At 62.9% G+C, this 57,671-nt stretch carries 52 protein-coding genes (2 of these 52 running past the window's edge); 26 read left to right on the forward strand and 26 right to left on the reverse strand.

Annotated elements, in window-relative coordinates:
* Positions 1–301 carry the 3' end of a sensor domain-containing protein gene (locus tag WJ542_RS06560; RefSeq protein ID WP_411188503.1) on the forward strand. 2,921 nt of this gene lie to the left of the window's left edge, so the window shows 301 of its 3,222 coding nt (coding positions 2,922–3,222); its start codon lies off the left edge, out of view; its stop codon occupies positions 299–301.
* Between the two features lie 39 nt (positions 302–340).
* On the opposite strand, the gene WJ542_RS06565 is transcribed toward WJ542_RS06560, so the two are convergent.
* Positions 341–739 (reverse strand): acyl-CoA thioesterase, encoded by a 399-nt coding sequence (locus tag WJ542_RS06565; protein ID WP_411188504.1) that lies wholly within the window; start codon positions 737–739, stop codon positions 341–343.
* 218 nt (positions 740–957) lie between these two features.
* On the opposite strand from WJ542_RS06565, the gene WJ542_RS06570 reads away from it, so the two are divergent.
* Positions 958–2,841 (forward strand): ABCB family ABC transporter ATP-binding protein/permease, encoded by a 1,884-nt coding sequence (locus tag WJ542_RS06570; RefSeq protein WP_411188505.1) that lies wholly within the window; start codon positions 958–960, stop codon positions 2,839–2,841.
* A 45-nt stretch (positions 2,842–2,886) separates the two neighbouring features.
* Here WJ542_RS06570 and murU read toward each other — a convergent pair whose 3' ends face one another.
* Both murU and WJ542_RS06580 read right to left on the reverse strand, forming a co-directional pair.
* On the reverse strand, positions 2,887–3,576 hold the full coding sequence (gene murU, locus WJ542_RS06575) for an N-acetylmuramate alpha-1-phosphate uridylyltransferase MurU (protein WP_411190494.1): 690 nt from the start codon (positions 3,574–3,576) through the stop codon (positions 2,887–2,889).
* A 64-nt stretch (positions 3,577–3,640) separates the two neighbouring features.
* Positions 3,641–4,690, reverse strand: a complete 1,050-nt coding sequence (locus tag WJ542_RS06580; RefSeq protein ID WP_411188506.1) for an aminoglycoside phosphotransferase family protein — start codon at positions 4,688–4,690, stop codon at positions 3,641–3,643.
* A 220-nt stretch (positions 4,691–4,910) separates the two neighbouring features.
* Between WJ542_RS06580 and WJ542_RS06585 the strand changes: the two genes are divergently transcribed.
* The 4 genes from WJ542_RS06585 (at position 4,911) to rsmA (ending at position 10,634) form a co-directional block, all read left to right on the forward strand.
* On the forward strand, positions 4,911–7,280 hold the full coding sequence (locus tag WJ542_RS06585) for an LPS-assembly protein LptD (protein ID WP_411188507.1): 2,370 nt from the start codon (positions 4,911–4,913) through the stop codon (positions 7,278–7,280).
* A 110-nt stretch (positions 7,281–7,390) separates the two neighbouring features.
* The gene (locus WJ542_RS06590; protein ID WP_487007202.1) at positions 7,391–8,749 is read left to right on the forward strand and encodes a peptidylprolyl isomerase; all 1,359 of its coding nucleotides are present in this window, start codon (positions 7,391–7,393) and stop codon (positions 8,747–8,749) included.
* Between the two features lie 13 nt (positions 8,750–8,762).
* Complete coding sequence (pdxA, locus tag WJ542_RS06595; protein ID WP_411188509.1) at positions 8,763–9,785, forward strand: 4-hydroxythreonine-4-phosphate dehydrogenase PdxA; 1,023 nt, start codon at positions 8,763–8,765, stop codon at positions 9,783–9,785.
* A 15-nt stretch (positions 9,786–9,800) separates the two neighbouring features.
* Entirely contained in the window at positions 9,801–10,634 is an 834-nt protein-coding gene (gene rsmA, locus WJ542_RS06600; RefSeq protein ID WP_411188510.1) for a 16S rRNA (adenine(1518)-N(6)/adenine(1519)-N(6))-dimethyltransferase RsmA, read from the forward strand.
* Between the two features lie 9 nt (positions 10,635–10,643).
* Here rsmA and WJ542_RS06605 read toward each other — a convergent pair whose 3' ends face one another.
* Together WJ542_RS06605 and panE are read right to left on the reverse strand one after the other, a co-directional pair.
* Positions 10,644–11,582 carry a DMT family transporter gene (locus WJ542_RS06605; protein WP_411188511.1) on the reverse strand — a complete coding sequence of 313 codons (939 nt, stop codon included), beginning with the start codon at positions 11,580–11,582 and terminating at the stop codon, positions 10,644–10,646.
* 107 nt (positions 11,583–11,689) lie between these two features.
* Positions 11,690–12,637: a 2-dehydropantoate 2-reductase gene (gene panE / locus WJ542_RS06610; RefSeq protein WP_411188512.1), complete on the reverse strand. Its 948-nt coding sequence runs from the start codon at positions 12,635–12,637 to the stop codon at positions 11,690–11,692.
* Positions 12,638–12,809: 172 nt separating this feature from the next.
* Here panE and gloA point away from each other — a divergent pair, with 172 nt between their 5' ends.
* The 14 genes from gloA to WJ542_RS06680 all read left to right on the forward strand — a co-directional run bounded on the left by gloA (position 12,810) and on the right by WJ542_RS06680 (position 28,969).
* On the forward strand, positions 12,810–13,193 hold the full coding sequence (gloA, locus tag WJ542_RS06615; RefSeq protein ID WP_411188513.1) for a lactoylglutathione lyase: 384 nt from the start codon (positions 12,810–12,812) through the stop codon (positions 13,191–13,193).
* Positions 13,194–13,947: 754 nt separating this feature from the next.
* Complete coding sequence (locus tag WJ542_RS06620; protein WP_411188514.1) at positions 13,948–15,357, forward strand: undecaprenyl-phosphate glucose phosphotransferase; 1,410 nt, start codon at positions 13,948–13,950, stop codon at positions 15,355–15,357.
* 80 nt (positions 15,358–15,437) lie between these two features.
* Complete coding sequence (locus WJ542_RS06625; protein ID WP_462849551.1) at positions 15,438–16,595, forward strand: polysaccharide biosynthesis/export family protein; 1,158 nt, start codon at positions 15,438–15,440, stop codon at positions 16,593–16,595.
* Positions 16,592–17,035, forward strand: a complete 444-nt coding sequence (locus tag WJ542_RS06630; RefSeq protein WP_411188515.1) for a low molecular weight protein-tyrosine-phosphatase — start codon at positions 16,592–16,594, stop codon at positions 17,033–17,035. Before WJ542_RS06625 ends, WJ542_RS06630 begins: the two co-directional genes overlap by 4 nt.
* 3 nt (positions 17,036–17,038) lie before the next feature.
* The gene (locus WJ542_RS06635) at positions 17,039–19,252 is read left to right on the forward strand and encodes a polysaccharide biosynthesis tyrosine autokinase (protein WP_411188516.1); all 2,214 of its coding nucleotides are present in this window, start codon (positions 17,039–17,041) and stop codon (positions 19,250–19,252) included.
* 36 nt (positions 19,253–19,288) lie between these two features.
* Entirely contained in the window at positions 19,289–20,410 is a 1,122-nt protein-coding gene (gene wecB / locus WJ542_RS06640) for a non-hydrolyzing UDP-N-acetylglucosamine 2-epimerase (protein WP_411188517.1), read from the forward strand.
* A gap of 26 nt (positions 20,411–20,436) precedes the next feature.
* Positions 20,437–21,717 (forward strand): IS256 family transposase, encoded by a 1,281-nt coding sequence (locus tag WJ542_RS06645; protein ID WP_411188333.1) that lies wholly within the window; start codon positions 20,437–20,439, stop codon positions 21,715–21,717.
* Between the two features lie 202 nt (positions 21,718–21,919).
* Positions 21,920–23,164, forward strand: a complete 1,245-nt coding sequence (wecC, locus tag WJ542_RS06650; RefSeq protein ID WP_411188518.1) for a UDP-N-acetyl-D-mannosamine dehydrogenase — start codon at positions 21,920–21,922, stop codon at positions 23,162–23,164.
* A gap of 127 nt (positions 23,165–23,291) precedes the next feature.
* Positions 23,292–24,530 (forward strand): oligosaccharide flippase family protein, encoded by a 1,239-nt coding sequence (locus WJ542_RS06655; protein WP_411188519.1) that lies wholly within the window; start codon positions 23,292–23,294, stop codon positions 24,528–24,530.
* Positions 24,531–24,676: 146 nt separating this feature from the next.
* The gene (locus tag WJ542_RS06660) at positions 24,677–25,708 is read left to right on the forward strand and encodes a glycosyltransferase family 4 protein (RefSeq protein WP_411188520.1); all 1,032 of its coding nucleotides are present in this window, start codon (positions 24,677–24,679) and stop codon (positions 25,706–25,708) included.
* Entirely contained in the window at positions 25,708–26,529 is an 822-nt protein-coding gene (locus tag WJ542_RS06665; protein WP_411190496.1) for a heparin lyase I family protein, read from the forward strand. The genes WJ542_RS06660 and WJ542_RS06665 overlap by 1 nt, the downstream gene beginning before the upstream one ends.
* A gap of 70 nt (positions 26,530–26,599) precedes the next feature.
* Positions 26,600–27,295 (forward strand): WecB/TagA/CpsF family glycosyltransferase, encoded by a 696-nt coding sequence (locus tag WJ542_RS06670; protein ID WP_411188521.1) that lies wholly within the window; start codon positions 26,600–26,602, stop codon positions 27,293–27,295.
* Between the two features lie 9 nt (positions 27,296–27,304).
* Positions 27,305–28,519 (forward strand): oligosaccharide repeat unit polymerase, encoded by a 1,215-nt coding sequence (locus tag WJ542_RS06675; protein ID WP_411188522.1) that lies wholly within the window; start codon positions 27,305–27,307, stop codon positions 28,517–28,519.
* A gap of 234 nt (positions 28,520–28,753) precedes the next feature.
* Positions 28,754–28,969, forward strand: coding sequence for a serine O-acetyltransferase (locus WJ542_RS06680; protein WP_411190497.1), 216 nt, complete (start codon positions 28,754–28,756; stop codon positions 28,967–28,969).
* Position 28,970: 1 nt separating this feature from the next.
* On the opposite strand, the gene WJ542_RS06685 is transcribed toward WJ542_RS06680, so the two are convergent.
* The 12 genes from WJ542_RS06685 to WJ542_RS06740 form a co-directional block, all read right to left on the reverse strand.
* Positions 28,971–29,849 carry a M48 family metallopeptidase gene (locus WJ542_RS06685; RefSeq protein WP_411188523.1) on the reverse strand — a complete coding sequence of 293 codons (879 nt, stop codon included), beginning with the start codon at positions 29,847–29,849 and terminating at the stop codon, positions 28,971–28,973.
* Positions 29,850–29,921: 72 nt separating this feature from the next.
* Positions 29,922–30,683, reverse strand: coding sequence for a lysophospholipid acyltransferase family protein (locus WJ542_RS06690; protein WP_411188524.1), 762 nt, complete (start codon positions 30,681–30,683; stop codon positions 29,922–29,924).
* Positions 30,684–30,757: 74 nt separating this feature from the next.
* Entirely contained in the window at positions 30,758–31,321 is a 564-nt protein-coding gene (gene gmhB / locus WJ542_RS06695; protein ID WP_411188525.1) for a D-glycero-beta-D-manno-heptose 1,7-bisphosphate 7-phosphatase, read from the reverse strand.
* A 30-nt stretch (positions 31,322–31,351) separates the two neighbouring features.
* Positions 31,352–33,451 carry a glycine--tRNA ligase subunit beta gene (gene glyS / locus WJ542_RS06700; protein WP_411188526.1) on the reverse strand — a complete coding sequence of 700 codons (2,100 nt, stop codon included), beginning with the start codon at positions 33,449–33,451 and terminating at the stop codon, positions 31,352–31,354.
* Positions 33,452–33,467: 16 nt separating this feature from the next.
* Entirely contained in the window at positions 33,468–34,475 is a 1,008-nt protein-coding gene (gene glyQ / locus WJ542_RS06705; RefSeq protein WP_411188527.1) for a glycine--tRNA ligase subunit alpha, read from the reverse strand.
* A gap of 159 nt (positions 34,476–34,634) precedes the next feature.
* A complete protein-coding gene (lnt, locus tag WJ542_RS06710; RefSeq protein WP_411188528.1) occupies positions 34,635–36,362 on the reverse strand; it encodes an apolipoprotein N-acyltransferase in 1,728 nt (575 codons plus the stop codon).
* A gap of 232 nt (positions 36,363–36,594) precedes the next feature.
* Positions 36,595–37,488 (reverse strand): CorC family transporter, encoded by an 894-nt coding sequence (locus WJ542_RS06715; RefSeq protein ID WP_411188529.1) that lies wholly within the window; start codon positions 37,486–37,488, stop codon positions 36,595–36,597.
* Positions 37,489–37,688: 200 nt separating this feature from the next.
* Complete coding sequence (locus tag WJ542_RS06720; protein WP_411188530.1) at positions 37,689–38,363, reverse strand: gamma-glutamylcyclotransferase; 675 nt, start codon at positions 38,361–38,363, stop codon at positions 37,689–37,691.
* 30 nt (positions 38,364–38,393) lie between these two features.
* On the reverse strand, positions 38,394–38,855 hold the full coding sequence (gene ybeY / locus WJ542_RS06725) for an rRNA maturation RNase YbeY (protein ID WP_411188531.1): 462 nt from the start codon (positions 38,853–38,855) through the stop codon (positions 38,394–38,396).
* 35 nt (positions 38,856–38,890) lie between these two features.
* Positions 38,891–39,988 (reverse strand): PhoH family protein, encoded by a 1,098-nt coding sequence (locus WJ542_RS06730; protein WP_411188532.1) that lies wholly within the window; start codon positions 39,986–39,988, stop codon positions 38,891–38,893.
* A gap of 35 nt (positions 39,989–40,023) precedes the next feature.
* Complete coding sequence (miaB, locus tag WJ542_RS06735; protein WP_411188533.1) at positions 40,024–41,397, reverse strand: tRNA (N6-isopentenyl adenosine(37)-C2)-methylthiotransferase MiaB; 1,374 nt, start codon at positions 41,395–41,397, stop codon at positions 40,024–40,026.
* A gap of 187 nt (positions 41,398–41,584) precedes the next feature.
* Complete coding sequence (locus tag WJ542_RS06740) at positions 41,585–42,553, reverse strand: LysR family transcriptional regulator (protein ID WP_411188534.1); 969 nt, start codon at positions 42,551–42,553, stop codon at positions 41,585–41,587.
* A gap of 102 nt (positions 42,554–42,655) precedes the next feature.
* Between WJ542_RS06740 and WJ542_RS06745 the strand changes: the two genes are divergently transcribed.
* On the forward strand, positions 42,656–43,846 hold the full coding sequence (locus tag WJ542_RS06745; protein WP_411188535.1) for an MFS transporter: 1,191 nt from the start codon (positions 42,656–42,658) through the stop codon (positions 43,844–43,846).
* Positions 43,847–43,897: 51 nt separating this feature from the next.
* On the opposite strand, the gene WJ542_RS06750 is transcribed toward WJ542_RS06745, so the two are convergent.
* Entirely contained in the window at positions 43,898–44,584 is a 687-nt protein-coding gene (locus tag WJ542_RS06750) for an HAD family hydrolase (protein WP_411188536.1), read from the reverse strand.
* Between the two features lie 193 nt (positions 44,585–44,777).
* Here WJ542_RS06750 and WJ542_RS06755 point away from each other — a divergent pair, with 193 nt between their 5' ends.
* Positions 44,778–45,155 carry a hypothetical protein gene (locus tag WJ542_RS06755; protein ID WP_411188537.1) on the forward strand — a complete coding sequence of 126 codons (378 nt, stop codon included), beginning with the start codon at positions 44,778–44,780 and terminating at the stop codon, positions 45,153–45,155.
* 262 nt (positions 45,156–45,417) lie between these two features.
* On the opposite strand, the gene WJ542_RS06760 is transcribed toward WJ542_RS06755, so the two are convergent.
* Complete coding sequence (locus WJ542_RS06760) at positions 45,418–45,615, reverse strand: hypothetical protein (protein WP_027794297.1); 198 nt, start codon at positions 45,613–45,615, stop codon at positions 45,418–45,420.
* 676 nt (positions 45,616–46,291) lie between these two features.
* Between WJ542_RS06760 and WJ542_RS06765 the strand changes: the two genes are divergently transcribed.
* A complete protein-coding gene (locus tag WJ542_RS06765; RefSeq protein WP_411188538.1) occupies positions 46,292–47,125 on the forward strand; it encodes a ferritin-like domain-containing protein in 834 nt (277 codons plus the stop codon).
* A gap of 147 nt (positions 47,126–47,272) precedes the next feature.
* Here the strand turns inward: WJ542_RS06765 and WJ542_RS06770 are convergent, their stop codons facing one another.
* The 4 genes from WJ542_RS06770 to WJ542_RS06785 form a co-directional block, all read right to left on the reverse strand.
* Positions 47,273–48,904, reverse strand: a complete 1,632-nt coding sequence (locus WJ542_RS06770; protein ID WP_411188539.1) for a DEAD/DEAH box helicase — start codon at positions 48,902–48,904, stop codon at positions 47,273–47,275.
* 223 nt (positions 48,905–49,127) lie between these two features.
* A complete protein-coding gene (gene trhA / locus WJ542_RS06775; RefSeq protein WP_411188540.1) occupies positions 49,128–49,748 on the reverse strand; it encodes a PAQR family membrane homeostasis protein TrhA in 621 nt (206 codons plus the stop codon).
* 187 nt (positions 49,749–49,935) lie between these two features.
* A complete protein-coding gene (locus WJ542_RS06780; protein ID WP_411188541.1) occupies positions 49,936–51,240 on the reverse strand; it encodes a c-type cytochrome in 1,305 nt (434 codons plus the stop codon).
* A gap of 21 nt (positions 51,241–51,261) precedes the next feature.
* Complete coding sequence (locus tag WJ542_RS06785) at positions 51,262–52,020, reverse strand: c-type cytochrome (protein WP_411188542.1); 759 nt, start codon at positions 52,018–52,020, stop codon at positions 51,262–51,264.
* 554 nt (positions 52,021–52,574) lie between these two features.
* Here WJ542_RS06785 and WJ542_RS06790 point away from each other — a divergent pair.
* Positions 52,575–53,501, forward strand: coding sequence for a CopD family protein (locus WJ542_RS06790; RefSeq protein ID WP_411188543.1), 927 nt, complete (start codon positions 52,575–52,577; stop codon positions 53,499–53,501).
* Positions 53,502–53,534: 33 nt separating this feature from the next.
* On the opposite strand, the gene WJ542_RS06795 is transcribed toward WJ542_RS06790, so the two are convergent.
* Both WJ542_RS06795 and dgoD read right to left on the reverse strand, forming a co-directional pair.
* A complete protein-coding gene (locus WJ542_RS06795) occupies positions 53,535–53,834 on the reverse strand; it encodes a hypothetical protein (RefSeq protein ID WP_411188544.1) in 300 nt (99 codons plus the stop codon).
* Between the two features lie 332 nt (positions 53,835–54,166).
* Positions 54,167–55,315: a galactonate dehydratase gene (dgoD, locus tag WJ542_RS06800; protein WP_411188545.1), complete on the reverse strand. Its 1,149-nt coding sequence runs from the start codon at positions 55,313–55,315 to the stop codon at positions 54,167–54,169.
* A gap of 118 nt (positions 55,316–55,433) precedes the next feature.
* On the opposite strand from dgoD, the gene WJ542_RS06805 reads away from it, so the two are divergent.
* The gene (locus WJ542_RS06805) at positions 55,434–56,126 is read left to right on the forward strand and encodes a FadR/GntR family transcriptional regulator (protein ID WP_411190498.1); all 693 of its coding nucleotides are present in this window, start codon (positions 55,434–55,436) and stop codon (positions 56,124–56,126) included.
* A gap of 563 nt (positions 56,127–56,689) precedes the next feature.
* Positions 56,690–57,295 (forward strand): hypothetical protein, encoded by a 606-nt coding sequence (locus tag WJ542_RS06810; protein ID WP_039571081.1) that lies wholly within the window; start codon positions 56,690–56,692, stop codon positions 57,293–57,295.
* Between the two features lie 4 nt (positions 57,296–57,299).
* On the opposite strand, the gene WJ542_RS06815 is transcribed toward WJ542_RS06810, so the two are convergent.
* Positions 57,300–57,671: the end of a DNA-methyltransferase gene (locus tag WJ542_RS06815; protein WP_175926769.1), read on the reverse strand. It continues 762 nt past the right edge of the window; only the last 372 of its 1,134 coding nucleotides appear in the window; the start codon falls outside the window, past its right edge; it ends in the stop codon at positions 57,300–57,302.

Here is a 57,671-nt window from a genome sequence, read left to right on the forward strand (position 1 = left end):
CCTGAAGCGGCTGCCGGTGGACCGGCTCAAGATCGACCGCTCGTTCGTGGCGGATATCGGCTCGGGCGGCGACGACGAAACCATCACGGCGGCGATCATCGCGCTCGCGCACGAATTGCAGTTGCTGGTGGTGGCGGAGGGCGTGGAGACGTCGTCGCAGTACGCATTCCTGCGCGAGCGCGCCTGCGATGAAATGCAGGGCTTCTTTTTCGCGCCGCCGCTGCCCGGCGAGGAGGTCGCGACGCTGCTTGGCGCGAGCATTGCGTACGAAGAAGGGGCCGGGACGGCCTGGATGGCCTGAACGGGCGGGGGACGTCCGCGCCCGGGGCCCGGGCCCGGATCAGGTGGCGATCGGCGGCAGCGGACGCGGCCGGCGGTCGTTGCCGGTGGCGACGTAGGTGAGGGTCGCTTCCGTCACCTTGACGACTTCGTCGGCGAGACGCATGCGCTGGGCGTACACCTCGACCTCGACGGTCACCGAGGTCGTCCCGGTCTTGACGATCTCGGCGTAGAAGCTCAGCAGATCGCCGACGAACACCGGCTGCTTGAACAGAAACGAGTTCACGGCGACGGTGGCGACGCGGCCGTTCGCGCGCCGGCTCGCCGGAATCGAGCCGGCAATGTCCACCTGCGACATGATCCAGCCGCCGAACACGTCGCCGTGGACGTTCGCGTCCGAGGGCTGCGGCACGACGCGCAGCGCGGGCGGTTTTTCTGGAAGCGGGAGGGCGTTGGTCATCGGTCGTCCACGAAGGTCCACGAAAGTTCACGAAAAGGAGGGGGAATGTCGCGGCCGGCGCGGCAAGGCGGCGATGAGCGGCGCCGGGCGCCTTCTGCGACAATACGGTAATCACGAATTGTACGGGAAAGCGAGGCCCAGGCCGGCCGTCGCGGGGCGTTCGCGCCGATCCCGTCGCCCAAAGTCCCGAATACACCACGCGGTTTCCCGCTGCCGCCATGCGCCGCTTTCCCGCCTCGAACGAACCGCCGCTGCCCGCCACCGGGCCGCGCAACGACTGGCAGACCATCGTCTCGCTGCTGCCCTATCTCACCGCCTACAAGTGGCGCGTGGGGTTCGCGCTCACCTGCCTGATCGGCGCGAAGGTCGCGAACCTCGGCGTGCCGATCGTGATGAAGCACATCGTCGACGGCCTCGCTTCCGTGCGCCACCTCGCGGCGCTAGGCCGCGCCGAGCACGCGCCCGGCATCGTGCTTGTGGGCGGCATCGGGCTGCTCGTGGTGGCGTACGCGGTCGTGCGGCTCTCGACCTCGCTCTTCACCGAGCTGCGCGAAATCCTCTTTTCGAAGGTGACCGAAAGCGCCGTGCGCCAGCTCGCGCTCAAGGTGTTCCGGCATCTGCACGAACTCTCGCTGCGCTTTCACCTGGACCGGCAGACGGGCGGCATGTCGCGCGACATCGAACGCGGGACGCGCGGCATCACGCAGCTCATCTCGTACTCGCTCTACAGCATCCTGCCGACGCTGGTGGAAGTCGGGCTCGTGCTCGGCTTTTTCGCCGTGAAATATGAGGCGTACTACGCGATCGTCACGCTCGTCGCGCTGGCGGCGTACATCGTGTTCACCGTGAAGGTGACCGAGTGGCGCACGCATTTCCGCCGCACGATGAACGAACTCGACTCGCGCGCCAACTCGCGGGCGATCGATTCGCTGATCAACTACGAGACCGTGAAGTACTTCGGCAACGAGGAATGGGAGACGAAGCGCTACGACGAGAACCTGCATCGCTACCGCGCCGCCGCGATCCAGTCCCAGCATTCGCTTTCCGCGCTGAATTTCGGGCAACAGGCCATCATCGGCACAGGGCTCGTGTTCATCCTCTGGCGCGCGACCCAGGGCGTGATGGCGGGGCGGCTTACGCTCGGCGACCTCGTGCTCATCAACACGTTCATGCTGCAGCTCTACATTCCGCTGAATTTCCTTGGCGTGGTGTATCGCGAACTCAAGCAGAGCCTCACCGACATGGACCGCATGTTCACGCTGCTCACGGTCTCGCGCGAGGTGGCCGACGAGCCGGGCGCGCCGGCGCTGGCGGTGCGCGGCGGCGAGGTGCGCTTTTCGCACGTGAACTTTGCGTACGAGCCGGCGCGGCAGATCCTGCACGACGTGAGCTTTACGATCGCGGCGGGCACGACCACGGCGGTGGTGGGGCACAGCGGCTCGGGCAAGTCGACGCTCTCGCGCCTCCTGTTCCGCTTCTACGACCTCGACCGCAAGACGGGCGGCGCGATCACGATCGACGGACAGGATATCCGCGACGTGACGCAGGACTCGCTGCGCGCCTCGATCGGCATCGTGCCGCAGGACACGGTGCTCTTCAACGACTCGATCTACTACAACATTGCTTACGGGCGGCCCACGGCGAGCCGCGACGAAGTGATCGCGGCGGCGCGCGCGGCGCATATTCACGCGTTTATCGAGAGCCTGCCGAAGGGGTACGACACGCCGGTGGGCGAGCGCGGGCTGAAGCTCTCGGGCGGCGAGAAGCAGCGCGTGGCGATCGCACGCACGTTGCTGAAGAACCCGCCGATCCTGTTGTTCGACGAGGCGACCTCGGCGCTCGACTCGCGTTCCGAACGCGCGATCCAGCAGGAGCTCGACCACATCGCACGCGATCGCACGACGCTCGTGATCGCGCATCGGCTTTCGACGGTGGTGCACGCCCAGCAGATCATCGTGATGGACCACGGGCGCATCGTCGAGCGCGGCACCCACGCAGCGCTGCTGGCCGCAGGTGGTCACTACGCACAGATGTGGGCGCTCCAGCAGCAGCGCGCGGCGCAGCCGGACGCGCAAATCGAGGAGGCGGCGGGCGGCAAGTGACGGGTGGAGGACGAATCTCGCCGCCTGGGGCCGGCACGCGGAGGCTCAGGCGCGCAGGGCTTCGTCGAGCGCCGCGAGCTGCTCCGGCGTCCCGACGTTTTCCCATCGACCCTCGTAGAGCTCGCCGGTGGCGCGGCCCTGTCCGATCGTTTCGCGATAGTACGGCGTGAGCGCGCGCTTCGTTCCGGGGGCGAGGTCGCGGAACATCCGCGTGTCGTAGAGCCCAATGCTGCCGAACGTGCGGCGGGGTGCGCCGTCGGGAGCGAGTACGCCGTCTTCGCCCAGCACGAAATCGCCGTTCGGGTGGAATGGCGGGTTCGGCACCATGACGAGATGCATGCCCGGCTCGGCTCTCGCGGCGAGTGCTTCGGCATGCGTATCGAGGCGCGCGAAATCGTAATCGCTGAAGATGTCGCCGGCTACGCCCACAAACACGGCCGGCTCGCCGTGCGTTTCCAGCAGCGGCAGCGCTTGCGCGATGCCGCCAGCGGTTTCCAGCGCCTGCGGCTCGGGCGAATAGCGCAGCGCGACCCCAAAGCGCGCACCGTCGCCGAGCGCCGCTTCGATGCGCTCGCCCAGCCAGGCATGATTGATCACGATATTCGTATAGCCCGCCGCGGCGAGCCGCTCGATCTGCCAGACGATCAGCGGCTTGCCGCCCGCGGGCAGGAGCGGTTTGGGACAGGCGTCGGTCAGCGGGCGCATGCGCTCGCCGCGCCCGGCGGCGAAGATCATCGCCGTGCGCTCGAAGCGGTCGCGGCTCATGGATTCGGCCTCGTCATGGGTCGGGATGGGGGGCTCAGAAGGTGTAGCCGGCTTCGGCGGCCGTGCCCCGCAGCTCGTCGATGAGCCGCGCGAACGGCGCGAGCGGCCGGTAGCGGTGTGCAACCTTGCTCGCGTAGCCGAGGAAACGCGGCAGGTCGCCCATGTAGTGCGGCTTGCCGTCGCGATAGTTGATCCGGCAAAAAAGGCCCAGCACCTTGATATGCCGCTGCAGGCCCGTCCATTCGAGCTGGCGGTAGAACTCGCCGAAGTCGGCGTTCACCGGCAGGCCAGCCTTTTTCGCGCATTCCCAGTAGTGCACAAAGCAGTCCAGTTCGAACTCTTCGTCCCAGCCGATGAACGCGTCGCGCAGCAGCGAAGCCACGTCGTAGGTGATCGGGCCGGACACGGCGTCCTGGAAGTCGAGCACGCCCGGGTTCGGGCTCGCGATCATCAGGTTGCGCGGCATGAAATCGCGCAGCATGAAGACCTGCGGCTGCTTGAGCGCGTTTTCGACGAGCAGCGCAAAGGTGCGGTCGAGCACGCCGCGCGTGGCCGCGTCCACCTCGCGCCCCAGGTGGCGCTGCAGGTACCACTCCGGCATCAGTTCCATCTCGCGGCGCAGGAAAGCTTCGTCGAACGGCGGCAGCACGCCTTCGCGCGAGGCGAGCTGCCAGCGCACGAGCGCGTCGAGCGCGTCGCGCATCAGCTCGCGGGAGCGCGGGCCGGGGCCGGCGTCCTGCAGCGCCTTCAGGTAGGGGGCGGTGCCGAGGTCGGTCACGAGCATGAAACCGGCGTCGAAATCGGCCTCCAGCACGCGCGGCACGTGCACGCCCGCGCTGGCGAGCAGTTCGTCGACCTGCACGAACTCCCGGCATTTCTCGGGCGGAGGCGCGTCCACGGCGATCAGCGTCGCCCCGTGCTCCCCGGCGCTGCCGATACGGAAGTAGCGCCGGAAGCTCGCGTCGGCGGAAGCCGGAGCGAGCGTGGCGAGATCGAGCGCGTAGCGTTGCGCATGGGAGGCGAGCCAACTGGCAAGGAGGTCGAGGCGCGTATCGGCCACGCGGGGCACGGCGGTTGGAGTCATGAAAACCGGGAGCAGAATCAGTGGATCAACGTCTTGCCATATAATACCCCACGACTTTTTTGACGCGACTCGCGCCAAAGCCCGCATGACGGTACGCTTGCCGCCTTCATCGTCCGATGAAAGGCTATCCGCTGTGCGCCCGGTCTGAGCCGGGGCCCGCGCGAGAAGCGGGTGTCCCTGACCGGGGGCTGATGGCCGGGCCGATTCGCCAAAACCATACATGCCGCCCAGAAAGCTTTTCCAGACGATCTCCAGAAGTGACGACGGCGTGCCGGGCAAGCGGCGGCTCATCGCGGCGCTCGTGGCCGTGCCGGGCTTGATGCCCGCGATTTCGCACGCCCAACTGTCGGGTGCGGCCGCCCAGCCCGAGCAGCTAGACGGTCCGTGGAGCCTGCGCCTTGCGCCGCAGCTCGAAGACCTTCCCCCTGTGCCGGGCCAGCATCCGGCCACGTTCGTGCTCGGCGACTCGACCACGGGCACCACGGACACCGACCTCGCGGCCAAGGGCGCGGCGGAGCTGCGCCAGGGCAGCAACTCGGTCAAGGGCGACGCGCTGCACTACGACGAAGACACCGATATCGCCGATGCGTACGGCCACGTCGTGGTGTCGCAGGACGGCACGACCTTTGCGGGACCCGAAGGGCACCTGAAGGTCGAAGCGAACGAAGGCTTCATGCCGGCGGCAAAGTATCACTTCACGCTGACAGGCGGCTCCGGCACCGCGGAGCGCGCGGACCTGCTCGACAACGAGCGTTCGGTGCTCACGAACGGCACCTATACGGCGTGCCAGTGCTCGACTAACCCTTCGTGGTACATCAAGGGCAGCGAGTTCGACTTCGACACCGGCGCCGACGAAGGCGTGGCGCACAACAGCGTCCTGTACTTTCAGAACATCCCGATTTTCGCGAGCCCGTGGCTCTCGTTCCCGCTCTCGGGCGACCGCCGCAGCGGCTTTTTGCCGCCGACGTTCTCGATCGACTCGACGAACGGCTATGACATCGCGGTCCCGTACTACTTCAACATCGCGCCGAACTACGACGCGACGGTCACGCCGGAGTTGATGTCCAAGCGCGGCCTGTTTACGACGGCGAATTTCCGGTATCTCACGCCGAACTATTCGGGGACCATGACCGGCACGTTCCTGCCGGACGATTCGCAGACGCACACGAACCGCTACGCGCTGTTCATCCAGCACAACCAGAACTTCGGCGACGGGTTCGGCGGATACATCTACTACAACAAGGTCTCGGACAGCCAGTATCCGGAAGACCTGGCGTCGCCGGCCAGCCAGTTCCTGAACGGCACGCAGTTGCTGTACCAGCAGGAAGCCGGCCTCACGTACAACAACGGGCCATGGTCGGTGCTCGCGCGTGTCCAGAACTGGCAGACGCTCGCGCCGTCCACGGCGCCGTACGGCCGCGAGCCCGAGCTGAACATCAAGTACAACAAGTACAACGTCGATGGCTTCGACTTTGGCGCGACCGCCGACTACTCGCGTTTCACCATCACGACCCCGGACTCGACCGAAGGCGATCGCATCACCTTCAGCCCGTACCTGTCGTACTCGGTGGTCGGGCCGGGCTACTTCGTCACGCCGAAGGTGCAGTGGCACTTCGCGTCGTACGACCTGAGCGAAATCGGCTCGGGCTCGCCCGTCGGGCAGCCGAAGGACTTCACCGAGCAGGTGCCCACCTTCAGCTTCGACTCGGGGCTCGTGTTCGAGCGCAATGTCCACCTGTTCGGCAGCGACTACATCCAGACGCTGGAGCCGCGCCTGTACTACGTGTACACGCCGTACCGGAACCAGGAGTTCGCGCCCCTTTTCGACACGGCCGAGTCCGACTTCGGGCTCGCGGAGATCTTCACGCCGAACACGTTCGTCGGCGACGACCGCATTGCCGACGCGAACCGTATTACCGCCGCGCTCACCACGCGTTTCATCGATCCGGCGACCGGCGACGAGCGCGCGCGCTTCGTGATTGCGCAGCAGTACTACTTCCAGGATCAGCGCGTGACGCTTCTGCCGGGCGAGACGTCGGCGGAAGCGACGCACTCCGATCTGATCGCCGGTGCGGCGCTGAAGATCGGGGGCGGTTTCGCTTCGGAAACGGCGTTCCAATATAATGCCGACAATAATCAGCTCACGAAGGCGAGCGTCGGTTTCGGATACAGCGCCGGCCCCGGCCGCGTGCTGAATATCGCGTACCGCTACACGCGCGCGAACACCACGCTCGACTACACGCCGATCAACCAGCTTCTGATTTCGGCGCAATGGCCGTTCTCGCACCGGGTGTACGCCGTGGGCCGCATCAACTACGATCTGGTTGGCCACGCCCTGGTCGACGGTCTCGTCGGTCTCCAGTACGACGCCGACTGCTGGACGCTCGGCGTCGGTTTGCAGCGTTATTCGGACGGGGTCAATTCAGCGGGCGCCCAGACTTCGGGGACGCGGTTCATGGCGCAGTTGACGCTGAAGGGACTGACGAAGGTCGACAACGGGCTGACAGCGGCGTTCCAGGCCGGCGTAGCGGGCTATACGCCGCTGCCCGCGATGCCGCCGCCGCAGTCGCGCTTCTCGGATTATCAATAACGCGTGATCCGTCGCGCTTTTCCGGAAACGGAAGGCGCGCGAGGCAGCGCGGGGTCGGTGCATAGAGACGGGCGAAGCTGCCCGCCAACATTGGAGTATCTGTGGGAATCATGAAAAAGCTTCGCCTGGCAGCGTTTGCTGCGAGTTTCCTCGCCATAGCGGGTCTCATGCCGGCCGCACCGGCGCAAGCGCAGGGTCTGCCCGCCAATCCCGGGCAAACCGTGGACACGATCGCCGCCGTCGTCAACGACGGCGTGATCACGCAGCGCGAACTCGATGATCGCGTGGGCCTCATCGTGCACCGCCTGCAGCAGCAGAACGCCCCGGTGCCGCCGATGGACCAGATGCGCGCCCAGGTGCTCAACCAGATGGTGCTCGAACGCATCCAGCTCCAGAAGGCGAAGGATGACGGCATCACCGTCGACGACGCGGCCGTGCAGCGCACGCTCGAGCGCCTCGCGCAGGCCAACGGCCTCGACCTCGCCACCTACCGCTCCCGCATCGAGGCGGCAGGCGTGCCCTGGACCACGTTCACGCGCGACGCGCGCACCGAACTCACGCTCTCGAAGCTGCGCGAGAAGGAAGTGGACAGCAAGATCTCGGTTACGGACGCGGAAGTCGCGAACTACATCGCGAGCCAGCGCGGGCCGAACGTGGGCCAGCAGAACGATCTGCACTTCGAGCACATCTTCATCAAGGCGCCGCTGAACGAGTCGCAGACCGACATCGATGCCGCGAAGGCAAAGGCCGACGCGCTGCTCAAGGAGGCGCAGTCGGGCGAGAAGTTCTCGAAGCTCGCCAAGTCGGACTCGCAGGCGCCTGACGCGAGCAAGGGCGGCGACATGGGCTTTCTGAACCCGTCGAAGCTGCCGCCGGAATTCGTGACCGCCGCCGCGACGCTGCGTCCGGGCGAAGTCAATCCGGATCTGATCCGCACCAACGACGGCTTCGAGATCGTCCGTCTCGTTGACCGCCGCACGAGCCAGGGCACCGCCGGCGCCGCGCCGACGCTCGTGCAGACCCATGTGCGCCACATCCTGCTGCGCGTTGGCGAGGGCATGTCGGAGCCGGAAGCGCGCCAGAAGCTGCTGGAGATCAAGCGCGAGGTGCTGGCGGGCGGCGACTTCGCCAAGTTCGCGCGCACCTACTCGCAGGACGGCTCGGCCTCGCAGGGCGGCGATCTCGGCTGGATCAGCCCGGGCGAGACGGTGCCTGAATTCGAGCGCGCCATGAACTCGCTGCAGGACGGCCAGATCAGCGATCCGGTGCGCACCGAGTACGGCTATCACCTGATCCAGGTGCTGGGCCGCCGCGACGCTGAAGGCTCGGTTGCGCAGCAGATGGATCTCGCGCGCCAGGCCATCGGCCAGCGCAAGGCGGAACAGGCCTATGCCGACTGGCTGCGCGAGCTGCGCGACGGCGCCTACGTCGACTACAAGATCCCCGGCATGACGCCGCCGCAGAACTAAAGGAAAACGCGCCGTGAACGCCCCTGCATCCTCGTTGCCGGCTCCGCGAGGGGTGGGGCCGCTGCGCATCGCGATCACCACCGGCGAACCCGCCGGCGTCGGCCCGGAGCTGACTGCGGCGGCGCTTGCCGGCGCGGCGGCCCACTGGCCCGATGCCGGGTTCGTCGTCCTCGGCGACACGGACCTGCTCGCCGCGCGCGCGGGTGCCGTGAACGTCGATTGGGCCGCGCTACACGCCGGCTCCCGCGTGCGTGTCGAACACGTACCGCTTGGCGTGCCTGCCCAGCCGGGCAAGCTCGATGCCGCGAACGGCCGTTATGTACTGCGTTTGCTAGACCGGGCGATTGACGGGGCGCTTGCGCACGAATTCGACGCCATCGTTACCGCACCGCTGCAGAAGAGCACCATCAACGATGCCGGCGTGCCGTTCACCGGCCATACCGAATACCTGGCCGAGCGCACCGCCACGCCGCGCGTGGTCATGATGCTGGCGGGAACCGGCGCGCGGCCGCTGCGCGTCGCGCTCGCCACGACCCATCTGCCGCTCAAGGACGTCTCCGCTGCCCTCACGATCGACGGGCTGGTCGAGACCGTGCGCATCATCGATCATGACCTGCGTTGCCATTTCGGCGTGTCGCAGCCGCGCATCCTCGTCACGGGGCTCAATCCGCACGCGGGCGAGAACGGCTACCTGGGGCGCGAGGAGATCGAAACGATTACGCCGGCGCTGAAGATTGCCGCGGACTCGGGCATCGACGTACGGGGCCCGTATCCGGCCGACACGCTGTTCCAGCCGCGTTACCTGAAAGACGCCGACTGCGTGCTGGCCATGTTCCATGACCAGGGCCTGCCGGTCCTGAAATACGCGACGTTCGGCGAGGGCATCAACGTGACGCTGGGCCTGCCGATCGTTCGTACCTCGGTCGATCATGGCACCGCGCTCGACCTCGCCGGCACGGGCCGTGCCGACGCGGGCAGCCTGATCGCCGCGATCGATACCGCTGTTTCGATGGCGCGGCACCGCCGCGCTCTCTGACCGATACTCAAGACGATGTCCAATAGCAGCAGACAATACCAGGGCCACTTTGCGCGCAAGCGCTTCGGTCAAAACTTCCTTGTCGATACCGGCGTGATCGACTCGATCGTCGACACGATCCGCCCGCAGCGAGGCGAGCGCATGGTCGAGATCGGGCCGGGCCTCGGCGCGCTCACCGAGCCGCTGATCGAACGTCTCGCGACCCCGGAGTCGCCGCTGCATGCCGTCGAACTCGACCGCGACCTGATCGCGCGCCTCACGAAGAAGTTCGGGGCGCTGCTCGAACTGCACGCGGGCGACGCGCTCGCCTTCGATTTCAGCTCGCTCGCCGCGCCTGGCGAGAAACCGTCGCTGCGCATCGTGGGCAACCTGCCGTACAACATTTCGAGCCCGCTGCTGTTTCACCTTGCGGCATTTGCCCCTTGCGTGATCGATCAGCACTTCATGCTGCAGAACGAGGTGGTGGAGCGCATGGTCGCGGAGCCCGGCAGCAAGGCGTTCGGCCGCCTCACCGTGATGCTGCAGTACCGCTACGTCATCGACAAGCTGATCGACGTTCCGCCCGAATCGTTCCAGCCGCCGCCGAAGGTCGATTCGGCGATCGTCCGCATGATTCCGTACGCGCCGCACGAACTGCCCGAGGTCGACGGCTCGATTCTCGGCGAGCTCGTGACTGCTGCGTTTTCGCAGCGGCGCAAGATGTTGCGCAACACGCTTGGCGACTATCGCGACCGCCTGGACTTCGAAGCACTCGGCTTCGATCTGGCACGCCGCGCGGAAGAGGTGCCGGTGGAGGAGTACGTGCGCATTGCCCAGGCGCTGGGGCTGGCTGGGCAGACGGGCGGCTGAGCCGCGCCGTCAGCGCGCCTGCGCCTTGGCGGGCGCGTTCACCAGCGCGATGCCGGCCAGCACGAGCAGGGCGGCGAGGAGGAAGCGGCCGCTGAACGACTCGCCGAGCAGCAGCACGCCAAACGTCACGCCGAAGAGCGGCGTGAGAAACGAGAATACGGAAAGCCGGGACGCCATATAGCGCGTGAGCAGCCAGAACCAGGTGAGATAGCTCGCGAACGCGACGACGATGGCCTGATAGCCGAGCGCCACGACGGCGAGCGGTGTGACCGTGTGGACTTCGAGCTGGCCGAGCCCTGCTGCGAGTGCTAGCAATACCACTGCCGACACCGCCAGTTGATAGAAGAGCGTCTTGCTCGCACTGATATGGGCGAGCGTGCTGCTGCGCACGACCACCGTAGTTGCGGCCCACAGCGCGCCGCCGAGTACGCCGAGCGCGTCGCCGGCAAGACCGGTCAGCGTCGCGCGCAAGTCCCCCGCGCCGTTGCGCGCGAAACCATCCGCAAACGCGAGCGCCATGCCGGCGAACGCCACCGTGATGCCGATCCACTGCGTGCGCCGCATCCGTTCGCCCGGCGTGAACCAGTGCAGACCGAGGGCCGTGAAGCAAGGCGCGGTGTAGAGGAACACGGCCATGCGTGAGGCGCTCGTCATCGTGAGGCCGAGGAAAATGCAAACGAATTCGCCGGCGAACAGCACGCCCGCGAGCAGACCGGCGCCGAGCGTGTCGTCTTCGCGAAAGAGCGGCGTGCCGCGCCGGCTCGCCCACACCCATACGAGCACCGTTGCGATCGCCGAGCGCAGCCCGGCCTGAAACACGGGCGGCAGCGCGACATTGGCGCTCTTGATGGCAACCTGCTGCAAGCCCCAGATCGCGCAGAGCACGACCATCAGGATCACAGCCTGGCTGTCTGGCGCGCGGCGTGCGGGAAGGGTAAGGGTGCTCATCGGTCAGTCGGAGAACGGCTGTAAGGCGGATCGTTACGATAACAAATCCGTCTGTAAGGAGCGCCGATACCCCTGACGCGGGCAGGGAGCGCTGCCCCGTCAACCTCTCAGTTGGCGACGTTGCGCTGGGCCTCGTAGGCCTTCAGATGGCTGTAGGTAACGCGCAGCACCGAGGGGGCGTCGCCGGCTTGCGCCGTGCCGCCGCGCTGGATCAGGTCGCCGAGCACGTGATCGGCTTCCGTGCGAGAACCGTTCTGGACGTCGCGCAGCATCGACGCCGTGAGCGGCGATCCGGCCGCGAACAGCATCGAACGCGAACGTTCAACGAACGCATCGCGTACCGCATGGCCGTTCTCCGCGGCGATAGCGCGGCATTCGGCGAACAGGCGTTCGACGATCGCTTCCCCGTCGGGCGTCGCGAGAATAACGCCCACCGGGGCGCGCATGAGACACGTCGAACCCGCGAGCGAGGCCAGGAATACCCACTTCTCCCACATCTCCTGGAGGATCCGCTCGCTGGCCTTCACGGTGAAGCCGGCATTCGAGAAAATATCGGCGACAGCCTGCACGCCTGCGGAGATTCCGCCGCCCAGCTCGCCGAAGGTGATCGCGTGCGCGTCGTTCAGATGCACGATCTCGCGCTGGGCGTTGAGGGTCGAAGCGATCAGGCAGACGCCCCCCAGTACCGCCTGCGTGCCGAAGCGCGCCTGCAGCACGTCGAGATGGCGCATGCCGTTCAGGAGCGGCAGGATCAGCGTGGACGGACCCACCGCCGCGGCGAAGGAATCGACGGCGCCGTCGAGATCGTAGGCCTTGCAGCTCAGTAGCACGACGTCGAAGGGCTGCGCGTTTCCCGCCTCGAGTACGTCCTGCGTGATCGTTTTTACGTCGCGCAAGTGGAGATCGCCATGCGGGCTATGGATCACGAGCCCGGCCTCGCGTAGCTGCGCGGCGCGCGCCGGCCGGACCAGAAACGTCACGTCGCGCCCGGCGGCGGCCAGCCTGCCGCCAAAGTAACCACCGGTTGCCCCTGCGCCCACTACCAGAATCCGCATGTCCGCTCCTCGAATCGATTGACTGCCTGATTTGCCGCCGCGTTGCCGATCCGGCCGGCAAGTTCGGGATGGCGTTCATGCTAGAGCAAATCAGCCGCGCTTGCCGGCGTCGGCACGGCGCAGGGGATTTTGGTACAGTCCCGTTTTTGACGACGGCAAAATGGAGTACACGATGCGTCTCCTTCACACGATGATCCGGGTCGGCGACCTCGATCGCTCGATCAAGTTCTACACCGAACTGCTCGGCATGAAACTGCTGCGCCGCGAAGATTTTCCCGACGGCAAGTTCACGCTGGCCTTCGTCGGCTATACCGACGAGCGTGACGGCACGGTGATCGAACTCACGCACAACTGGGATACGCCTTCCTATGACCTCGGCACGGGGTTCGGGCATCTGGCCGTCGAAGTGCAGGATGCCTATGCCGCTTGCGCGAAGATCAAGGAACAGGGCGGCACCGTGGTGCGCGAGGCCGGGCCGATGAAGCATGGAACGACGGTGATCGCGTTCGTGACCGATCCGGATGGGTACAAGATCGAGTTCATCCAGAAGAAGTAGGGATGTGCCTCGGATGGTGTCGGAGAAATCCGATGCCGTCTTGAAAGGCTGTCAAGATTTATTTGAAATTGATATTGCGTCCGACAAATAAAAAAACAATATCGGGCGATTTGCAGAAATTTAAAATTCTGTCTTTTTTATGAGGAAATAAGTGCGGCTATCTGCGTCTTGCGCAGGCTGCACAATAGTTCCCATTTTGTCCGCATCGTCGGGTCATTTCGCTCTCGCCATCCGGGACCGAAATATTTCGAAACAAAGACTCGCGTCGACATTTTTCAGATAACGGACTGCGGATCCGGGCCGCGGCACACCGAGTGATGAATTGATATCGAGATGGCGTGAAGGCTGTGTGCGCTGCCTCGCGCGAGTCGTTATCGGACTAATCCTATATACGCAAAAGCGACGGCCTACGAGAATTACTTCATCGGTCATTAACCATAAAGCGATTCGGCAATAAAGGCTCGTGCGTGAAAGATGGTGTCCGATATGCCCGCCTTCAGGTATGACGGCAGTTCTCATATGCGCATGCAAGCGTCTCCGAATTCACGGAGAGAGGAATGGGCGACGTGCCGGCAGTTTATCGGCCTTCTTGTAATTCCTACTCGTCATTCTCATTTCTCATCTCTGACCGATGTACCGCGTGGCTGGAACTCCTTCGAATGAACCTTTGGCAAGTAGTCGCAGCAGGCCTGCGCCTGCTGTGACGGACCGTATCGGCAACGATGCGGCTATCCATTCATCCCCGGAAAGCTCCATGCATTTGCCCGCTCACCGCGATGCCGGCTCATCACGAGGTCGTAGCGGCGCGCTGGCGCGCCTGCTGGACGTCGTCGTGATTGCCGTCAGTGCGTCCGCTGCATTGCGTCTCGAGGCGAGCGCCGGCCAGCCTGGCTATGACAGCGCCCTGATTGCGTTTGCGCTGTTGACTTCCGCTTTCCTGTTCCCGGTATTCGGCCTGTACCGAATCACCCGCCGGCAGGTCTTCTGGCGATGCGTCTGTATTCCTGCGCTGGCGTGGACCACGGCGCTCGCCGTTGCCATGCTGCTCGTTATCGTCCTGCTCGATCCCTATCGTCCCGCCGGCAACTGGTTTGCGCGCTGGGCGCTCATTTCCGGACTTGGCCTTGTCGTCTGTCGGTTCTTCGAACGCTGGCTCACCTTGCGGCGCACGGAACAGGGAGCCCGCACGCGCGCGGTCGCGATCGTGGGCAGCGGTGCCCATTGCCGGCATTTGCTACGCAAGGTCGGGTCGGCGCCCGATTCGGCCTACCTCGTTTCGACGATCTTCGACACCGGCCCGGAATCGGGCGCAGCACCAGGCACCATCCCTGCCTTTCGCGACCGCTTCGGTTTTGCGGAATACGTGCGTCGCTACCAGGTAGAGGAGTTGTGGCTCGCCTTGCCGCTCACGGAACAGCAAACGATACTCGAATTCATCGAGTTGTTCCGCAACGATCTGATCAACATTCGTTTCATTCCCGACGTGAGGGGGCTTGCGCTCTTCGAGGGCGAAATGATCGACCTCGACGGCACGTCGGCCATCAATCTCGTGGGTTCGCCGCTATCGTCGGACGCATTCCTTGCGAAGAATATCTTCGATCGCGCATTCGCATTGATTGTATTGATGGCGATCTCACCGCTGCTTTTGATCATCGCGATCGCCGTGAAGCTTTCGTCGCGTGGTCCGGTGCTCTTCTCGCAGAAGCGCAAGGGCGCGAACGGCAAAGTGTTCGAAATCTACAAGTTTCGCAGCATGCGCGTGCATGAAACGACCCATGGCGTCGTCAAGCAGGCTACGCGCAATGACCCGCGCATTACGCGTGTCGGTGCATTTTTGCGTCGCACGAGCCTCGACGAACTGCCCCAGTTCTTCAATGTCCTCCGCGGCGAGATGTCGGTCGTCGGACCGAGGCCGCACGCTATCGAGCACGACACGCTTTATCAGAACATCGTCGAGGGCTACATCCACCGATATCGCATCAAGCCAGGCATTACGGGCTGGGCGCAGGTGAACGGCTTTCGTGGCGAAACGGATCGCGTGGAGAAGATGCAGGGGCGTGTCGAACACGATCTCTATTACCTCAGTAACTGGTCCTTCGGGCTCGACATGCGCATCGTAATCGCCACGGTGTTCAAGGGACTGATACACCGCAACGCTTATTGAATGGCTGGAAAGTAGAAGTGCTGAAACGATCAAACAAAACGTGTGCTAGTGCAGGCCGCCCGGTGCGGTTTAACGTCCCCGTGCGACTCACAGGCGCGAGCCTGGCTATCGCGCTTTGCACGGTGCTGGGCGCTTGCACGGTTGCCCCGGGCATGCGCATGCCGGTTTCGCCGGGTGTCCCCACATCGGCTTTGCCCGGTGCAGCAGGCGGTTCGGATACGACAGTGGCGGACGCGACTTCCGCCACGCCGGAAGTGCCCATCACAGAACTCGACGTTGCTTACGTGAAGCAACTTCAGGAAACACGCCTGGAGCAACAGAAGCAGCAGATGGACCTGCTTTCACCTGTTCCGCAGCCTTACGCGATTGGGGCCGGCGACGTGTTGCAGATCGTAGTGTGGGATCACCCCGAACTCGCTCAGGCCGTGGGCGCTACGCAATCGCAGTCCTCCACGCGCCCCGGCGATCCTTTCTCAGGCTTTGTTGTCGACCAGTCGGGCGATCTGACGTTTCCCTACGCAGGCACGATGCACGTTGCGGGCCTTCGCCCGGAAGAAGTGCAACATCGTCTGGCGGCGGCGCTCTCTCACTATTTCGTGAAGCCGCAGGTGACCGTTCGCATGGCTTCCTACCGCGCTCACGAAGTGTATGTCGACGGCGAGGTGCACAACCCCGGTGTGATCGCTGTCAACGACGTGCCGATGTCGCTGTACGAAGCGATTTCGCGGGCTGGCGGTTTTGCCGACACGGCTGACCAGAGCGATCTCGTGCTCGTACGCGGCGGCGCGTCTTACCGCCTCAACCTGACGGACATGGTGGCGAGCGGCCTCAGTCCGTCGCGGCTGTATCTCAAGCCGGGTGACATGCTGCGTGTCGTCGCACGCGACGAAAACGACGTGTATGTGATGGGCGAAGTCAACAAGCCCATGTTGGCCATCCCGAAACGCACGGGTCGCATCACGCTGGCCGATGCGATTGCCCAGGCGGGCAGCGTGAACTCGTCGACGGCGGACGCGGTGCAGATGTTCGTGATTCGCGGCGCGTTGAACGGCAAGCCGCAGGTCTTCCATCTGGACGGACGATCGCCGGTGGCCATGCTCGTGGCGAAGGAATTCGATCTTCAGCCCAAAGACGTCGTTTATGTCGACGGCAATGGTCTGGTCCGCTTCAACCGCGTGCTGACGCTGTTGATTCCGGCAATCAACGCGGGACTGACCGCTGGCCTAGTGGCGAAATGATCGACAACGTTCTGGTTGTTTGCGAAGGCAACATCTGCCGTAGCCCTTTGGCGGCCGCGATGCTGGCGCAGTCGCTGCCTGGCGTTGGCATCAGTTCCGCCGGCACGCATGCGCTCGTGGGCGAGGGTGCGGATCCGCTCATGGTCGAGTTGGCGCGCGACAGAGGAGTCAGGCTCGAAGGTCACGTGGCAACGTCTCTTACGGATGAGCTGGTTCGCGAAGCCGATCTGATTCTCACGATGACGAGGGTGCAGCGGGAGCAGATCGAGTCCGCGTGGCCTTTCACGCGCGGCAAAGTATTTCGTTTGATCGAGGATGAGGGCATCGACATTGTCGACCCGTACCGGCGGCATCGCGCAACGTTCGATCTGGCGGTTGCGCAGATCGAACATGGCGTCGCGCATTGGCGCGACGTTCTGGCAGGACAGCAGGTTCATTGAATAATGACTCTTCTTAAGCAAAACGCCGCGGCGGGCGCGGCAGGTGATGATGAAATCGATCTCTCGGAGTTGTTCGGTGTACTTCGGGAGAACGCTACGCTGATCGGGATCGTTACGGCGATTGTGTTCGCGATCGGCGCGCTCTATGCATTTCTCGGTACACCGGTTTATCGCGCGGATGCATTGATCCAGGTGGATGATGATTCCGGATCGGGTTCGCTCAACGACAAGCTTGGTGATCTTGCATCGCTGTTTCAGGCAAAGGCGACTGCCGATGCTGAAATCGAATTGATTCGGTCGCGAATGGTCGTTGCGGATACGGCTACGAGATTGCACGTTGATATCGACGCACGCCCACATTATTTTCCGCTTATAGGGGCTTCCGTTGCGCGTTACCGGTCGCATTACAGCAGCGAGCTGCTATCGCCAATATTGGGGTTGAAGCACTACGCGTGGGGAGGTGAGCGTATCGGCGTTAGCCAGTTCGATGTGCCTCCGGCTCAGTATGAAGACAAATTCAGATTGACAGCGCTGGGCGAAGACAGCTTTGAGTTGACCGACCCGGACAACCACGTGGTACTCCGAGGGCGCGTTGGCGCGATTGCGACTGGCAATACTCAATATGGTCCTGTCGCAATCAAGGTCACGTCGTTGCTCGCGAGACCGGGCACACGTTTCGATCTGAAGCGATACTCGACGCAACTGACGGTCGCCAGGCTGCAGAAGAAACTTGACATTGAGGAAGTAACAAAGCAGTCGGGCATCATTGGAATGAAGCTCGACGGTGAGGATCCGATGCGTGTGACAGCAATCGTCAACACGATCGCGAGCATCTATGTGCAACGTAACGTCGATCGGAAGTCGGCGCAGGCGCAGCAGATGTTGAATTTTCTCAGTGACCAATTACCGCAGCTTCGCGCCGACCTCGATCAATCCGAGGCACGCTATAACGCATTTCGAGCGAAAGCGGGTGCAATTGATCTCGATGCGCAAGGCAAGCTTTTGCTGCAGACGGTTGTTGATACGAAAACCCGGCTGATAGAGCTTCAACAACAGCGAGCGGATCTGGTCCAGAAGTATACGGCATCGCATCCGATGGTCGCCGCGATTGACGCACGTATCGCTGGACTGGAACAACAGCAAGGACAGTACGAGCAGCAAGTGACCGCTTTGCCGGAAACGGAGCAGCAAGCGCTGCGTCTCATGCGCGATGTGAAGGTCAATACCGATCTCTATATGAAATTGCTCGATAGCACGGAGCAATTGCGTGTTCTGAAGGCGGGGCAGCTCGGCAACGTTCGCACTGTCGATTACGCCGTTGTGCCGGAGGAACCGGTTCGTCCGCTGAAGATTATCGTACTGCCCGTAGCCGCCATCCTGGGTTTGTTACTTGGGTGCGCGGCCGCGCTCGGGCGCCGCATGGTTAACCGCGGGTTGGAAAGCCCGGCAGAGATCGAGAACGCCGTTGACATCCCGGTCTACGCGATCATTTCGCACAGCAACAAGGAGTTGGCACTTCGTCAGTCGGTGCGCCGCAATCCGACCAAACCTGGTGTGCTGGCGGCAGTGCATCCGGACGACGTGGCTGTGGAGGGCCTGCGTAGCTTGCGTACGGCCATGCAGTTTGGTGTGCTAAAGCCGGAAAACAACATCGTTATGTTGACCGGCCCACGCCCGGGTGTAGGTAAATCCTTTGTCTCGGTGAACCTCGCAGCAGTATTGGCCGCGACCGGTAAACGGATTTTGCTGATCGATGCTGACATGCGGCGCGGCGACGTGCATTCGTATTTTTCGATCAATAACAAACCTGGGCTTTCGGACGTGCTTACCGGCCGTGACCCGAAGGATGTCATTCATCGTGAAGTGTTGCCGAACCTCGATGCGATGATGGCAGGCTCGATACCCGATCGTCCGGCGGAACTTCTCGTCCGTAATCGGCTTGGCGACGTGCTCAAGGTACTCGCATCAGTCTACGACATGGTCATTATCGATTCGCCCCCTGTGCTGGCGGTCACAGATCCAGTCGTGATCGGCAAACATGCGGGTGCCACGTTGATGGTTGTGCGGCATGGCCAGCACTCGGCCGCTGAGCTGCGTGAATGTACGCGGCAGCTCGCTAGCGCAGGTGTTGGCGTTGATGGAATGCTGCTCACCGACGTACCCGCGCGTGGCACAAGTTACGGAGCATATTCCAACTACAGCAAGAATTCCGACTGAAGCGCACGCCCTGTTCGCAGGGTGCTTCCGTAAGAGATGGTATCAATGAAAAAGAATGTACTACTAACGTTTGGAACGCGGCCGGAAGCGATCAAGATGGCGCCTCTTGTTATGCGCCTTCAACGTGACCCAGGTATTCATTGCCAGGTCTGCGTAACTGGACAACATCGCGAGATGCTCGATCAGGTGCTCAATCTGTTTGGCATACAGCCCCACTTCGATTTGAACGTCATGAAGCGCGGTCAGGATCTCTATGACGTTACGACAACCATTCTTACGGGCATGCGGAATGTGCTGGCAGATGCGCGACCCGATATGGTTCTTGTCCATGGCGATACGACCACCACGATGGCCGCAACGCTTGCATCGTTTTACAAACAAATCCCGGTTGCGCACGTCGAAGCTGGTTTGCGGACGGGGAATCTCCTTTCGCCCTGGCCGGAGGAGGCGAACCGCAAGCTAACAGGCGCGCTAACCGCGCTGCATTTCGCCCCCACTGCGAGAGCGCAGGCTAACCTGCTGAGAGAAGGCGTGCCGGCGAGATCGATTGTGGTCACAGGCAATACCGTGATCGATGCGTTGCTCCATGTCCGGCAACGCTTGTCGACCGACACCAGATTGCGCGAAGAAGCAGAACGTATGCTCCCGCAATTCGACGCAGCGCGACGTCTTATTCTCGTGACTGGACATCGTCGTGAGAGTTTTGGAGACGGGTTCGAGCGCATCTGTACCGCCCTCGCGCAGTTGGCCCGCGCTCATCCGGATGTGGACATCGTCTACCCGGTTCATTTGAATCCCAGCGTGCGCGAACCGGTGAGCCGACTGCTGACCGGTATTGCGAATGTGCATTTGATCGAGCCACTCGACTATCTTCCGTTCGTCAGACTTATGGATCGTGCATATCTGATCTTGACTGACTCGGGTGGAATTCAGGAAGAAGCGCCTTCTTTATGCAAGCCGGTGCTCGTGATGCGCGAAACGACCGAGCGCCAGGAAGCAGTGGATGCCGGTGTGGTTCGTCTCGTCGGAACCGACGTGACGGCGATCGTGGGTGCCGTTACACAATTGCGAGTTATCGTCGGAAGTGGTGTATGCGGCGTAGGGAGGAGGCAGGAGAAGGCGGTGGCGATTGATGGAGAATGTTGCTTTCCACGGTAACACTTCCTCAATCGAACTCCACCACCATGGCGAAACATACGCAGGAAACGAGCAGCAGTCAAACAGCAGAACCGCAATTTGAGGGCGCACCCGGCCTGGACGATCTGATCCAGCAAGGGGCGCGGCGGATCATCCAGCAGGCAATCGAGGCGGAACTGGCGGCGATGCTCGAGCAATATTCGAATGTGAAGACGATGGACGGCCGGCGCGCGGTCGTGCGCAACGGCTACCTGCCAGAGCGCGAGATCGTCACGGCGGTAGGCCCGGTGCCGGTCAAGGTACCGAAGGTTCGCGACCGCTCGAGCTCCGGCATCAAGTTCAATTCGACGATCGTGCCGCCCTATGTGCGCAAGTCGCCGCGCGTGTCATCGTCGCTGCCGTGGCTGTACCTGCGAGGCGTCTCAACCGGCGACATGGGCGACGCACTGTCCGAGCTGCTCGGCGAGCAGGCTAAAGGGCTGTCAGCGAGCGTCGTGAGCCGCCTGAAGGCCGCATGGTCAGAAGAGTACGAGAAGTGGAACAAGCGCGACCTGTCCGCCTCGCGCTGGGTCTACTGGTGGGCCGACGGCATCCATACTCAAGCCCGCACAGAGGATTCGGACGGGCAGTGCCTGCTCGTGATCATCGGCGTGAAACCGGACGGCGGCAAGGAGCGCGTTGCGCTCAGCGACGGTTACCGCGAGTCGAAACAGTCGTGGATTGAACTGCTGCTCGATCTGAAAGCGCGCGGCCTGCAGGCGCCGCCACTGCTCGCGGTTGGTGACGGCGCGATGGGACTATGGGCGGCACTCGATGAGGTGTTCCCGCAAACGCGACATCAGCGCTGCTGGTTTCATAAGGTCGGAAATATCCTCAACGCGATGCCCAAATCGCAGCACGGCAAGGCCAAGGCGGCGCTCGCAGAGATCTGGAATGCCGCGACGCGCGCCGATGCGATTGTTGCGTTCAATCAGTTCGTCGACGTGTACGCGGCCAAGTACCCGAAGGCTGTCGAGAAGCTCACGAAGGATCGAGACGCACTGCTCACGTTCTACGATGTCCCTGCGGAGCACTGGCAGCATGTGCGGACCACGAATCCGATCGAATCGACGTTTGCGACGGTACGCCATCGCACGAGCCGCACGCGCAACTGTCTGTCGCGCGCGACCTTCCTGGCGATGGCGTTCAAGCTGATTGAAGCGGCCGGGCAGACCTGGAGGAAGATTCGCAGCGCCGAGAAAATTGATCAGCTTCTGAAGGGCGTTCCGTTCAAAGACGGAAACCCGGTGATTGAAAGCACACCGGCTCCTCAAGCGCTGGCCGCCTGATCATGCCGTCCCGCCCGTACACCACTATTGACGATTGCTCCACAATTGCTGGACGATCGCGGAATCTATGCGGCGATGAGTCGAGGCGATAACCCATATGGCAATGGGGACGCGTGCGATCGAATTGCGCACGTGCTGAATGGTTGGTTGGGTGCTGCGGTTCGAGCGGCATGACGACATCAGGAAATAAGGCTAGATCATCATGAACTTTGAAACCATTTCGGTTGTTGGTTTGGGTTATATAGGATTGCCGACGGCAGCGGCTTTTGCCGCACGTCGAAAGAAAGTGATTGGCGTTGATGTCAATCAGTACGCGGTCGATACCATAAATCGTGGCGCAATTCATATTGTCGAGCCGGAACTCGACATGTTGGTGCACGCCGCTGTTTCGCAGGGTTATTTGCGGGCGACAACCAACCCGGAACCTGCCGATGCATTTCTTATCGCCGTACCCACGCCGTTTACAGACGGGCATAAGCCGGATCTCTCGTATATCGAAGCAGCAAGCCGCGCGGTTGCGCCGGTTTTGAAGAAAGGTGATCTTGTCGTACTCGAATCGACCTCGCCCGTCGGCGCGACCGCCCAAATGGCCGAGTGGATGGCGGAAATGCGGCCAGACCTCACATTTCCGCAGCAGGTGGGCGACATGTCGGACGTGCGTGTCGCGCATTGTCCGGAACGCGTGTTGCCAGGACATGTGATCCGCGAACTGGTCGAAAACGACAGGGTAATCGGCGGCATGACACGACGCTGCAGTGAAGCGGCACGCGAACTATACCAGGTCTTCGTACGTGGCGAATGCATCGTCACAGACGCACGAACTGCGGAAATGTGCAAGCTCACCGAAAATTCATTCCGCGATGTGAATATCGCTTTCGCCAACGAGCTTTCGCTGATCTGCGACCGGTTGGATATCAACGTGTGGGAATTGATCAAACTGGCAAACCGGCATCCTCGTGTCGACATCCTGCAGCCGGGGCCGGGCGTGGGTGGCCATTGTATTGCTGTCGATCCGTGGTTCATTGTCGATTCGGCGCCGGAGCAGGCGCGACTCATTCGCGCGGCACGCACGGTGAATGACGATAAGCCCCATTGGGTGGTTGAGCGCGTAGAGAGGGCGGCAAAGCGGTTTCGGGAACCGCAGATTGCATGTCTTGGCCTTGCGTTCAAAGCGAATATCGACGACCTGCGCGAGAGCCCCGCAGTGGAGATAGCCAAAGAGCTGGCGAACAGGTTCCCAGGACAAGTCGTCGCTGTCGAGCCAAACATTCGTAACCTGCCCGATGCACTCGAGGGTCGTCTCAGGCTTGGTGATTTGCGCACGGTGATGGCCGAAGCAGACGTCATTGTCATTCTGGTCGACCACGCGCAGTTCAAGCAGGTCGATCCGATTCGCCTGCAGGCCAAGGTCGTGATTGATACGCGTGGGGTGTTGGCTCGCTCCTGATCCTTGGGTCAATGGAGGGTGCTCCGCGCGAGCACCTCGCCCAGGAAATGGTGGATTACGTTACTACAGGTAGGGGGCGTTTGTTGTGCGGAGCCGGTCTGAGAACAGCGGGCGTGTCGGGCGAAATGTGTTTTTGATGGTCATGTCCTTGGCCGGCAACTACATCGCGTCGTTTGCCACGTTTCCCTACTTGACCCGTGTGCTGGGCCCAGAACACTTCGGGCTCCTTGCGTACGCGATGTCAATCGCCGCGTATGGTGCATTGCTCTCCGAGTGGGGATTCAGTCTAAGTGGACCGCGAGCTGTTGTTGCATGTCGTTCTAATCGAGAAGCGACAAATCACCTGATCTGGTCCGTGATTGGTGGGAAAGCTCTGATTTGTGCTATATGCACGGCTTTTTTATTGGGTTATATAGCTCTGGGCACCGGAACCAGGGACTCGCAGATTGTGCTTTTGGTGTCATGGAGTGGTGTTGCGGCAAATGTTTGCACTGTGTACTGGTTATTTCAAGGGCTGGAGAAATTCAATTTAATTTCTGCTTTGGTGTTTTCCAATCGCTTGGTCACAGTGCCTTTGACATTTTTCCTGGTCAAAAAACCGGATGATATCTGCATCGCGGCTGCAATTCAGGCAACGGGACCAATCGTCGCCGCATTTATTTCGCTTCTGATCGCTTACAAAGAGGGTTATATAGGGAGGCCCGTTCTAAAAATTTCCTCGATCATGAAGCAACTGCGGGATGGAACGGATATGTTTGTTGCGACAGCTTCTGTGACATTGTTCGGATCCGCTAATTCAGTTATTTTGATGCATTTTTCCGGCGCTTATGCTGCTGGGATATATGCAGGTGCGGACAAAATCCGGGTTGTGGCGAATCTTGTTCCTGCACAAATAAGTGCGGTTGTGTACCCACGGATTGAGCGTTTGCTCCGATCCGATCGAAGAGTAGCAGCGAAACTTATCGTCTATGGGGTATCTGCAACAGCGATTATATCTGCCGCGACTGTGTCTGTTATCGCAATCAATTCAGACCTCATTGTTCGAATCGTTCTTGGAGCCGCATTTCAAGGTGCTGGGAACGTTCTTTTCGTGCTCTGCTTTTCCGCTATCTTCGGAAATCTTGCCTATTTTATAGGTTTGCAGATATTGGTGCCCTCAGGTGCGAGCAGAAAGAGATCGGTGTCAATATTCGTTGCTGGGCTGATAAATATAACACTCTCGCTGGCTATGGTACCCAAGCTCGGAGCGAAGGGCGCCGCCGAAGCATTTGTCATTTCTGAAGCGATCATATTTATGATCTACGTGGCGTTGATTTTTTGGAATGAAAGATCAAGAAGAATTCTTTCTCTTTTTTCATTTAAATGATTCTGATGTAAAGGTCAGCTTTGGTGTCCGGGTTCAGCGAAATTATATTGGATAGCGTGAAAATGAAGAGTTCCAGGTCCACAAAGACGATTCAGGTCCTTCACGTTGGCCCCGGAAGAGGACAGCGAGGTGGAATTGCGTCGGTTATGGACGAGTTGGCACGGGAGCAGGAAAATTTTCGTGTCCGGGGAATCGAGATATCATCATTTGAAACTGGCGGATTCGGGAATAAGAGGGGGCAATTGAAATTCCTGTTTTTTGATATCCCCCAGTTCGTATGGAAAATGATGCGCTTTCCCGATATTGTTCATTTCCATGTTTCGGTAAAGGGCTCGTTCGTTCGGAAATTTATTTTTTTCATTTTGGCGAAATTGCTCAAAAGGAAAACGATATTTCATTTGCATGCCGGGAATTTTACCGATTTCTGGGCCCAAAGCAGTAAGTGTATCAAGTTTGCTATCGAATACTTTGTCGCTAAAGCTTGCGCAACGGTAGCTGTTTCCAATGCAGTAGGTTTCGAGCTCGTAAACATTGGGGCCGACGCTGGGCGATTACACATCATTGGCAATTCTGCCCGGTTTATAGAGGAAGCTGCCGGTCGAAATGACGGGCAGACAGACCAACAGGGTGCGACCAATTACGTGGCCTTTGCCGGCCGTCTTACCGAAGAAAAAGGCGTCAGGGACTTATTGGCGGCTGTGAGCCTCTTGAAGTATGAGGGCGTGCGCGTTGATGTTCGGTTGGCTGGAACCGGGGACACGAAGAAGTGGGCGCGGTATGCCGAATCTTCTGGGATTGACGATCAGGTGTTTTTTTGGGGCTGGTTAGACGGGGACGAGAAGATAAATTTCCTTCGTAACGCCAGGCTGTTCTGCATGCCGAGCCATTACGAAGCATTCGGCATTGCAACGCTGGAAGCCATGTTTTGTAGTCTGCCCGTTGTTGGCGTAAATATCGGTGGATTCCCCGATCTTGTCGAAAATCAGGTGTCTGGATTTCTCGTCGAAAAATCGAACAAGGGCGCATTAGCACGGTGTATCCGGATGCTTATCGAGGACCGCTTCCTGGCGGAAAGAATGGGTAAAGCCGGAGCCCGACGCGCGATCGATCTATATTCGACGGCTCGTGTAATTGAGAAATACACAGAATGTTACGAAGATATGATGGCGAGGGCTTGATGAAAGAAAAGCGAACCGGCCCGGTTGCGACTCTGCCGGGATTTTTCTTTGTTCGCTGTCTGATGGTTTTCTTCCTTACGACGGGGTGCGTCTTCGCGAGCGCGGCTATCGCGAATAGCAACGGCAGGCCTCAGCCTACGTTGCTATTTAGCGCTGATTGGGCCAAAGGGATTTCGAAAGCATTTGGTGTCCAGGCAAACGCAGGCGATCTCGAAGTGATTCCCGATCCAACTGGAAAATTCGAAAGAGTACTCCGGGTGACACTAAACCGGAGCGAAGATTTCGCACACGTTGAAAACGGTGTTCCACGTGGAGAGCTTTTGTTTCCAGCACCTGTTCGCTTTGAGCAGGGTAAAGAATATATAGTGAAATGGTCAACTTTGCTTCCGTCGGATTTTGAATTCGATGCTAAACAGCTGGTAATCATTACTCAGATTAATCAGGGTCACTGGCTGGGTGGCCCGACTGTAGCGCTCGCCCTTGAGGGAGCGAAGTACGCCATTTCCCAGCATGGTGGCGTACATCACGAGCAAGTCTCGGCTGGAGAGTGGCTTTGCTGTGCGGACAAAGACAAGGGGCGATGGGTGAACTGGAAGTTGGACTACGTTTCCGACGAAACGGGGAACGTCGCAAGTACCAGGCTGTTCAAGGACGATCTGCTCGTCTTTGATTCCGAGGGACACCCTAACGCGTACCCGGGAGTCGAGGATTCTTATTTTAAGATTGGGCTCTATAAGCCGGATTGGAATAAAAAACCTACCGACATTAACAGAATTTCTATTTTTTATGGCCCGGTCTCGATATACGTAGTAGCAAGGTGACAGACAAATGCCAAGCAGAAGTCAATGGAATCACATCAATTTATTCGGTTGTACTATGGATGCAGTAACCATGGACGACTCAGTTAGCTGGATAACCGAAAGAATCGAGGCTGGACGGTTCACTCAGCACGTTGTCGTAAACGTCGCAAAAATTGTGAACATGCAGTCCGATGAAAATCTCGCCAATTCAGTTCGCGCATGCGATATCGTCAATATTGACGGTATGGGTGTGGTCTGGGGGGCACGGTTTCTTGGTCTTCGCGTTCCGGAGCGTGTCGCGGGAGTCGATCTCTTTGAGCGCCTTCTTCAGATGGCGGAGACGCATGAATTCCCCGTCTTCTTTCTAGGGGCAACTTCCGAAGTCGTCGAGGAGGCCGCAAGACAATGTTGCCATCGCTACCGGAATTTAAAGCTGGCAGGATTGCACCACGGATATTTCGGAAACGATGAGGCGCAGGTTGTCGAGAAGATAAGAAAATCAGGGGCTCGGCTGTTATTCGTTGCCATTAGCTCACCGAAGAAGGAAGTGTTTATTAATCGATGGAAAGATAAACTGGGAGTCGACTTCGTGATGGGAGTCGGTGGTACGTTTGACGTCGTAGCTGGAAGGGTTAGTCGCGCACCGATTTGGATGCAAAAAGCAGGCCTTGAATGGCTGTATCGCGTTTTCCAGGAGCCAGGTCGGATGTGGCGTCGATATCTCGTTACAAATAGCCGTTTCGCGATAATGCTTGCACATGCGTACATAAGAAGATATTGGGCCTAGGCGATTATTATGAAGACTAGTGATCTGGATGATGCAAGGCGAGCCCCCAAAGGGGAAGCCAATATATTCCGTCGAGCCAATCCATTTGCGATCTTTGTAGCTGCCTATGCGGGTTATAACGTTCTTGGTTTAGTGGATGCTCCGTGGATCATCAAGGGGACATACGATAAAACACTGTGCTGGGAATTATTTGCGATTGGCATGGCGGGGCTTTTCATAGGGTATTTTTCGGCGCCGCGCTTGAAAATCCGGCAACCGGTAGCTCTAAAAAAATTCAGAAAATCGAAGCAACTGACAATCCTGTTTTTCCTGATTTTTGCTTTCTGTATTTCTGCGGCTATTGTACTTAATCATGGCCTTCCGTTGCTGCAAGGGGAGGCGAGATTCCAGAATTCGGCGTTGCTTTCAAATCTGGCTCCGCTGTATGGTTTCTGGATATTGACAAGGATGATATCGGATTTAGAGAGAAAAAAACGCCCCGGGATATTTCAGCCAATTGTTTACATAGTTGGGATTTTGATTCTGGGCTATAGATCGCCCGTGCTCGCTTTTGTCCTGACATATTATTGCTATTGGGTGGTTTTTAGGCTTTCGGGTTCGCGTGCTATTTGGTTAAGCGTATTTGTTGGCGGCGCACTTGGCCTGTTTGCGGCTTGCCTTTCACTCTTCAGAATTTCACAGAACTACGACGTTGCGCGCTTTTTTGAAAATGTCGATTTCAATTTTGTGCTGGCCCATAAATATATTTTGCCGTTGGTGCCCGCATTGTCGATGTTCGATTTCAGCCAAAGCACGATCGCAAAAATAGGCATCGCGCTGAAGGAGCCTATGTATGGCGGCCTGATGATGAGCAACTTTGAGACTCTTCTTCCGGGCAAGCATTGGGGGGCGAGAAACGTTATAGGTGATTTGACTGGGGCGCGTTGGGTTGCAGGGCGCCCGATGAGCATTACACCGACGCTGCAAGGGGCTTTATATACGGATTTTGGGTATGTTGGGGTATTTGTCGGCTTGTTTTTGATTGCCTGGTTTATTCGCTGGTATCGGAATTACGCATTTTCGCATGGCGTGGATTCCAGATTTTGCTTTTGCTATTTCTTTTCATTAAGCTTGATGTCGATTCACGCTGGATATTGGGACGTGAATTTTATATTTGTTGGATTCTTTGTAGTTTTGATAAAGATATTCGACGCAATGAAAAATAATTTGGGCGGACAAGGGTGAATTTTTTTGGAGGGATTGATCTTGATTTATATATATAGGGTATCGAGATTTTTTTTCAATTGCGGCGTGCCATTTATCCCGTGGATTCTGAAAATTATCAACAGGATAGTGTTTAGTGTATCCCTTCCACCCTCGGTGGTAGTGGGTAAGAATGTAGTATTTGGCTACCAAGGTTTGGGAATCGTTGTGCATCGACATGCCAGGTTGGGAAATAATATAATTATTTCTCCCAACGTGGTTATTGGTGGACGCGGAAAACCAGGGGCACCGGTTATACTGGACGATGTCTTGATTGGCGCTGGAGCCTGCATTCTCGGGCCGGTTGTGGTCGGTAAGGGCGCTAAAATAGGCGCTAATTCCGTAGTGTTGCAGGATGTTCCTGCGTATTCGACGGTAGTTGGGGTGCCTGCAAAGATCGTTCTGGACAAAATTGCGGATAGGCAACTCTAACTCACATCCCCGGCACCATCTCCGGCGGATGTTGCTTGAGTGCCTTCCTCGCTTCCCGAAACTCCGGAAAAATCGACTCCACGGTCCGCCAGAACCTCGGGCTATGATTCATCTCCCTGAGGTGCGCGAGTTCATGCGCCACGACGTAGTCCACAACGGACAGCGGAAAATGAATCAACCGCCAGTTGAGCCGGATCCGCCCTTCGCTCGAGCAACTACCCCAGCGAGTGGCCGCAGAGGAAAGCGCATAAGACCGGAACGCAACCCCAAGCTTCGCGGCATAGACCCCAAGCCGTTCGCCAAAAACCCGTGTCGCTTCGCCTTGCAGCCATCCAGTCACGCGATCCTTGATCTGCTGCGAATCGGCATGTGGCGGCAATGGCAAAGCGAGCACGCGCGTTGCCTCATCGAAGTCGAGAACGGAAGCCCCAAGCCGCAGCCGTATCGGCTTGCCGAGATAGGGCAGCTCCGCCCCATTCTCCCATTCCACGCGCGGCAGCGCGCGCTGCTCCACACGCGTTTGCCATTCGGCCAGTTTCGCGAAAATCCACCGCTGTTTTTCGGCAATAGCCGTTTCGATGTCGGCAAGTGTGACCCACCGCGGTGCCGTGATGGAAAGCCCGGTACCGTCGATGACAAAGCCGATCGATTTACGCGACGATCGTTTGAGCCGGTAATGCAGTGTGCGGGCACCCAGGGCGAGACTGCGCAGCCGCGTGCCGTCCGGAGCGAGCGGCGCTTTGCCCGGGTGCTGTGAGGGTGTCGGTGTAGGCGAGGGCGAACCCGGCAGCACGTCCGGCGCCGCTTCCCTAAAAAGCGGCAAGTCGAGCTGCCGGTTATCGAGCGCCGCAGCAGGCCGCGGCGTGTTGGACTTCTGCATCGTCAGGTCGGGTGCGATTGAGCGTGTGCTGCGTGCGCGATGCTCGCGTCGCTCAGTTGCGGCCCGCGCACATCAGATGCGTGCCGTATTGGCCGACGCGCCATCGGTCTCGCGATACGCCGCCGGATCGATGCGTCGCATTTCGGCTTCGATCCACTTTTCCACGCGCGTATTCACGGCGTCGGGCGAGAGTCCGGTCGTCTCGATCGGCTTGCCGATCGACACCGTGACTATACCCGGATATTTGATGAACGAGTTGCGGGGCCAGACGCGGCCCGCACTGTGCGCGATCGGCACGACCGGTGCGCCGGTTTCGATGGCGAAGCGTGCTCCACCGGTCTTGTACTTGCCCTGTTTGCCCGTGGGCGTGCGCGTGCCTTCCGGGAACATGATGACCCACGCGCCTTCCGCCATGCGCTGTTTGCCCTGGCGCGTCACCGAACCGAAAGCATGCTTGCCTTCCTTGCGGTTGATATGGACCATCTTCAGCATGCCGAGCGCCCAGCCGAAGAACGGCACGTAGAGCAGTTCGCGCTTGAACACATAGCACAGCGGACGCGGCATCAGCGCGGGAAAGGCAAGCGTCTCCCAGGCCGACTGGTGCTTCGAGAGGATCACCGCCGGCCCGTCGGGCAGATTCTCCATGCCTTCTATCCGGTAGCGAATGCCGTTGAGCCAGCGCGTGACGAACAGCGTCGTGCGGCACCAGCCCACCGCCATCCAGTAGCGCCGGTCGGCGTTCATGAACGGGAACGCGATGAAGCACGCCGTCGCGTACGGCATCGTGAACACGATGAAGTAGATGAACAGCAGCAGGGAGCGGAGAAAGCGCATCGGTCGGGCCGGGAGGATTGAGCGGGTGGCGCCGTTGTGCGCGCCTCACCCGGTCGGGTTAGCGTCGCATGAGTTCAGGCGGACTCGTTGGCGAGGAAGTCGAGTGCGAACGCGCGCAGGTCGTCATGGATCTGCGTGCCTTCGGGCAGGCCGCCCGCAGCGAGGGTCTTTTCGCCTTTGCCGGTGCGCACGAGATGCGTGGGAAAGCCGAGCGCGGCGCCCGCCTGCAGGTCGCGCAGCGAATCACCGACCACCGCGGTTTCCTCCGGCGCCACTTCGAAGCGTTCCGAGATCATCTTCAGCATGCCGGGCTTCGGCTTGCGGCAGTCGCAGTGGTCCTGCGCCGTGTGCGGGCAGAAGAACACCGCGTCGATGCGTCCGCCCACGGCGGCCGCGAGGCGGTGCATCTTGATGTGCATGGCGTTGAGTGCGGCCGTGTCGAACAGTCCGCGGCCGATGCCCGACTGGTTCGTCGCCACCGCGACGCGGTAGCCCGCCTGGTTCAGGCGGGCGATCGCTTCGAGGCTGCCGGGGATCGCGATCCATTCGTCGGGCGACTTGATGTACGCGTCGGAGTCGACGTTGATCACGCCGTCGCGGTCGAGGATCACGAGTTTTCTGCTGGAGCTGGTCGGCATGGCGTCGCGCTCAATAGTGGGCCAGTGGCATCACGCGGCCAGCCGCGAGATGTCGGCGACGCTGTTCATCTGCCGGTGCAGCGCCTTGAGCAGTGCGAGGCGGTTGGCTCGCAGCGCCGGGTCTTCGGCGTTCACCATGACGTCGTTGAAGAACGTGTCGACCGTTTCGCGCAGCGCCGCGAGCGCCGTGAGCGCGCCCGTGTACTCGCGCGAAGCGAGCTGCGATTCCACGCGCGGCGCGACCTGTTCGAGCTGCGCATGCAGCGCCTTTTCCGCGGCTTCGACGAAGAGCGCGATCTGCACGCCGGCATCGTCGGCCATCTCGGACTTCTTGAGGATGTTCGAGATGCGCTTGTTCGCGGCGGCAAGCGAAGCCGCTTCGGCGAGCGCTGCAAACTCGCGCACGGCGTCGAGGCGCGCGACGATGTCGTCGAGCCGCGTCGGGTTCAGTGCGAGCACTGCGTCGATTTCGGCGGCGGCGTAGCCGCGCTCGCGCAGCACGCCACGCAGGCGGTCCATGCAGAATTCGTAGATCGCGGCCGTCGAGTCGGTCACGGCGGGCACGTTGGCGAACTGCGCCTGTGCGGCGCGCAGCAGAACGACCAGGTCGAGCGGCAGTTGCTTCTCGACGAGAATGCGCAGCACGCCCAGTGCATGACGGCGCAGCGCGAACGGATCCTTTTCGCCGGTGGGCGCGAGGCCGATGCCCCAGATGCCCACGAGCGTTTCCAGCTTGTCCGCGAGTGCGACGACCGTGCCCGTGGTCGTGGTCGGCAGCGCGTCGCCGGAAAAGCGCGGCTGGTAGTGTTCCGAGCACGCGATGGCCACTTCCTCGGCCTCGCCGTCGTGGCGCGCGTAGTACGTTCCCATCGTGCCTTGCAGCTCGGGGAATTCGCCCACCATGTCGGTCAGCAGGTCGGCCTTCGCGAGGCGCGCACCGCGCTTCGCGAGCTCGACGTTTGCGCCGCACTGCTGCGCGATCTCGCCCGCGAGCGCTTCGAGGCGCTCCACGCGCTGCAACTGCGAGCCGAGCTTGTTGTGATACACGACGTTCGCGAGCAGCGGCACGCGGTCGGCCAGCGGCTTCTTCTTGTCCTGCTCGAAGAAGAACTTGGCGTCGGCCAGACGCGGCCTTACGACGCGCTCGTTGCCTTCGACGATCTCGTCCGGCGTATCGGTCGCGATGTTCGAGACGATCAGAAAGCGCGAGCGCAGGCGGCCCTGGTCGTCCGTGAGCGCGAAGTACTTCTGGTTCGTCTGCATGGTGAGGATCAGGCACTCCTGCGGCACCTGCAGGAATTCGTCCTCGAACTTGCATGCGTACACGACCGGCCATTCGACGAGCGAGTTCACTTCGTCGAGCAGCGTTTCGGGCATCACGACCTTGTCGTCGCCGGCCGCGGCGATCAGTTGCGAACGGATCGATTCGCGGCGGTCTGCGTAGTTCGCGATCACGTAGCCCTTGTGCTGGAGCGTGTGCGCGTAGTCGTCGGCGCGCGTGATGGCGATCGGGCCTTCGGAGAGGAAGCGGTGGCCGCGCGTGGTATCGCCGGCGTCCACGCCGAATGCGCTCACCGGCACGATCTGGTCGCCGTGCAGGGCGGTCAGGCGATGCACGGGACGCACGAACTGCACGTTGCTGCCGTCCGGGCGCTGGTAGGTCATGACCTTCGGGATCGGCAGCTTCGTGAGCGCTTCGTCGAGCACGGCCTGCAGGCCGTCGGCGAGCGTCGCGCCGGGCGCCGCGTAGCGCAGGAAGAACGCTTCGTTCTTGCCGTCCGAGGCGCGTTCGAGGTCGCTCACGGGGAAGTCGGGGAAGCCCAGCGCCGCGAGTTTCTTCGCGAGCGGTGCGGTGGGCTGGCCGTTGGCGTCGAGCGCGACCGAAACGGGCAGCACCTTTTCGCGCACCTGCTTTTCGGGTGCGACGCTGCGCACGTTCTTGATCGTCACCGCGAGGCGGCGCGGCGTGGCGTAGCGTTCGAACGAGAGATCGCCTTCGATCAGGTCGCGCGCGGCGAGGCGCTGCGCGATGCCTTCGGCGAAGGCGTCGCCAAGGCGCGCGAGGGCCTTCGGCGGCAGTTCCTCGGTGAGCAGTTCGACGAGGAGAGTGGCGTGATGGGCTTGGGTCATTGTTCTGGTGATCCGGTCATTCCTCGTCGAACTTGCGTTCGACCTTCAGCGGCGGCGCCCACGCGGGCATCGCGGCTTCCTGTTCGTCGGTCGTGAGGCCGGGCACGCCGTGCACCGGATTGCCGAGCATCGGGAAGCCGAGCTTTTCGCGCGACTCGTAGTACGACTGCGCCACGCTGCGCGAGAGCGCGCGAATGCGGCCGATGTAGGCGGCGCGCTCGGTCACGGAGATCGCGCCGCGCGCGTCGAGCAGGTTGAACGTGTGCGCGGCCTTGAGCACGAGCTCGTAGGCGGGCAGCGCGAGCTGCTGCTCCATCATGCGCTTCGCTTCGCCCTCGTACGCGTTGAAGAACGTGAACAGCAAGTCGACGTTCGCGTGCTCGAAGTTGTACGTGGATTGCTCGACTTCGTTCTGGTGGTACACGTCGCCATAGGTGAGGCGGCGCAGCTCGGGGCCGTTCGGACCTTGCTCTTCCCACTCGGTCCAGACGAGGTCGTACACGTTCTCGACCTTCTGCAGATACATCGCGAGACGTTCGAGACCGTAGGTGATTTCGCCGAGCACCGGCTTGCAGTCGAGGCCGCCCACCTGCTGGAAGTAGGTGAACTGCGTGACTTCCATGCCGTTCAGCCACACTTCCCAGCCGAGCCCCCAGGCGCCGAGCGTGGGGTTCTCCCAGTCGTCCTCGACGAAGCGCACGTCGTTCTGCTTGAGGTCGAAGCCGAGGGCTTCGAGCGAGCCGAGGTACAGGTCGAGGATGTTTTCCGGCGCGGGCTTGAGCACCACCTGGTACTGGTAGTAATGCTGCAGACGGTTCGGGTTTTCGCCGTAGCGGCCGTCCTTCGGGCGGCGCGACGGCTGCACGTACGCGGCGCGCCACGGCTCGGGGCCGATCGCGCGCAGGAAGGTGTGGACGTGCGAGGTGCCGGCGCCGACTTCCATGTCGATCGGCTGGAGCAGCGCGCAGCCCTGCTTGTCCCAGTAGGACTGGAGCGTCAGGATGATTTGCTGAAACGTGAGCATGAAATGCCTGCAGTTTGCTTTTTTGGGGCAGGAAACCACGGCCCCGGCGGCGCGCACGGGCGAGGTGCCCGGCAGCCCTGGCCGGGCGACGGCCTGGTGCTAAAACGTTGAATTTTACCGGATTGGCGCGGTATTGAGACCTGGGCGGCGATTGTGAGGTTAGTGCGGGGTCTTGCCGCGCCCCGGCCGTCCCGGCCCGAAGGCGAAGCCGAACGCCAGCATCAGGAGCGAAATCGCGACCACGGTATTGTTGCCGCTCGTCACGTAAGGCGTGAATCCCGCTGTGCTTTCGATGCGCACGTCGAGCGAACCCGCCGTGAAGGTGGGCAGGCGCGCGATCACGCGGCCGTGGGCGTCGATGGCGGCGGTGGTGCCGGTATTGGTGGCGCGCAGCATGGGCCGGCCGGTTTCGAGCGAACGCATGCGCGCGATCTGCAGATGCTGGTCGAGCGCGATCGTGTCGCCGAACCAGGCGAGATTCGTCGAGTTGATGAGGATGCCGGGCGAGGCCGGATTTTCGCGCACGGTGCGGGCGATCTCTTCGCCGAAGATGTCTTCGTAGCAGATATCGACGGCCACCGGCTGGCCGTGCACGAGGAACGGCGCTTGCACGGGCAGGCCTCGGGCCATGTCGCCGAGCGGGATATTCAGCATGGCCACGAACCAGTGGAAGCCCAGGGGCACGAATTCGCCGAAAGGCACGAGGTGGTGCTTGTCGTAGCGATAGAGCCCGGGCTTGCCCGGCGTGATGCCGAAGAGGCTGTTCGTGAAGTCGACGATACGGCCGTCCGGCGTGATCGTGCCGCCGATCGCGCCGAACAGGATGGCCGTGCCGGTGGAGTCGGCGAAACGCCGGACCGCGAGGGCGAAGGGCTGGGGCATGTCTTGCAGCAGCACGGGGATCGCGGTTTCGGGCGTGACGACGAGGTCGGCAGGTTTTTCGGTGATGAGCTGCTGGAATTCGCCGAGCGCGGCCATCGTGCCGGCATCGGAGAACTTCATTTCCTGCTTGATGTTGCCTTGCAGAAGGCGCACGTCGAGCGGTGCGCCGGTAGGCTCGGTCCACGGCACGAGCGGCAGCAGCAGTCCGGCGACGATCGCGGCCACCGCGACCCCCGCCGGCATCGCGACGGCGGCGCGCGGCGCACTGCGGCGTTGGGCCGGCGCCGCGGGCTCGTCGCCGGAGGGACGGCCTTTCAGCGCCCACGCGCGGACCAGCGCCTGCGCGACCAGCGCCGCGACGAGGGCAAGCACCCAGCCCACGCCATACACGCCGGCGATCGGGGCGTAGCCGGCGAGCGGGCCGTCCACCTGTGCGTAGCCGCTCGCGAGCCACGGGAAGCCGGTAAAGACATAACCGCGCGCCCATTCGCCGAGCGCCCATGCGCTCGCGAAGGCAAACGCGCCGTGCCAGGTGGGCGAGAACGGAATGTCGTCCGCAAGGCCGTTGCGGGCATGTCCCGCGCAGAACGACCAGACCGCCGCTGCCAGCGCGGGATAGAGCCCCAGATAGAGCGAGAACAGGACGAGCGCGGTGCCCGCGAGCGGCGCGGGCATGCCGCCGTAGTCGTGCATGCTCACGTACAGCCACCAGACGCCGCTCACGAAGTTGCCGAAGCCGAAGGCCCAGCCCGTGAAGAGCGCGCTCTTCCAGCCGGTCGTGCGCGTGAGCCAGAAGTAGAAGCCCGCGAAGATGGCGATTTCGAGCCAGCCGCCGTGCGGCGTGGGCGCGAAGGAAAGGGTGTTGAGCGCGCCCAGCGCGGCGGTGGCGAGATAGTGCCAGACGGGCAGCGCCCGGCGCGCGGCGCCGGTGGCGTCCTGCGGTGCCTCGGTCGGCGCTTCGATGGGTGCGCCGGTGCGCGTGCGGGAGTCGATCGGTTCGGACATGGAATCGGGTTGCGCTGGGCTTGCGCGGTTGTGTGGCCTGAGTTGCGGCGGTGCGCGAGGTGAGACGGACGCGCAGGCGGGCAGCGAGCGCAACGATAGCATTTTCGCGAGTCGGTTTTCGATCCCGGCCGACGCATGGGGAGGCCGGGCGAAGCGGCCTTTCGAAAAGCAAACGCCGGCCCGCAGGCCGGCGCTGTGTCGCCGCGCGGCAGAAGCGCCGCCGGCGGGCGGTTCAGGTTCCCGGCGGCTGCAGCTCGCTTTCGCGCAGGCCGGCCATCGGGTCGCGGCGCACGAGCAGCATGTGGACCTGGCGGGCGTCGGCGCGCAGCACCTCGAAGATCAGGTCGCCGATGCGCACTTTCTCGCCGCGGTGCGGCACGTGGCCGAAGTGGTGCGTGACGAAGCCGCCGATCGTGTCGACTTCCTCGTCGGGGTAATGGGTGCCGAACGCCTCGTTGAATTGTTCGAGCTCGGTGAGCGCCCGCACGCGGTGGCGCCCGTCCGGCGCCGCGATGATGTTGCCGCTTTCCTCGTCGAAGTCGTACTCGTCCTCGATGTCGCCGACGATCTGCTCCAGCACGTCCTCGATCGTGATGAGGCCCGCGACGCCGCCGTATTCGTCGACGACGATCGCAATGTGGTTCCGGTTCACGCGGAAGTCGTGCAGCAGCACGTTCAGCCGCTTCGATTCGGGGATGAACACGGCCGGGCGCAGCATGCCGCGCACGTCGAATTCTTCTTCGGCGTAGTAGCGCAGCAGATCCTTCGCGAGCAGCACGCCGATGACGTTGTCGCGGTTGCCCTCGTACACGGGATAACGGGAGTGCGCCTTTTCCAGCACGAAGGGGATGAAATCGTCCGGACGGTCGGCGATGTTGATCGCGTCCATCTGGGCGCGCGGGATCATGATGTCGCGCGCGCACAGTTCGGAGACCTGGAACACGCCTTCGATCATCGACAGCGAGTCGGCGTCGATGAGATTGCGGGCGTGCGCGTCCTGGAGGATTTCGAGAAGCTCGCTACGCGAGTCGGGCTCGGGCGAGATGAAGTCGGTCAGTCGCTCGAGCAGCGAGCGCTTTTCCTGCGGTTTGTCGGTATGTCGTCGACTGGGATAGGAGTCGTTCATGGTGGTGCGCCTTGATAGCCTGTTGATGGCCGGGCGCGCTGTTGCGGAGCGTTAAGGATACATCATGCCCGTGGCGCGCCTGTGTAACCCAGGTGCGCCGGCCACCCAATCCTAACGCAGATGCTGCGCGGGCGCGTGGTCAATCAATATGGGTTGGGCAAGGCGGGGCGCACGACGGGCGCCGGGGATTGCCGCGCGCGTCAGGCGCAGCGCGCGAGCAGCCGCTCCAGGGCGCGGTCCGGCATGCCGGTCTCGCGCAGCGCGTCCGCGGTGCGCCGCACGTAGTCGAGCGTCGTGCCGTAGCGCCCGCACGCGCAGCCAAGCACCGTGCGCAGGGTGTCGTCGGTGAGCTTGCCGGTGTAGGTGGGCACGTCGCGGCGCATGACGAAGGCGAGGGCTGAAACGCGTCGCCCGTCTTCGAGCGCGCAGGGCAGCCATGCGGGCCGGTAAGAGCCCATCGGCATTTCGCGGTGCCAGAGCGCTTCGAGGTGGGGCATCACGCCCTCGGCGGCGAGGCGGAACGCCACGCCTGCGCACGAGCCCCCGCGATCGAGCGCGAGCACGAGCCCAGGCTGCTCGGGCGTGCCGCGGTTCACGCGGGACCACAAGTAAAGCCCGCGGTGAAACCCGTGCACGCGCGAGCGCACGTTTTCGACGGTGGGAAGTCCCGGGTTCCAGATCAGCGAGCCATAGCCGAAGAGCCACAGGTCGCTCGTGCGGTCCCAGTCCGCAAGCGTGCCGTCGAGCGAGGCGCGCAGTTCGGCTTCGGTGAGCAGGCGCGGTTCGCCCAGCGCCGGCGGGTAGCCGGGGCACGGTGCGGGCGCGGTGCCGCCCGAGGGCGGTTCGGGAATCGGATCGGGGGTCTTCGCGCTCATCTCGTGCAGGCCGGGCAGGGACGCCGGGGCTTATTGGTACGGATCGGGAAAGCCCAGCGAGGTCAGAATTTCGGTCTCGATGCCTTCCATTTCCTCGGCCTCGGCCTCTTCCTCGTGATCGTATCCCTGCGCGTGGAGCGTGCCGTGCACGAGCAGGTGCGCATAGTGCGCGGCCAGCGGCTTGCCCTGCTCGGCGGCTTCCTTTTCGACCACGGGGCAGCAGAGGATCAGGTCGCCGGTGACGGGATCGTCCTCGCTCTCCGCATAGGCGAAGGTCAGCACGTTGGTCGAGTAGTCCTTGCCGCGATAGGTGCGGTTGAGCGTGCGGCCTTCCTCGGCATCGACAAAGCGCACCGTCAGCTCGGCGTCCGCGAAGAGCGCGGACTTCACCCACGCCGCCACGGTCGCGCGCGGCAGCGCCGCCTTGTGCTGCGGGAACGCCTTCGCGGCGGGGAACTGCACGGTCAGTTTGAGTTTCGGTGTGCGGGCCATAAAAGCTCGGGCAGCGCTTGCGGTCACGCGGGCATTCAGCGAGCGTCGCCGTTGCCTTCGTCCTTTTTCGAGTGAGCGTCGTACGCCTCGACAATACGCGCGACGAGCGGATGGCGCACGACGTCGGCACTCGTGAAGCGCGTGAGCGCGATGCCGCGCACGTTCGCGAGCACCTGCTGCGCCTCGATGAGGCCGCTCTTGTGGCCGCGCGGCAGGTCCACCTGGGTGGTGTCGCCGGTCACGACGGCCTTCGAGCCGAAGCCGATACGTGTGAGGAACATCTTCATCTGCTCGGGCGTGGTGTTCTGCGCCTCGTCGAGGATGATGAACGCGTGATTGAGCGTGCGGCCGCGCATGTAGGCGAGCGGCGCGATCTCGATCATCTGCCGTTCGAACATCTTCGCGGTCTTGTCGAAGCCGAGCAGGTCGTAGAGCGCGTCGTACAACGGACGCAGATACGGATCGACCTTCTGCGCGAGGTCGCCCGGCAGGAAGCCGAGACGCTCGCCCGCTTCCACGGCCGGGCGCGTCAGCACGATGCGCTTGACCTGGTCGCGTTCGAGCGCGTCCACGGCGCAGGCCACGGCGAGATAGGTCTTGCCGGTGCCGGCCGGCCCGATGCCGAACGTCACGTCGTGCGAGATGATCTGCTTCAGATACTCGCGCTGCGCGGGCGTGCGGCCGCGCAGGTCGGCGCGGCGCGTGTAGAGCTTCGGGCCGAGTTCTTCGGCGTCCAGGCCATCGCCCGCCGGTTCGTCGAACGGATGATCGGGGTCGCCGCGAAAGCGCGGGTCGATCTCGCCAGCGCCGCCATTGCTGCCATTGCCGCCGTTAGCGCTATTGCGCGCGTCGTTCGCCGGGTTGCCGCGGTGGCGCGTTTCCACCAGCGCGAGCTGGATATCGTCGACGGAAAGCGGGTTGCGCGCCTGGTTGTAGAAGTTCTCGAGAGCGGCGAGCGCGAGCTTCGCGCCGCGGCCGCGAATCGCGATCCGGTGGCCGCGGCGCGAGAGCGTGACGTCGAGCGCCTGTTCGATCTGCCGCAGATTTTCGTCGAGCGGGCCGCAGAGGTTGGCGAGCCGCGCGTTGTCGTCGCGCGGCGCGTTGAATTCGAGTTGCTGTTGCTGATTCTTCAAGGTAGCAGTGAACTCCGGTTCAGGGCTCGCGCCGTTCAGTGCGCAAGCGCCGACGTGTCTTCGTGCGCGAGCACCAGCTCGCCGCGCAGCGAATGCGGATACGCGTGATTGATCTTCACGTCGATCATCTGGCCGATCAGGCGTGCGTGCGAGGCAAGCGGCGCCGGGAAGTTGACGACGCGGTTGTTCTCCGTGCGGCCCGAAAGCTCGCTGGGATCCTTGCGTGACGGACCTTCCACGAGGATGCGCTCGACGCGGCCCACCATCGACTGGCTGATGCGCTGCACGTTCTCTTCGATCGTGGCCTGCAGGTGCTGCAGGCGCTTGAGCTTGACTTCGCGCGGCGTGTCGTCGTGCAGGTTCGCGGCCGGCGTGCCGGGACGCGGGCTGTAGATGAACGAGAAGCTCGTGTCGTAGCTCATCTCTTCGACGAGCGCCATGGTCTTCTGGAAGTCCTCTTCGGTCTCGCCCGGGAAGCCGATGATGATGTCGGTCGAAAGCGAGAGGTCGGGGCGGATTGCGCGCAGCTTGCGGATCACCGACTTGTACTCGAGCACCGTGTAGCCACGCTTCATCGCCATCAGCACGCGGTCGGAGCCGTGCTGCACGGGCAGGTGCAGGTGGCTCACGAGCTTGGGCACCTTGGCGTAGGTGTCGATGAGGCGCTGCGTGAATTCCTTCGGGTGCGAGGTCGTGTAGCGGATGCGCTCGATGCCGGGAATGTCGGCGACGTATTCGATCAGCGCGGCGAAATCGGCGATGTCGGTCGAGCCGACGGTGAGCGCACCCCGGTAAGCGTTCACGTTCTGGCCGAGCAGCGTGACTTCGCGCACGCCCTGGTCGGCGAGGCCGGCGATTTCGGTGAGCACGTCGTCGAGCGGCCGCGACACTTCCTCGCCGCGCGTGTACGGCACGACGCAATAGCTGCAGTACTTGCTGCAGCCTTCCATGATCGAGACGAACGCACTCGGGCCTTCCACGCGCGCGGGCGGCAGATGGTCGAACTTCTCGATCTCGGGGAACGTGATGTCGACCTGCGCGCGGCCGCTCGCGCGGCGCGCGTCGATCATCTGCGGCAGGCGGTGCAGCGTCTGCGGGCCGAACACGAGGTCGACGTACGGCGCGCGCGCAACGATCGCCGCGCCTTCCTGGCTCGCTACGCAGCCGCCCACGCCGATCAGCAGGTTCGGGTTCGCTTCCTTGAGTTCGCGCACGCGGCCGAGGTCGGAGAACACTTTTTCCTGGGCCTTCTCGCGTACCGAGCAGGTGTTGAACAGGATCACGTCCGCGTCTTCGGGCGTGTCGGTTTTCACTAAACCTTCGGCAGCGCCGAGCACGTCGACCATCTTGTCGGAGTCGTACTCGTTCATCTGGCAGCCAAAGGTCTTTACATAAACTTTCTTGGTCATCGGGATTCGCCGTTCGCAGTGGTTGACCTGGGGGCGTCGTCCGGGTGCTGCGGGTCTGGACTACGGTGAAAAAGGGGGCTGAATCGCGCGGCTTGTTTCGGGTTTGCTTCGGCTTCGTGGCGCTTTTGTTTACACGTTCTTTTGGTACGCGTTTTTCGAAGCCGAACCGCGATTCGGTAATCCAACATTATAGCCTTTTGCGCCGTCCGCCCTCGGGCGCCGAAACGGGAGCGCACGGCACGAGCGCATCCAGTTCGTCGGCTACCTGCGCGAAGCGCGCGGTGAGGAAATCGAGTACGACACGCACGCGTGGCGCGACGAAGCGGTTGCGGTGGTAGAGCGCGTGCAGCGGCGCGTCCGGATAGCGCCAGTCGGGCATGAGGATCTTGAGGCGCCCGGCGCGCAGGTCGTCGGCGACGTCCCAAATCGATTTCACCGCGAGGCCATAGCCGCGTAGCGCCCACTGGCGCGCGACGGCGCCGTCGTTGGTCTCGAGCGCCGTTTCCAGCGACACCGTGTGCTGCTGGATGACGTCGCCGCGCGCGAAGCGCCATTCGTTCACGGGACCCGCCGCCGAGCCGATCACGATGCAGTCGTGCTCCACCAGATCGCGCGGCTCGCGCGGTTCGCCGCGCCGCGCGAGGTAGGCGGGCGAGGCGCACAGCACGCGTCGGTTCGGCGCGAGCGGCCGCGCGACCAGCGAGCTGTCCTGCGGCGTGCCGAACCGGATCGCGAGGTCGATGTCCTCCTGCACGAGATTCGCGAGCGAGTCGGTGAGCATCAGCGCGAAACGCACTTCGGGGTATTGCTGGCGGAATTCGTCGAGCCACTGCATCAGCAGATTGCGGCCGAAGTCGGAAGTCGCCGAAATCCTCACCTTCCCGCGCACGACGTTCTGGCCCTCCTGAAGCGCGGCCTTGGCGTCGTCGAGCGAGCGCAGCGCCTGCTCGCTGCAGTTCAGGTAAAGACGGCCTTCGTCGGTGAGGCGCAACTGGCGCGTGGTGCGGTCGAAGAGGCGCGCGTGCAGGCCGGCTTCGAGGCGCGCAAGTCGCGCGCTCGCCGCCGCGGGCGTGAGGCCCAGCTTGCGCCCCGCCGCCGAAAGGCTGCCGAGCCGCGCCGCTTCGACGAAAAGCCGGATGTCGCCCAGATTGTCCATCGCCGCGATTTTCAGATTACGTTTGAAAATGATTCAAATGCTACGCCAATTATCAAATTGATGCGGCGCAGCGACAATGCCTGAACGTTTCTGGAGTCTGCGATGCCCATTCCCCTGCTTGCGCTGGCGATCAGCGCTTTTGCCATCGGCACCACCGAGTTTCTGATCATGGGCCTGTTGCCCGAGGTCGCGCACGACCTTGCGGTGTCGATTCCCGCTGCCGGTCTCCTCGTGACCGGTTATGCGCTCGGCGTCGCCGCGGGCGCGCCGCTGCTCGCCGTGCTGACGAGCCGTATGCCGCGCAAGCTCGCCCTGCAACTGCTGATGGGCATCTTCATTGTCGGCAACGTGCTGTGCGCGGTGGCCACGAACTATCCGCTGCTGATGGTCGCGCGCGTCGTCACCTCGTTTGCGCACGGGTCGTTCTTCGGCATCGGCGCCGTGGTGGCCGCCTCGCTCGTGAGCGCCGAAAAGCGCGCAAGCGCGATCGCGCTGATGTTCACGGGCCTCACGCTGGCGACCGTGCTGGGCGTGCCGTTCGGCACGGCCATCGGCCAGCAGTTCGGCTGGCGCGTGGCTTTCTGGATCGTCAGTGCGCTCGGCGTGATTTCGCTCGCGGGCGTGAGCGCGCTCGTGCCGAACCATCACGACAGCGCACCGGCCGGGCTCGGCCATGAAGTGCGCGTGCTGCGCGATCCGCAGGTCTGGATGGCGCTCGGCATGACGGTGCTCGGCTTCGGCGGCGTGTTCGTGGTGTTCACCTATATCGCGCCGATCCTCGAGCAGGTGAGCGGCTTCTCGCCGCGCGGCGTCACGCTGATGCTCGTGCTGTTCGGCCTCGGACTCACGCTCGGCAATACGCTGGGAGGCAAACTTGCCGACCGCGCGCTGATGCCCTCGCTGATGGGCATCCTCGTGCTGCTGGTCCTCGTCATGGCCGTGTTCACGAAGACGAGCCACGCGAGCCTGCCCGCCGCCATCACCGTGTTCGTCTGGGGTGTTGCCGCGTTCGCGACCGTGCCGCCGCTGCAGATGCGCGTGGTGGCGAAGGCCGCGGCGGCGCCGAATCTCGCCTCGACGCTCAACATCGGCGCCTTCAACGTCGGCAATGCGATGGGCGCGTGGCTTGGCGGGCTGGCGATCGCGCACGGCGTCGCGCTCGATTCGCTGCCGTGGGTGGCCGCCGCGGTGTCGGTGGCTGCGTTGCTGCTGACGGGATGCGCGGCGCGGCTCGACGGCCGCGCCGCGGCGGTGCGCAACGCGCGTGTCGCGGTGGGGCAGGATGCCTGCTGAGCGGCGGTGCACCGGTGCGGCCGGACTGCGCCGGTACCGCCGCTCGCGCGGCTAGGACTGCACGTCGCCGAATTCCCCGCGCACGCCTGCTTCGACGAGCGCGGGCAGCTCTTCCATCCGTTCGATGATCCGGTTGATGCCCATTTCCCGCAGCACGTCCGCATAGCCCGCGGGAATGTGGCTCGCGCCGACGAACGCGATCGTTTTCATGCCGGCGGCTCGCGCTGCGTTCAGGCCTGAGATGCTGTCCTCGACGACGACGCAGCGCGCCGGCTCGACGCCGAGCGCCTGGGCGGCATGCAGATAGACGTCCGGATAAGGCTTGGGCCGCGCGACCTGTTCGGCGCTGAACACGCGTTCGCCGAAGATCGCATCGAGCGCCGCGCGGTGCACCGACGCCCTCACGCGCGCGAGGCGGCTGTTCGACACCACGGCGGCCGGCAGCGCGATCTGGCGCAGGGCATCGCGCACGCCGTTGATCGGGCACAGCGATTCGGCGAGCGCGATCTCGATGTTGTGGTCGATGGTATCGAGGAAGTCGCCGGGCATCGTGAGCTGAAAGCGCGCCGCGACATCGTCGAGAAAGCGCGACGTCTGCTGGCCGAAAGCCGACTTCACGACGGGGTGGAAATCGACGCCGGGAAAGGTGCGGCTCAGCGTTTCGAACAGCACGCGATCGGCAATGACTTCGCTGTCGACGAGCACGCCGTCGCAGTCGCAAATAAGGTGGTCGATCATGCGTCAGAGAGCGGGCAAAACGGCGGACTGCCGGCAACGCGGCGGGTCCGGGTGGGCGGAGGGCTGAAAGCATCATGATACGTGTTTTTATGTCCATCGCCCGAACGGCCAGGAGGCCGGGCAGCGCGCGCGATGCGACAATAGGCCAATCGAGCGTGACAGACGAGTCGTTCAACCGAAGAGAGGAGAAGACATGCGTGGACTGGCGATGATCGGCGCGGCGGCATTGCTGGCGGGATGTGCAAGCACGCCGGCGCCCCAGGGCGGCGGATTTGGCGGACCGTCCTTCGCCGCCTTGCAGCAGATGTGCGGCGGCCAGCCGGTCGACTTCGGCGCCGACACTCAGGCGGTCTACGCCGCGACCTTCGACGCCTATGTCGCCAACCGCCGCGGCAAGCTTTCACAGGAGCAGTACTGCGGCTTCCAGGCGGCGCTCGCGCAGCATTACAACGCGCTTGGCACGAGCCACGATCCCGATGCGCGCAATCAGTGGGTGGCGTATCTCAACCAGCAGCGGGCCGCGGCCATTAGCTGGCGCGCAGCGGTGGACCCCACCTTGCGCGCGGGCTGAAGGCCGGGCAACGTGTCGGGCAGAGCTATCGGGGGTACTACCGCGGAACGCCCCGGGCAACGCGGCTGGAAAAAGTGGTCACGCGGGCATGAAGCGCGCGGGTCCGCGTGACCATGCACTGCAGGCGCGTTCGTCTGAAGCCGTGCGCCTGCATCGGGGATGGATTCGACGAAGCGGTTCTGCGGATGCTTCCCGCGCTCCGCCCCAGCCGAAAACTTTGACAGGTCAGTGGGAGAGCGCCTTGTACGCGGCGCCCGCTCGCCTAGGAACACCGTTTGATGGCTCGCAGCGCGGTGTCGCCGCTTTCGGTGAGTCGCCATTGCTGGCGGCCCGAGGCCAGTCGTTCCAGTTGAACCAGTTGTCGCTCGAGCAAGGCGTCCAGCTCTTCTCGTTCCATGTCGATCTGATTAGGCGCGTCCTTCACTAGAAGCAGGGTGGCGAATTCATGCGGACTCAGCATCGTTCTCTCCGTGTTACCGCATTAGAGGTCGCCGCGGTGAGCCACTAGGGCGGTCTGGCGACAGAATGCGGTGGGTGTGAGCGAAAGCCTGCAACCGCGCGGATCGTTTGCTGGACACATCAGCCAGCGTCTGTGGCCAAAACGGCGCCCAGAGCGGTAGCCAAACGGCATCCAGCCCGGGATCGGCGGCGGGGAACTGGAGTGTAGTCAAAGGGGCTGCGTTGTACAAACCACGCCCCGAAAATTTTCCGTTTGACATTCACCCCGTCGAGCAGCGGGTTGTGCGAGCGGGCAAATCCTTGATTTCACTTCAAGTTTACGTCGCGGTGCCACAATGCGCGGCGGATCGAGCGTTTGCGCGAACCCTGGGCCGATGCCCGGAATTTCCCGGCGTCGGGCCGGATCCGTGCGCCGGGTTCGCTTAATGCGTCCCGCAGGGCAAAGTGCCTGCCCGTCACTGCCGACCGGCGGCTCCGGTGGGGACCGTTCAAGGCGTCTTTTTCCGGAACTGGACCTGCCGGGAGCGGTCTGTGCTCTTTGACTGCAACCTGGCGAAACAACAGCTAAGATGGATCACAGATGGCTGGTACCTTCCACCGCGCAGGAAGGCCGGTGCAGGTCGCACGCTGCGCCGCGCGCTGCGCGGATACGGATACCGCTTTGGGAGTACAAGACAATGCATAACGACATTGAGCTTCGCCACGTGATGCCCTGGCGCATCGAAGACATTGACCTTACACGCATTGATCGTCAGCGCGCTGCGGTCAACGAAGACCTGATGTTGCTGCTGTGTGCCTCGTCGTTCATCGAGAGCGGCTCGGACCTGTACACCAGCAATCTGAGCGTGTTCTTCAATGGCGACCCAGAGGTCTCGGAATGGCTCAACACCGAGTGGGAGCCCGAGGAGCTTCAGCACGGCCGCGCGCTGAAGACCTACATCCAGTACGTGTGGCCCGAGTTCGACTGGGATACCGCGTTTCACAACTTCTTTACGGAATATTCGAAGACCTGCTCGTTCGAGGAGTTCGAGAAGACGCGCGGGCTCGAAATGGTGGCGCGCTGCGTGGTCGAAACGGGGACGGCCACGCTATACCGTGCGATCGGCGAATGCTCGGACGAGCCGGTGCTCAAGGAGATCACCGACAACATTCGTTCCGACGAAGTGCGCCACTACAAGCACTTCTTCCGCTACTTCAAGAAGTACAACCAGATTGAAGGCCAGGGCCGGCTGGCGGTGCTCGGCGCGTTGCTGCGCCGGGTGATGGAGATCAAGAACGAGGATTCGGAGATCGCGCTGCGTCACGTGTTCGCAATACGTTATCCGGATCGCGTGAACGACCCCGCTTACAACCGCGAACTGACTGCGCGCGTGAACCGGCTGGTGCGGCACAATCTTTCTGCAGACATGTGCGTGAAGATGTTGCTCAAGCCGCTCGATATTCCTGCGCGGATTCAGCCCAGCGTGCACTATCCGCTCGCCAAGATCACGCAGCACGTGTTCTTCCGCTAGGCAGGCGCGCTGCGCGTCGCAGGCAAAAGGCCCGCCGGATGTTCGGCGGGCCTTTCTGTTATGCGAAGACTTTCTCGCGCAGTCTGTAAAACGAAGTCGACGACGGTCGGCCGGGGCCTGGCCAACCGTCGCGTAACGCGTAACGGATCAACGGTCGTGGGTGCCGCGGCCGTTGCGGCGCGCGTCGCCGCCGGGCCGGCCGCTCAGCAGCGCGCCGGGATTCGACTGCGCCTTGCGTTGCGGGCGAGCTGCGGCGCCTTCATGTGATGCACCGCGCGTGCGGTCGTGGTCACGTGCGCCTTCGCGGCGCGTGTGTTCCGCACGCGACGCACCCGCGCCTTGCCCCTTTACAGGCCGTGCGCCACCCGCGGGCTTCGATGCACGCTGCTGTGCACCGTTGCCGTTGCCGTCGGCGTTCCGGTTGCCGCCAGGCTGACCGTTGCGATTACCGCCGCGATTGCCCGAGCCATTGCCGCCGTTGCGAGACTCGCCCCGCCCATCGTCGCGCGCCTGGGCGGGCTTGGCCTTGCTGCCGCCCGCGTTGCCGCGTGCCTGACCCTGACCCGAACCTTGCGCCTGGCGCGGCGCGCGTGCGCCGCCGCCCTGGCTGCGCCGCTGGATCGGCTCGGGCCGGGCGTTCGGGTCCGGCTCGAAGCCGGGAATCACTTCCTGCGGGACGGCGCGCTTGATGAGCTTCTCGATGTCCTTGAGCAACTGGTGCTCGTCGACGCATACGAGCGATACGGCTTCGCCCGTCGCTCCTGCGCGTCCCGTGCGGCCGATGCGGTGCACGTAGTCCTCGGGCACGTTCGGCAGGTCGAAGTTGACGACGTGCGGCAACTGGTCGATGTCGATGCCGCGCGCCGCGATGTCGGTTGCGACCAGCACCTGCAGCGTGCCGTCCTTGAACTCGGCAAGCGCGCGCGTGCGTGCGGACTGGCTCTTGTTGCCGTGAATCGCGAGCGCACTGATATCGTCCTTCGTGAGCTGCTCGGCGAGACGGTTCGCACCATGCTTCGTGCGCGTGAACACGAGTACCTGGAACCAGTTGTGCTGGCGGATCAGGTGCGTGAGCAGTTCGCGCTTGCGGTCGCGATCGACGGGATAAACCTTCTGCGCCACGGTCTCCGCCGTGGTGTTGCGCCGCGCGACTTCGATGAGCGCGGGCGAATCGAGCAGGCTGTCGGCGAGCGCCTTGATCTCGTCGGCGAAGGTGGCCGAGAAGAGCAGGTTCTGGCGCTTCGGCGGCAGCTTGGCGAGCACGCGCTTGATATCGTGGATGAAGCCCATGTCGAGCATGCGGTCGGCTTCGTCCAGCACGAGGATTTCGAGCTGGGAGAGGTCGATCGTCTTCTGCTGCATGTGATCGAGCAGGCGCCCCGGCGTGGCGACAACGATGTCCACGCCGCGCTTCAAGGCGTCGATCTGCGGATTGATGCCGACGCCGCCGAACATCACCGTGGAGCGCAGCTTCAGGTACTTGCCGTAGGCACGCACGCTTTCTTCCACCTGCGCGGCGAGTTCGCGCGTGGGCGTGAGGATCAGTGCGCGGACCACGCGCCTGGCCGTTGCCGCAGGCGGCATTTCCGAGAGGCGCTGGAGGATCGGCAGCGTGAAGCCGGCGGTCTTGCCGGTGCCCGTCTGGGCGCCGGCAAGCAGGTCGCCGCCGTTCAGCACGGCGGGGATGGCTTGCAGCTGGATGGGCGTGGGCGTCGTATAGCCCAGTTCGTTGACAGCGCGGACTAGCGGTTCGGACAAGCCGAGAGAATCAAAGGACATAAACACTCTTTCTTGTTGCGATGGCGCGAACGGCGCAGCGCGGCGCGCTTGCGCGCGGCTGCGAGGAGCCCTTGGGGCTCCGGCCTTTTCACGTTACGAAAACGGTGCGCCAGTGCGCGCGCCGTCTGGACGGCGGGTTATCGAGACCCGCCGGCTGGCGTTAAGTTGCATCGTGTGGCCGCGGACACTGCGGCGGCCATGCGATGGCTTCGCTAATGATGCGTCACGCGACGTAGCGCGCGACGCTGACGAATTGACAGACGCTCCCGGCCAGTACGAACAGATGCCAGATACCGTGTCCGTGCCGGATGCGTTCGTCGTTGACGAAAAAATAAATGCCGACGCTATAGATGATGCCGCCGGCCAGGAGCCAGGCCGTGCCCGCAGCCGCCAAGGCTTCGAGCAACGGGCGCACCGCGACTACCGCGAGCCAGCCCATGACCACATACAGGATCATCGAAACGAGGCGCGTGCGCCGGCCGAGCGTGAGTTCCTGCACGATGCCCAGAACGGCCAGTCCCCAGCTCACGCCGAACAGCGACCAGCCCCACGGCCCGCGCAACGTCACGAGCGTGAACGGAGTATAGCTGCCCGCGATCAGCAGGTAGATGGCGGAATGATCGCATTTCTGCAGAAATGCCTTCAGACGCGGACCGCGCACGCCATGATACAGCGTTGAAATCGTGTACAAGGCGCAAAGCATGGCGCCATAAACGCTGAAGCTCACGACCTTGTACGCGTCGTGATGGAGCGCCCCTATCGTCACGAGCGACACGAGGCCCGCCACCGACAACATTGCGCCCACGAGGTGAGTAATGCTGTTAAGACGCTCACCGGCGTGCATACCAACTCCTTCTTCTTCTACCTGCCCCGGCACCGCGCGCGACGCGCCGCGGGCCGGGCCCGCGAGCCTGCTGCAACCTTCCGGATCCCAATAGCGAAGGGCGCAGCCTGCGATGTTCAGCAGGCTGCGCCCCCTCAGGCAGACGCAACTATAGCAGTAACGGCTTGCGCGCGACCGCAGGCGGCGCCTAGTCGAGCGGCGCGGAGCGCAGATCGGCCACCTGTTGCGGCGACACCGGCTTGCCCTTGTTGCCCCAGGACATGCGGATGAAGGTCACGACGGCCGCGACTTCCTGGTTCGATAGCGCCTGGGCAAACGGCGGCATGCCGTAGGGCCGCGGATTGCGCTCGGTGCTCGGCGGATAGCCGCCATTGAGCACCATGCGGATCGGGTTCACGGCCGAAATCATCTGGATCGACTGGTTGTTCGCGAGCGGCGGGAAGTTCGGCGGCATGCCGAGGCCATTCTCCGCGTGACACTTTGCGCAATTGTCGTGATAGATCTTCTGGCCCTGCTGCTGCAGCTCGCCGCCGAAAGCCTCCGACGTCTCCATCTGCATCGTCTCGGGCGCTTCCTTCTTCTGCGGGATGGTCTTGAGGTACGTGGCCATCGCCTTGATGTCGTCGTCCGAGAGGTACTGCAGGCTGTTGTGGATCACGTCGGCCATCGGGCCGAACACGGCGCCGCGCTGCGAGACGCCCGTCTTCAGGAGGCTCGAGATCTCCGTGATGTCCCAGTTGCCGAGGCCGCCTTCGCTCGACGTCAGCGACGGCGCGTACCAGTTCTGCAGCGGGATCAGGCCGCCCGCGAAGGCCGCCGAGTTGACCGGCCCGCCCACCGCGTTGATCGAGGTGTGGCACATGCTGCAGTGGCCGAGGCCTTCCACCAGATAAGCGCCGCGGTTCCATTCGACCGATTGGCTCGGGTCGGGCTTGTACTCGCCCTCATGGAAGAACAGCGTGCGCCAGCCGATCAGCAGGTTGCGATTGTTGAACGGGAACTTCAGCTCGTGCGGGCGGCTTGCCACGTGCACGGGCGCCACCGAGCGCAGATAGGCGTAGATCGCGTCCGCATCGGCGCGCGTGACCTTCGTGTAGCTCGCGAACGGGAACGCCGGATAGAGCAGGCTGCCGTCTTTCGAGCGGCCCGTGTGCATGGCGCGGTAGAAGTCGTCGGCGCTCCACTTGCCGATGCCGTACTGGTCGTCGGGCGTGATGTTGGGCGTGTAGAGCGTGCCGAACGGCGTGGCCATCGGCAGGCCGCCCGCGAAGAGCTTGCCGCCGCGCACCGTGTGGCAGGCGACGCAGTCGCCGGCGCGCGCCAGGTACTCGCCGCGCTTGATGAGATCGGCATCTCCGGTCTGGTCGGCGGGCGTTGCCGCGAGGGCCGCGCCGTCGTGCAGATAGCGGCTGCCGGACCACAGCGCCGGCACGAGCACCGCGGCGGCGGCCGCGATCACGGCGGAGAGTGCGAACAGGGACTTGCGGTTCATATGGCTGTCTCCCCCGGCGCCTTATTGCGGTTCGCTGCCGCAGGCAAGCGGCGTTTTCAACGAGTTCGCCGGTGCCGGCACGGGATTCTGCGGAGCGGGCTGGGTCGAGAGCCAGCCCGCGACCGCGTTCACGTCGTCGTCGCTGAGTCGCGTGGCGATCTCGTGCATGCAGTCCGGCGTTTTGGCGTGGCGCGAACCCGAGCGCCAGGCGCCGATCTGCGCGCTGATGTAGTCCGCATGCAAGCCGACGAGCCCGGGGATCGCCGGCTCCATCCCGGTCAGTTTCGCGCCGTGGCAGGCCACGCAGGCCGGGACTTCCTTTGCCGGGTCGCCGTGCAGGACGATGTCACGTCCGCGCGCGAGCGTGCTGCTTCCCATCGTCGGCTGCGAGGGCGGCGGATAAGGCGGCCGCTGCTGCGAGAAGTACGTGGCGATCTCGTGCAGATAGTCGTCGGAGAGATAGGTGACGAGGTAGTTCATCGGAGGGTACTTGCGGCGCCCCTCGCGAAAGTTCATCAACTGGTTGTACAGGTACTCGGCCGGTTTGCCGGCGAGACGGGGGAAGTAGTCGTTGTCGGTGCCCTGGCCGTGCGTGCCGTGGCAGGCAGTGCAGCCCTGCACGCGCGCTGCGATCGTGTCGGGGGCTTTGGGCTGCGGGGTCGCCTGCGCGTGCGCGGCGGTCAGGAAGCCGGTCGTCCCGATGAGCAGTACGGCTCCCAGCGGCGCAACGAGCGGAATGAGCGGTCGGAGGATACGTCTTGGGGACACGCGTAACTCCATCTTTTATCGTGAACCTGAACCAGGCTTCGAGGAGCCCGGGTTTTAGGCTGCGCGCGATGAAAAACAGAAGACCGTGCGCGCTGCGGTGACGCAGCGATTCTATCATTGCGACCTGATAGCGACTATTTGACGCACCCGCCAGTCGGCCCTGCGACGAGGCTTCCCGATGTGTTCGCGGCAAATCGACACGCTTTCGTCGGTATCATTCTGCACCCAATGACCGATCCGTGGTGCGGGTTTGTTCACACTGCGCTTGAGGGGACCTGTCGCTGGCGGTCAGGTTCGCCTTCTCGCGACCGTCGCTGCATGCCGAGGTCTCGTCCCCGATTGAACCGATTGGCGCGGTATCTATCGAATGAGGCCCGCCTCTCGGATAGCGCCTGCGAGAGGGTCACGCCACGGCCTGACGGTTTCGCGCAGTTTTGTTTTCATGTTGTTTCCCTGCCACTGCTCTCGATGACTCTAATTGCTCTTTCCTTTTCGATGCGGCATGCCCGCAAGGCCATCGTTTCCTTGCCCGCTTCCTGCGCGGTGCGCCGGGAGGAGCGGGTCCGATGAAAGCTGACTGGCTCTGGATCGGGCAGGTCGCGATGGCCGCCCTCGTCAACGTCTCGTATGCGTTCGCGCTCGGCTCGGCGCTCTATGGCGCGTGGCTCGGCAAGGACGGCAGCAGTCCCGTCTCGCCCGCCCGCGCGGCATGGCTGCGCGCGCAACGCTCGCAGCGCGTGTCGGCTCTCGTGCTCGTGATCGCGCTTCTCATGTGGCTGCTTTACGAAAGCGCGTCGATCAGCGGCGAACCGTTGCCTTCGGCCTTCGGCGTGGTCTCGACGGTGCTCACGCAGACGCACGTGGGGCAGGCGTGGAGCGTTGCGTTCGGCGGCGCTCTGCTGCTCTTCGTGACCGTGTTCGCTGCGGGCGGTGCCCTGCGCGACGGCGTGCTATGGATTGTGCTCATCGTGATCGCGGGTGGCCGCGCCGCGCTTGGCCATGCCGCCGACGCCGGCTTTGCCTCGGCCGCGCTCGGCTTGCACACGTTGCACGTGTTGAGCGCAAGCGCGTGGAGCGGCGTGGTCATGGCCGGTGGACTCGCGGTGCTGCCGGCGCTCGGCGCCTCGACGGCGCGCGGCATGTTGATCCGCACGTCGGCGCAGGTGTCGAACGTGGCGCTCTTCGCTGTCGGGATCGTGTTGGCGACGGGCGTGTTCAACGCCCTGCGCGGCACGGGCGGTTCGTTTGCCGCGCTCACCGGAAGCTCGTGGGGCCACGTGCTGCTGCTCAAGCTGAGCCTCGTGACACTCGCGCTCGTGCTGGGCGGCTACAACCGGATCGTCGCCATGCCGGAGTTGCGCCGCTCGGCATCGACTGCCGCCGCGCACCGCTTCGTGAACGTGATCCACCTGGAAGCGATCGTCATGATCGGCGTGCTCGTGGCCGCGGCCGTGCTGGCGCGCAGCGTGCCGGGCTATGTGTTGCAGGGCTGATACGCGTGCCGGCAGACCCGGTGCGCCGCGGCCTCACTCGTAGCCGAGCCGGTGGCTGAGGATGGGCGCGAAGAAGAGGGCGATGGCGCAGCCGATAGCCTTGCCTTCGAGCCCGGCGAGAGCGAGCTCCGAAGACGGATGCGCGAGCAGGTCGAAGAGTTGCGGTGCGCACCACAGTACCGCGAAGCCGATGAAGGCGTGCTCGACCGAGAGGATGCGCCAGCCGCGCGTGCAGGCCATGGCCGCCGCGATCACGCGCAGGATCCCGAAGGCGACCAGCGCGCCGACGGCGGCCTGTTCGCGAATCAGATAGTCGGGGAGCATCGCTTCCATGGGTATCCCTGCGATTTGTAGTGGGTCTCGCAGGAGATTCAGCAAGGAGCAGGCCAGTCGTGCGGCGGACCTGTCGCGCGATGCGGCGCGGTGTGGCACGCAGGGGTAGCGGGCCTTGTGTGGCGGGCGTTTGCATGGCCCTGGCCGCGTTCTGCTTATGTGCGTAAACGACATTCGCCGCATGCGCCCGGGGGCGTCATGCGGCGAATCGTGTTCGATGCGGCCTCAAACGTTACGGCGGTGAAACGCGCCGCGTGAGTTGCGTCACGTAACGTGCATAGTGCGGCACGCGAGCCCCGGGTAGCGACTGCGTTCCCACAATGATCCGACGCTTACCACTCGGCGACGCTGCCGTCTGCGTGGCGCCACACAGGATTGCGCCAGCGGTGGCCGGTCTTTGCCATCTCGCGCACCTTCTCCTCGTTCACCTCGATGCCGAGGCCCGGTCCTTGCGGAATCGACACGAAGCCGTCTTCGTACTCGAAGACCTCGGGATTGCGGATGTAGTCGAGCAGATCGTTGCCCTTGTTGTAGTGGATGCCGAGGCTCTGCTCCTGGATGAACGCGTTGTAGCTCACGGCGTCGATCTGCAGACAGGTGGCGAGTGCGATCGGGCCGAGCGGGCAGTGCAGCGCGAGCGCGACATCGTAGGCCTCGGCCATCGCGGCGATCTTGCGGCATTCGGTGATGCCGCCGGCATGCGAGGCGTCCGGCTGGATGATATCCACGTAACCGCCCGCGAGAATGTGCTTGAAATCCCAGCGCGAGTAGAGCCGCTCGCCGAGCGCGATGGGCGTGCTCGTCTGGTTGACGATGTCGCGCAGCGCCTCCACGTTCTCCGAAAGCACGGGCTCTTCGATGAACATCAGCTTGTACGGATCGAGTTCCTTCGCGAGCACCTTGGCCATCGGCTTGTGCACGCGGCCATGGAAGTCCACGCCAATGCCCACGTTCGGGCCCACGGCCTCGCGCACGGCCGCGACATTGTCGATGACGCCTTGAACCTTGTCGAAGGTGTCGATGATCTGCAGCTCCTCCGAGCCGTTCATCTTGATCGCCTTGAAGCCGCGCTCGACCACGGCGCGCGCGTTGTTCGCGACGTCGCTCGGACGGTCGCCGCCGATCCACGAGTAGACCTTGATCTTGTCGCGCACCTGGCCGCCCAGCAGCGCGTGCACGGGCACGCCATGATGCTTGCCCTTGATGTCCCATAACGCCTGATCGACGCCCGCGATGGCGCTCATCGAAATCGGGCCGCCGCGATAGAAGCCGGCGCGGTACATGACCTGCCAGTGGTCTTCGATGAGCAGCGGATCCTTGCCGATCAGATAGTCGGCGAGCTCATGCACGGCGGCTTCGACCGTATGCGCGCGGCCTTCGACGATGGGTTCGCCCCAGCCGACGATGCCTTCATCCGTCTCGATCTTGAGAAAGAGCCAGCGGGGCGGGACGACGAAGGTTTCGAGCCTGGTGATTTTCATGGCGGGGTCTCCGGAATAGGGTGGCGGCGCGCGGAGCGGCACGTCCTGAGGAGCACATGCTAATGGATAAATCGCCTTTTAGTGCTATTAATAGTATTATTTACGAGGGCTTCCCACTATCTGGAGAACGGCGATTCAGCGCGACCTGCATGGCACGGTGGCTTTCGAACTCGGCAGTGCGATCCTGCGCGGCGATTACGTGCCGGGTGAGGTGCTGCCGCGCGAAGCCGAACTCATGGAGACCTTCGACGTCAGCCGTACCGTGCTGCGCGAGGCGCTGCGCACGCTCACCTCGAAGGGGTTCGTGGAATCGCGCCCACGCGTCGGTACGCGGGTGCGCACGCGCGATGCCTGGAACCTCCTCGATGCGGACGTGCTCGACTGGTACGCGCGCGTTGCGCCGCCGCTCGCGTTCGCGCTCAAGCTGCAGGAGATGCGCGAGATGATCGAGCCTTACGCGGCGGGGCTTGCCGCGAGCGCGCACGAGGCGGATACGCTGGCCGCGATCGGCGATGCGCATGCTGCGATGGCGAGCGCGCGCAACATGGACGAGTGGGTGCGTGCCGATCTGCGGTTTCATCTCGCGGTGCTGGCGGCGTGCCGCAACGAACTGCTGGTGCCGCTCGGCGCGTTGATTGCGCGCACGCTGGAAGGCCAGTTGCGCGTGAACGCAAAACGCGCCGATGTGTTTAATGCGGCGCTGCCTGAGCACACGACCGTGTTCGAAGCCATTGCGCGGCGTGATGGGGCTACCGCGACATCTGCGATGGCGGGGCTTTTGCGCATGACGCGGGAGCGTATCGAACGTTGACGGACGGTGGTGTGCATCGATTCTGATGCGTGCGGCGTTGCTGGTCGACTAGGTCGTTCGAAGTGCGAAGCAAGCCGGACTGAGATGTGAACGAGGCGGGTTCCGGCGGCTGAGGCGCTTGTCTGGTAAGCGTGCGCAGCGACCGCCAGACTTCCTTTTTGCCAGCGATGGCGGCGAGGTGAGGCAGCAGGACGATGCGGAAATGGAAGACACCGTAGGACGTGCGGCGCAGCCGCGACGGCAGGTGTAAAGGCATGGTGGCGAACTCACGGTGGAGACGCGTCCTGGAGACGTTTTTCACCCGCCAGAATGGGAAAACCCCTGATTTCACGAGGAAAATCAGGGGTTTCTTTGATGCTGGTGGCGAATCAGGGATACGCAGGGTGCGATCGTAAATCCTTGATCCAGCTCGCTTTTATATCGGATGGTAAATCGTGTCGCAGGTTGGAGATGCGCCAGCGGTACCACCTCACGATAAGGCTGAGGCGGAGGTTACCACGGTTTCAGGGGCCGAAACGTGTAACATCGCGGATTCCAGCCTTTCGGCCTACCGGAGACCGTTTTTGACTACAAAAGCAGAAATCGACAGGGACGCCTTCAACCCCAATCCTGATCTGCCGTTCTCGCTTCGAATCAGCGACTTTGAGCACGCGATGCAGGACATCTATGATTTTTTCTACGATGTGAACACGCTGCTGTCCGCAAAGGGGCTGCATCGGTTGGACGACATGATGCGACCGGCGGCGATGTCGGGTTTGATCTCCGACATGATCACCGCATCCTTGGCGAAGTTTTCACGTTCCCTGGTCGAAAACAAGCATTTCAACGGACATCCAGATTTGATCCTCCGGGCGCGCTACGCAAACGATGCAGTTGCGTCGGGCACTGAGGGGGTTGAGATCAAGAGCACGCGGAAGGCGGGAGGGGCCGTAGATACCCACGGTGCACGCGCGCAGTGGATGTGTGTGTTTGTCTACGAGGTGGATTCCACCACCGAGCCTGCGTCTGAGCGGCGGCCGATGCGTTTCACAGAGGTCTATCTGGCCCAGGTGGTCGAGTCTGATTTCCGTAGCAACTCGCGCGGGGCATTGGGCACCAGAACCGCGACACTGGACAAGCACGGTGTCCAGAAGTTGCGGGCCGGGTGGGTCTACAAAGTAGCGCAGTAGACGGCTAGAACAGGTCCGGCTGCGCGTTCTTTGCGGGAAGTGCTGCGAGTTTCGGTACAGCTTCGGTCGCTAGGTCGAAGAACTGTTGATCCAGTTCGACACCGCAACTGTCGTAGCCGACCGCGTTGGCGGCAGCCAGCGTTGATCCGGCCCCCATAAATGGATCCAGAACAGTGCCCTCACCGAGCGGCAGCACTGCGCGGACCACCTGGCGCATGAACGCTTGCGGTTTCAGTGAAGGGTGCGGCGCGATTTTTTTCTCGCTGGCAGGCGTTGGATGTGACTTTATCAAGTCACCAAAAGGCCGTTCTGCTGTCGGGCGGCGGAATCCTCCTGTCCCCCATTGGCGGAGATTGTCCTGGACGCGGCCGTCAAG

The organism is Paraburkholderia yinzeri, from assembly GCF_046581065.1.
In the GTDB taxonomy this organism is placed as follows: Bacteria; Pseudomonadota; Gammaproteobacteria; order Burkholderiales; family Burkholderiaceae; genus Paraburkholderia.

Coding starts and splice junctions, on each gene's coding strand:
- WJ542_RS06565 (WP_411188504.1), bottom strand. CDS start 739: ATGACCAACGCCCTCCCGCTTCCAGAAAAACCGCCCGCGCTGCGCGTC.
- WJ542_RS06570 (WP_411188505.1), top strand. CDS start 958: ATGCGCCGCTTTCCCGCCTCGAACGAACCGCCGCTGCCCGCCACCGGG.
- murU (WP_411190494.1), bottom strand. CDS start 3,576: ATGATCTTCGCCGCCGGGCGCGGCGAGCGCATGCGCCCGCTGACCGAC.
- WJ542_RS06580 (WP_411188506.1), bottom strand. CDS start 4,690: ATGACTCCAACCGCCGTGCCCCGCGTGGCCGATACGCGCCTCGACCTC.
- WJ542_RS06585 (WP_411188507.1), top strand. CDS start 4,911: ATGCCGCCCAGAAAGCTTTTCCAGACGATCTCCAGAAGTGACGACGGC.
- WJ542_RS06590 (WP_487007202.1), top strand. CDS start 7,391: ATGAAAAAGCTTCGCCTGGCAGCGTTTGCTGCGAGTTTCCTCGCCATA.
- rsmA (WP_411188510.1), top strand. CDS start 9,801: ATGTCCAATAGCAGCAGACAATACCAGGGCCACTTTGCGCGCAAGCGC.
- WJ542_RS06605 (WP_411188511.1), bottom strand. CDS start 11,582: ATGAGCACCCTTACCCTTCCCGCACGCCGCGCGCCAGACAGCCAGGCT.
- panE (WP_411188512.1), bottom strand. CDS start 12,637: ATGCGGATTCTGGTAGTGGGCGCAGGGGCAACCGGTGGTTACTTTGGC.
- gloA (WP_411188513.1), top strand. CDS start 12,810: ATGCGTCTCCTTCACACGATGATCCGGGTCGGCGACCTCGATCGCTCG.
- WJ542_RS06620 (WP_411188514.1), top strand. CDS start 13,948: ATGCATTTGCCCGCTCACCGCGATGCCGGCTCATCACGAGGTCGTAGC.
- WJ542_RS06630 (WP_411188515.1), top strand. CDS start 16,592: ATGATCGACAACGTTCTGGTTGTTTGCGAAGGCAACATCTGCCGTAGC.
- WJ542_RS06635 (WP_411188516.1), top strand. CDS start 17,039: ATGACTCTTCTTAAGCAAAACGCCGCGGCGGGCGCGGCAGGTGATGAT.
- wecB (WP_411188517.1), top strand. CDS start 19,289: ATGGTATCAATGAAAAAGAATGTACTACTAACGTTTGGAACGCGGCCG.
- WJ542_RS06645 (WP_411188333.1), top strand. CDS start 20,437: ATGGCGAAACATACGCAGGAAACGAGCAGCAGTCAAACAGCAGAACCG.
- wecC (WP_411188518.1), top strand. CDS start 21,920: ATGAACTTTGAAACCATTTCGGTTGTTGGTTTGGGTTATATAGGATTG.
- WJ542_RS06660 (WP_411188520.1), top strand. CDS start 24,677: ATGGACGAGTTGGCACGGGAGCAGGAAAATTTTCGTGTCCGGGGAATC.
- WJ542_RS06665 (WP_411190496.1), top strand. CDS start 25,708: ATGAAAGAAAAGCGAACCGGCCCGGTTGCGACTCTGCCGGGATTTTTC.
- WJ542_RS06670 (WP_411188521.1), top strand. CDS start 26,600: ATGGACGACTCAGTTAGCTGGATAACCGAAAGAATCGAGGCTGGACGG.
- WJ542_RS06675 (WP_411188522.1), top strand. CDS start 27,305: ATGAAGACTAGTGATCTGGATGATGCAAGGCGAGCCCCCAAAGGGGAA.
- WJ542_RS06685 (WP_411188523.1), bottom strand. CDS start 29,849: ATGCAGAAGTCCAACACGCCGCGGCCTGCTGCGGCGCTCGATAACCGG.
- WJ542_RS06690 (WP_411188524.1), bottom strand. CDS start 30,683: ATGCGCTTTCTCCGCTCCCTGCTGCTGTTCATCTACTTCATCGTGTTC.
- gmhB (WP_411188525.1), bottom strand. CDS start 31,321: ATGCCGACCAGCTCCAGCAGAAAACTCGTGATCCTCGACCGCGACGGC.
- glyS (WP_411188526.1), bottom strand. CDS start 33,451: ATGACCCAAGCCCATCACGCCACTCTCCTCGTCGAACTGCTCACCGAG.
- glyQ (WP_411188527.1), bottom strand. CDS start 34,475: ATGCTCACGTTTCAGCAAATCATCCTGACGCTCCAGTCCTACTGGGAC.
- lnt (WP_411188528.1), bottom strand. CDS start 36,362: ATGTCCGAACCGATCGACTCCCGCACGCGCACCGGCGCACCCATCGAA.
- WJ542_RS06715 (WP_411188529.1), bottom strand. CDS start 37,488: ATGAACGACTCCTATCCCAGTCGACGACATACCGACAAACCGCAGGAA.
- WJ542_RS06720 (WP_411188530.1), bottom strand. CDS start 38,363: ATGAGCGCGAAGACCCCCGATCCGATTCCCGAACCGCCCTCGGGCGGC.
- ybeY (WP_411188531.1), bottom strand. CDS start 38,855: ATGGCCCGCACACCGAAACTCAAACTGACCGTGCAGTTCCCCGCCGCG.
- miaB (WP_411188533.1), bottom strand. CDS start 41,397: ATGACCAAGAAAGTTTATGTAAAGACCTTTGGCTGCCAGATGAACGAG.
- WJ542_RS06740 (WP_411188534.1), bottom strand. CDS start 42,553: ATGGACAATCTGGGCGACATCCGGCTTTTCGTCGAAGCGGCGCGGCTC.
- WJ542_RS06745 (WP_411188535.1), top strand. CDS start 42,656: ATGCCCATTCCCCTGCTTGCGCTGGCGATCAGCGCTTTTGCCATCGGC.
- WJ542_RS06750 (WP_411188536.1), bottom strand. CDS start 44,584: ATGATCGACCACCTTATTTGCGACTGCGACGGCGTGCTCGTCGACAGC.
- WJ542_RS06755 (WP_411188537.1), top strand. CDS start 44,778: ATGCGTGGACTGGCGATGATCGGCGCGGCGGCATTGCTGGCGGGATGT.
- WJ542_RS06760 (WP_027794297.1), bottom strand. CDS start 45,615: ATGCTGAGTCCGCATGAATTCGCCACCCTGCTTCTAGTGAAGGACGCG.
- WJ542_RS06765 (WP_411188538.1), top strand. CDS start 46,292: ATGCATAACGACATTGAGCTTCGCCACGTGATGCCCTGGCGCATCGAA.
- WJ542_RS06770 (WP_411188539.1), bottom strand. CDS start 48,904: ATGTCCTTTGATTCTCTCGGCTTGTCCGAACCGCTAGTCCGCGCTGTC.
- trhA (WP_411188540.1), bottom strand. CDS start 49,748: ATGCACGCCGGTGAGCGTCTTAACAGCATTACTCACCTCGTGGGCGCA.
- WJ542_RS06780 (WP_411188541.1), bottom strand. CDS start 51,240: ATGAACCGCAAGTCCCTGTTCGCACTCTCCGCCGTGATCGCGGCCGCC.
- WJ542_RS06785 (WP_411188542.1), bottom strand. CDS start 52,020: ATGGAGTTACGCGTGTCCCCAAGACGTATCCTCCGACCGCTCATTCCG.
- WJ542_RS06790 (WP_411188543.1), top strand. CDS start 52,575: ATGAAAGCTGACTGGCTCTGGATCGGGCAGGTCGCGATGGCCGCCCTC.
- WJ542_RS06795 (WP_411188544.1), bottom strand. CDS start 53,834: ATGGAAGCGATGCTCCCCGACTATCTGATTCGCGAACAGGCCGCCGTC.
- dgoD (WP_411188545.1), bottom strand. CDS start 55,315: ATGAAAATCACCAGGCTCGAAACCTTCGTCGTCCCGCCCCGCTGGCTC.